This window comes from Brevundimonas sp. P7753, from assembly GCF_013386595.1.
In the GTDB taxonomy this organism is placed as follows: domain Bacteria; phylum Pseudomonadota; class Alphaproteobacteria; order Caulobacterales; family Caulobacteraceae; genus Brevundimonas; species Brevundimonas bullata.
Map to the genome: position 1 here is coordinate 1 of NZ_JACARP010000059.1, position 41,446 is coordinate 41,446.

At 68.7% G+C, this 41,446-nt stretch carries 42 protein-coding genes, 1 other RNA gene and 1 pseudogene; 23 read left to right on the top strand and 21 right to left on the bottom strand.

All coding sequences use genetic code 11. The annotated features are described in order from the left end of the window. The 3 genes and pseudogenes from HX774_RS12100 to HX774_RS12110 all read right to left on the bottom strand — a co-directional run. Nucleotides 1-288 (bottom strand): annotated as a pseudogene (locus HX774_RS12100) (hypothetical protein); the annotation flags it as partial. 68 nt (nt 289-356) lie between these two features. Further along, on the bottom strand, nt 357-1,247 hold the full coding sequence (locus HX774_RS12105) for an alpha/beta hydrolase (RefSeq protein ID WP_178827158.1): 891 nt from the start codon (nt 1,245-1,247) through the stop codon (nt 357-359). Nucleotides 1,248-1,249: 2 nt separating this feature from the next. Beyond that, on the bottom strand, nt 1,250-1,744 hold the full coding sequence (locus tag HX774_RS12110; RefSeq protein ID WP_178827101.1) for a Fur family transcriptional regulator: 495 nt from the start codon (nt 1,742-1,744) through the stop codon (nt 1,250-1,252). Nucleotides 1,745-1,902: 158 nt separating this feature from the next. On the opposite strand from HX774_RS12110, the gene HX774_RS12115 reads away from it, so the two are divergent. Beyond that, nucleotides 1,903-2,697 carry a SapC family protein gene (locus HX774_RS12115; RefSeq protein WP_114817498.1) on the top strand — a complete coding sequence of 265 codons (795 nt, stop codon included), beginning with the start codon at nt 1,903-1,905 and terminating at the stop codon, nt 2,695-2,697. 103 nt (nt 2,698-2,800) lie between these two features. Here HX774_RS12115 and HX774_RS12120 read toward each other — a convergent pair whose 3' ends face one another. Both HX774_RS12120 and HX774_RS12125 read right to left on the bottom strand, forming a co-directional pair. Continuing rightward, the gene (locus HX774_RS12120) at nt 2,801-3,208 is read right to left on the bottom strand and encodes an acyl dehydratase (protein ID WP_114817497.1); all 408 of its coding nucleotides are present in this window, start codon (nt 3,206-3,208) and stop codon (nt 2,801-2,803) included. 13 nt (nt 3,209-3,221) lie between these two features. Beyond that, nucleotides 3,222-4,244: an NADP-dependent oxidoreductase gene (locus tag HX774_RS12125; RefSeq protein ID WP_178827103.1), complete on the bottom strand. Its 1,023-nt coding sequence runs from the start codon at nt 4,242-4,244 to the stop codon at nt 3,222-3,224. Between the two features lie 314 nt (nt 4,245-4,558). Here HX774_RS12125 and HX774_RS12130 point away from each other — a divergent pair, with 314 nt between their 5' ends. Then, nucleotides 4,559-4,852: a hypothetical protein gene (locus tag HX774_RS12130; RefSeq protein ID WP_178827099.1), complete on the top strand. Its 294-nt coding sequence runs from the start codon at nt 4,559-4,561 to the stop codon at nt 4,850-4,852. A gap of 62 nt (nt 4,853-4,914) precedes the next feature. Here HX774_RS12130 and HX774_RS12135 read toward each other — a convergent pair whose 3' ends face one another. Then, nucleotides 4,915-5,709, bottom strand: a complete 795-nt coding sequence (locus tag HX774_RS12135) for a response regulator (RefSeq protein WP_178827105.1) — start codon at nt 5,707-5,709, stop codon at nt 4,915-4,917. A 195-nt stretch (nt 5,710-5,904) separates the two neighbouring features. Here HX774_RS12135 and HX774_RS12140 point away from each other — a divergent pair, with 195 nt between their 5' ends. The 11 genes from HX774_RS12140 to HX774_RS12190 all read left to right on the top strand — a co-directional run bounded on the left by HX774_RS12140 (nt 5,905) and on the right by HX774_RS12190 (nt 19,174). Continuing rightward, entirely contained in the window at nt 5,905-6,111 is a 207-nt protein-coding gene (locus tag HX774_RS12140) for a NepR family anti-sigma factor (protein WP_178827106.1), read from the top strand. Further along, nucleotides 6,108-6,716, top strand: a complete 609-nt coding sequence (locus tag HX774_RS12145) for a sigma-70 family RNA polymerase sigma factor (RefSeq protein WP_114818496.1) — start codon at nt 6,108-6,110, stop codon at nt 6,714-6,716. Before HX774_RS12140 ends, HX774_RS12145 begins: the two co-directional genes overlap by 4 nt. 3 nt (nt 6,717-6,719) lie before the next feature. After that, complete coding sequence (locus HX774_RS12150; protein ID WP_218650405.1) at nt 6,720-8,459, top strand: sensor histidine kinase; 1,740 nt, start codon at nt 6,720-6,722, stop codon at nt 8,457-8,459. A gap of 90 nt (nt 8,460-8,549) precedes the next feature. After that, nucleotides 8,550-8,687 (top strand): entericidin A/B family lipoprotein, encoded by a 138-nt coding sequence (locus HX774_RS12155; RefSeq protein ID WP_178827108.1) that lies wholly within the window; start codon nt 8,550-8,552, stop codon nt 8,685-8,687. A gap of 141 nt (nt 8,688-8,828) precedes the next feature. Further along, complete coding sequence (gene ald, locus HX774_RS12160; protein WP_178827110.1) at nt 8,829-9,947, top strand: alanine dehydrogenase; 1,119 nt, start codon at nt 8,829-8,831, stop codon at nt 9,945-9,947. 59 nt (nt 9,948-10,006) lie between these two features. Beyond that, on the top strand, nt 10,007-11,062 hold the full coding sequence (obgE, locus tag HX774_RS12165; protein WP_178827112.1) for a GTPase ObgE: 1,056 nt from the start codon (nt 10,007-10,009) through the stop codon (nt 11,060-11,062). 215 nt (nt 11,063-11,277) lie between these two features. Beyond that, nucleotides 11,278-14,193 (top strand): DNA polymerase I, encoded by a 2,916-nt coding sequence (gene polA, locus HX774_RS12170; RefSeq protein ID WP_178827114.1) that lies wholly within the window; start codon nt 11,278-11,280, stop codon nt 14,191-14,193. 133 nt (nt 14,194-14,326) lie between these two features. Further along, complete coding sequence (locus HX774_RS12175; protein WP_178827116.1) at nt 14,327-17,047, top strand: TonB-dependent receptor domain-containing protein; 2,721 nt, start codon at nt 14,327-14,329, stop codon at nt 17,045-17,047. A gap of 83 nt (nt 17,048-17,130) precedes the next feature. Further along, a complete protein-coding gene (locus tag HX774_RS12180) occupies nt 17,131-17,439 on the top strand; it encodes a GNAT family N-acetyltransferase (RefSeq protein ID WP_114818489.1) in 309 nt (102 codons plus the stop codon). Nucleotides 17,440-17,476: 37 nt separating this feature from the next. Beyond that, complete coding sequence (locus HX774_RS12185) at nt 17,477-18,706, top strand: NAD(P)/FAD-dependent oxidoreductase (protein WP_178827118.1); 1,230 nt, start codon at nt 17,477-17,479, stop codon at nt 18,704-18,706. A 135-nt stretch (nt 18,707-18,841) separates the two neighbouring features. Further along, complete coding sequence (locus HX774_RS12190; RefSeq protein ID WP_178827120.1) at nt 18,842-19,174, top strand: zf-TFIIB domain-containing protein; 333 nt, start codon at nt 18,842-18,844, stop codon at nt 19,172-19,174. A gap of 27 nt (nt 19,175-19,201) precedes the next feature. Here HX774_RS12190 and HX774_RS12195 read toward each other — a convergent pair whose 3' ends face one another. Then, nucleotides 19,202-20,914 carry a hypothetical protein gene (locus tag HX774_RS12195; protein WP_178827162.1) on the bottom strand — a complete coding sequence of 571 codons (1,713 nt, stop codon included), beginning with the start codon at nt 20,912-20,914 and terminating at the stop codon, nt 19,202-19,204. 222 nt (nt 20,915-21,136) lie between these two features. Here HX774_RS12195 and HX774_RS12200 point away from each other — a divergent pair, with 222 nt between their 5' ends. The 5 genes from HX774_RS12200 to HX774_RS12220 all read left to right on the top strand — a co-directional run bounded on the left by HX774_RS12200 (nt 21,137) and on the right by HX774_RS12220 (nt 24,665). Beyond that, on the top strand, nt 21,137-21,841 hold the full coding sequence (locus tag HX774_RS12200) for a response regulator transcription factor (RefSeq protein WP_178827123.1): 705 nt from the start codon (nt 21,137-21,139) through the stop codon (nt 21,839-21,841). Further along, nucleotides 21,810-23,420 carry a stimulus-sensing domain-containing protein gene (locus HX774_RS12205; protein WP_178827124.1) on the top strand — a complete coding sequence of 537 codons (1,611 nt, stop codon included), beginning with the start codon at nt 21,810-21,812 and terminating at the stop codon, nt 23,418-23,420. Before HX774_RS12200 ends, HX774_RS12205 begins: the two co-directional genes overlap by 32 nt. Continuing rightward, nucleotides 23,417-23,848 (top strand): HPr kinase/phosphorylase, encoded by a 432-nt coding sequence (locus HX774_RS12210; protein WP_178827126.1) that lies wholly within the window; start codon nt 23,417-23,419, stop codon nt 23,846-23,848. The genes HX774_RS12205 and HX774_RS12210 overlap by 4 nt, the downstream gene beginning before the upstream one ends. Before the next feature lie 107 nt (nt 23,849-23,955). Beyond that, entirely contained in the window at nt 23,956-24,360 is a 405-nt protein-coding gene (locus HX774_RS12215; RefSeq protein WP_105564561.1) for a PTS sugar transporter subunit IIA, read from the top strand. Continuing rightward, entirely contained in the window at nt 24,357-24,665 is a 309-nt protein-coding gene (locus tag HX774_RS12220) for an HPr family phosphocarrier protein (protein WP_255500428.1), read from the top strand. The genes HX774_RS12215 and HX774_RS12220 overlap by 4 nt, the downstream gene beginning before the upstream one ends. A 106-nt stretch (nt 24,666-24,771) precedes the next feature. Here HX774_RS12220 and mnmH read toward each other — a convergent pair whose 3' ends face one another. From mnmH to HX774_RS12260, 8 genes are all read right to left on the bottom strand, one after another. Then, nucleotides 24,772-25,833 (bottom strand): tRNA 2-selenouridine(34) synthase MnmH, encoded by a 1,062-nt coding sequence (gene mnmH, locus HX774_RS12225; RefSeq protein ID WP_178827128.1) that lies wholly within the window; start codon nt 25,831-25,833, stop codon nt 24,772-24,774. Continuing rightward, on the bottom strand, nt 25,830-26,876 hold the full coding sequence (gene selD / locus HX774_RS12230) for a selenide, water dikinase SelD (protein WP_178827130.1): 1,047 nt from the start codon (nt 26,874-26,876) through the stop codon (nt 25,830-25,832). The genes mnmH and selD overlap by 4 nt, the downstream gene beginning before the upstream one ends. 45 nt (nt 26,877-26,921) lie before the next feature. Continuing rightward, nucleotides 26,922-27,869 (bottom strand): TraB/GumN family protein, encoded by a 948-nt coding sequence (locus HX774_RS12235; protein ID WP_178827132.1) that lies wholly within the window; start codon nt 27,867-27,869, stop codon nt 26,922-26,924. A 7-nt stretch (nt 27,870-27,876) separates the two neighbouring features. Then, nucleotides 27,877-28,071: a helix-turn-helix transcriptional regulator gene (locus HX774_RS12240; RefSeq protein ID WP_114818203.1), complete on the bottom strand. Its 195-nt coding sequence runs from the start codon at nt 28,069-28,071 to the stop codon at nt 27,877-27,879. A gap of 10 nt (nt 28,072-28,081) precedes the next feature. Continuing rightward, nucleotides 28,082-28,540, bottom strand: coding sequence for a hypothetical protein (locus HX774_RS12245; protein WP_178827134.1), 459 nt, complete (start codon nt 28,538-28,540; stop codon nt 28,082-28,084). 66 nt (nt 28,541-28,606) lie between these two features. Next, nucleotides 28,607-29,824 carry a DNA recombination protein RmuC gene (locus tag HX774_RS12250; RefSeq protein WP_178827136.1) on the bottom strand — a complete coding sequence of 406 codons (1,218 nt, stop codon included), beginning with the start codon at nt 29,822-29,824 and terminating at the stop codon, nt 28,607-28,609. Nucleotides 29,825-30,070: 246 nt separating this feature from the next. Then, complete coding sequence (gene recR / locus HX774_RS12255; protein ID WP_178827138.1) at nt 30,071-30,673, bottom strand: recombination mediator RecR; 603 nt, start codon at nt 30,671-30,673, stop codon at nt 30,071-30,073. Next, nucleotides 30,673-31,002 carry a YbaB/EbfC family nucleoid-associated protein gene (locus HX774_RS12260; RefSeq protein ID WP_114818199.1) on the bottom strand — a complete coding sequence of 110 codons (330 nt, stop codon included), beginning with the start codon at nt 31,000-31,002 and terminating at the stop codon, nt 30,673-30,675. Before HX774_RS12260 ends, recR begins: the two co-directional genes overlap by 1 nt. A 171-nt stretch (nt 31,003-31,173) precedes the next feature. On the opposite strand from HX774_RS12260, the gene HX774_RS12265 reads away from it, so the two are divergent. Next, the gene (locus HX774_RS12265; protein WP_178827140.1) at nt 31,174-31,788 is read left to right on the top strand and encodes a malonic semialdehyde reductase; all 615 of its coding nucleotides are present in this window, start codon (nt 31,174-31,176) and stop codon (nt 31,786-31,788) included. 107 nt (nt 31,789-31,895) lie between these two features. Here the strand turns inward: HX774_RS12265 and HX774_RS12270 are convergent, their stop codons facing one another. Both HX774_RS12270 and HX774_RS12275 read right to left on the bottom strand, forming a co-directional pair. Continuing rightward, nucleotides 31,896-33,761, bottom strand: coding sequence for a DNA polymerase III subunit gamma/tau (locus HX774_RS12270; RefSeq protein WP_178827142.1), 1,866 nt, complete (start codon nt 33,759-33,761; stop codon nt 31,896-31,898). A gap of 146 nt (nt 33,762-33,907) precedes the next feature. Then, nucleotides 33,908-34,309 carry a DUF3597 domain-containing protein gene (locus tag HX774_RS12275; protein WP_178827144.1) on the bottom strand — a complete coding sequence of 134 codons (402 nt, stop codon included), beginning with the start codon at nt 34,307-34,309 and terminating at the stop codon, nt 33,908-33,910. 122 nt (nt 34,310-34,431) lie between these two features. Between HX774_RS12275 and HX774_RS12280 the strand changes: the two genes are divergently transcribed. Continuing rightward, entirely contained in the window at nt 34,432-35,085 is a 654-nt protein-coding gene (locus tag HX774_RS12280; RefSeq protein ID WP_178827146.1) for a hypothetical protein, read from the top strand. Nucleotides 35,086-35,109: 24 nt separating this feature from the next. Here HX774_RS12280 and ffs read toward each other — a convergent pair. After that, nucleotides 35,110-35,205: signal recognition particle sRNA small type (gene ffs, locus HX774_RS12285), an RNA gene on the bottom strand. Between the two features lie 73 nt (nt 35,206-35,278). Between ffs and nudC the strand changes: the two genes are divergently transcribed. Then, nucleotides 35,279-36,199: an NAD(+) diphosphatase gene (nudC, locus tag HX774_RS12290; protein WP_178827148.1), complete on the top strand. Its 921-nt coding sequence runs from the start codon at nt 35,279-35,281 to the stop codon at nt 36,197-36,199. A gap of 163 nt (nt 36,200-36,362) precedes the next feature. On the opposite strand, the gene HX774_RS12295 is transcribed toward nudC, so the two are convergent. Further along, a complete protein-coding gene (locus tag HX774_RS12295; protein ID WP_178827150.1) occupies nt 36,363-37,085 on the bottom strand; it encodes a 3-deoxy-manno-octulosonate cytidylyltransferase in 723 nt (240 codons plus the stop codon). Nucleotides 37,086-37,230: 145 nt separating this feature from the next. Between HX774_RS12295 and HX774_RS12300 the strand changes: the two genes are divergently transcribed. Beyond that, nucleotides 37,231-37,947: a cytochrome c family protein gene (locus tag HX774_RS12300; RefSeq protein WP_114818193.1), complete on the top strand. Its 717-nt coding sequence runs from the start codon at nt 37,231-37,233 to the stop codon at nt 37,945-37,947. A gap of 198 nt (nt 37,948-38,145) precedes the next feature. Here HX774_RS12300 and HX774_RS12305 read toward each other — a convergent pair whose 3' ends face one another. Next, on the bottom strand, nt 38,146-38,949 hold the full coding sequence (locus HX774_RS12305; protein ID WP_255500429.1) for a C40 family peptidase: 804 nt from the start codon (nt 38,947-38,949) through the stop codon (nt 38,146-38,148). 79 nt (nt 38,950-39,028) lie between these two features. Then, complete coding sequence (locus tag HX774_RS12310) at nt 39,029-40,438, bottom strand: M17 family metallopeptidase (protein WP_178827154.1); 1,410 nt, start codon at nt 40,436-40,438, stop codon at nt 39,029-39,031. A gap of 94 nt (nt 40,439-40,532) precedes the next feature. Between HX774_RS12310 and HX774_RS12315 the strand changes: the two genes are divergently transcribed. After that, nucleotides 40,533-41,354 (top strand): tetratricopeptide repeat protein, encoded by an 822-nt coding sequence (locus HX774_RS12315; RefSeq protein WP_178827156.1) that lies wholly within the window; start codon nt 40,533-40,535, stop codon nt 41,352-41,354. Nucleotides 41,355-41,446: the final 92 nt, after the last annotated feature.

A 41,446-nucleotide genomic window follows, 5' to 3' on the forward strand; every position in this document is an offset into this window, starting at 1 on the left:
GTCGAAGATGGAGCCCCACAGCGAGGGTCGAGCGGCCTGAGGCGGTTTGACCGGAAGGGGCGCGGGGACCGGGGGCGCGGGCGGCAGGGCCGGATAGGTCATGGCCTCCGCCGTCGGCGCGGGCGCTTCCGACGCCTCTGGAAGCGGCGGCGCGGGTTCAGTCAGGCGCTGATCGGCGGCGGTCCACAGGATAGCCACGCCGAGCGCCAACAGCAAAAGGCCGATCCCCGCGCCGATGGCCGAGCCCAGCAGGATGCGGTTCAGATCATTGGCGGCGGGCGAACTCATGAGGCCCTAGGCCTAACATCGAACCGATGGACCGAGCCACCCCGCGAGCCGCCGTCGGCGATCACACCTCAGACAGCGGCGTCGAACAGGGCGTCGCGGGCGATGTCGGGTTTCAGCATGGGGAAGAAATGCGTTCCCCCGGCCACGGTCTCGACCGCCACATGGGACAGACCTCTCGGCGCGGCGGACACGGCGCAGGTGGTGCCGGTCTCGGCCTTCAGGATGCGCACGGGCCGCCCCAGCCGCTTCATCGCGCCCCAGGGATCATTGGCCTGGGCGCCGTAGTTGGATGCCTCCCACGTGGGCGCGCAGGTCAGGACCAGCCCCTGATCGGTCTCGATCAGGCCGTCGGACAGATAGTCGGCCAGCACCATGTCCGGCCAGCCCTGGAAGGCGCCGCGTCCGCGATAGGCGTTCAGCGCCTGCTCGCGACTGTCGAACAGGGCGCGGCGCTTCAACGCCCCGCGCACCATAGGATTGTTCGCCGCCACCCGTCCGACCACAGGCAGGTTCAGGGCGAAGGCCATGGGGCGGGGCCAGACGACGGGGTCCATCATCACCAGACCGGACACCCGCTCGGGCCGTTCGGCGGCGGCCAGAAGGGCGCTGGCGCCGCCGAGCGAATGGCCCGCCATCACAACGGGCGGCCCGTCGATCGCGTCGAGCAAGGCCGCCAGATCATCACGATGATCGCCCCAGCAGCGCCGTCCCTCGACCACCGCCGGCAGACGGCTCCGGCCGTGACCGCGCAGGTCGGGGGCCCAGATGCGCAGCGACCCGCCCAGCGGCTGCAGCAGGGTGCGATAGGTGGCGGCGTTGAAGCCGTTGGCGTGGACAAAGACCAGGTCGACCGGGCGCTTGGGATCGCCGAAGTCCAGCACGGCCATGTCGCCGTCGCCCCAGCGGTTGCGAATGGGAACGGTCAGGCGACGCGGCGGCGACAGGGCGGCGGCGTCCATCGTCAGGCCGCGATACGACAGGCCGGGCAACGGCCGTGCCCTTCGATGGTGGTGCGTTCGATGGCGTAGCCGGCGGCGTGGGCGGCCTCGGCGAAGGCGTCGCCGCCCGCCACGGCGACCTCTTCGGTCGCGCCGCAGCAGTCGCAGATCAGGAAGGCCGCGGCGTGGGCCGGGGCGTCCCCGGCGGCGGCGGTGCAGGCGACATAGGCGCTGATGGAGGCGATGCGGTGGACCACGCCCCGACGCTCAAGGAACTCCAGGGCGCGATAGACGGTCGGCGGCTTGGCGGCCTGGCCGTCCAGACCGTAGCGCGCGATCAGGTCATAGGCCTTGACCGGCTCGCCCGCCGCCAGCAGCAGTTCCAGCACGCGGCGGCGCGGGGCCGTCATGCGCTCGCCCTCGGCGGCGCAGCGCGCCTCGACCGAGACAATGGCCTGCTCGACCTCGGCGGGACCGGGTCGGCTGTCGGAATGATCGTGATCGCAAGCAAGGCCCATGCCTCACAGCTAAGGGCTCCGCCGCCGCACTGCAACCGGGTGCGCCGCCGCACGCCCCGCCGTCGCGGCCCCGCGTTCGTCGAACCAACGCGTTTGCGGCGCGTCCGACCATAGGCTAGAAGGCTCGACCTTTCTGTTCAGAGCCGATCCGACAAATCATGACCGACACCACGACCCAATCGTCCGGCCCGCTGTCCGGCACCGTCCTTTTCTACACCCAGCCGGAGCCGCTGTCGGCCGACGTGCACGGCAAGCTGGGCGTGACGCCCGCTGACAAGCCCTACGCCTTCGTCGCCCAGACCAACATCGTGCCGCTGACCGTGACCGAGTTCGCGCCCGCCGCCCTGTCCTACCCGGTCATCTTCGTCGGTGATCAGAAGCAGCCGGTCGCGGCCATGGGTCTGCGCCAGGGCGAGAACCTGTTCATCGAAGCCAACGGCGACGTGCGCCCCGAGGCCTACCTGCCGGCCTATGTGCGCCGCTATCCCTTCGTCTTCGCCAACGACGACGTCGAAAAGCGCATGATCCTGTGCATCGACCGCGCCGCCCCCTTCGTCAGCGAAGGCGGTGAAACCCCGCTGTTCGAGAACGGCCAGCCCAGCGCCTACGTCAACAATGCGATGGAGTTCTGCAACAACTTCGAGCAGGAGCGCCTGCGCACCGAATCCTTCGTCAAGCTGCTGACGGATCTGGACCTGTTTGAAACGCGTGAAGCCAACTTCACCCCGCGCAACGCCGACGGCTCGGCCGGCCAAGTGCAGAAGCTGGCCGAATACTACGCCGTCTCGGAAGACAAGCTGAAGGCCCTGCCGGTCGAGAAGCTGGCCGAACTGCGCGACAACGGCGCCCTGGGCCAGATCTACGCCCACCTGGTGTCGCTGCTGGGCTGGGATCGTCTGATCGCCATGGCCTTCGCCCGCGCCGCCGCGACGCCGGTTGCGGCGAACGCCTAAATTTTTAGGGGCCTACCGCGCTTGCGCGCTACTTGAGGCCCGGTTGAAGCCAAAGATGAAAAGCCCCGCTGGCGACAGCGGGGCTTTTTTCTTGGGCCGTGTTTTAGCGCCGAGCGACCAGGGCGCGGGTCAGGCAGGAAAAGACCAGCCGACCGGCCTCGTCCAGCAGGTCCTGCTGGGCGATGACGATGCCCTTTTCGTCGCCGACCGGGTCCTTGCCCATGATGGTCAGCCGGCCGCGCAGCAGTTCGCCCGGCGGCGGATTGCGCAGGAAGCGCAGGCCGTCGATGGCCAGGGTCTTGGTCCCGGCCCAATGACCGGACTTTTCCGCCGAGAGCCGACTCCACAGGGCGTAGACCAGGGCGTCGGGCGCGCCGTAGGCCACGTCCCAGCCCGGGGCGAAGCGTTCGGCGAAGACGTCCAGCGCCCCGGCGTCCACGGCGCAGGCGCCCAGGGGGATGACCTGACCGACCTCGAGATCCTCGAAATGGACGTGCAGCGGCTCGGTCATCCCGTCAGGCTCCTCAGGCGGCGGGCTCTTCCGAGACCCGGACCAGCAGCTTGCCGTCATGGTCGCCGGTGAACAAGCGGTTCAAGGATGTGACCGCCCCTTCCAGGCCGTCGTCGACATGGACCTTCCACTTGATCCGGCCGTCGGCCAGCCAGGGGCCCATCTCCTCGACCATCTCACGGGCGCGCGGGGCGTAGTCCAGGACCAGGAAGCCCTGGACGTTCAGGCGATGGGTGATGATGCGGCTGAAGTTCGGCGAGGGCGGCATGCGCGTGGCGTTGTAGGATGAGATCAGGCCGCAGACGGCCATGCGGGCATGGACGTTCAGCCGGTTCCACACCGCGATCATGATGTCGCCGCCGACGTTCTCGAAATTCAGGTCGACGCCGTTGGGGGCCAGACGGTCCAGGGCCTCGCCGACGTCCTCGTTCTTGTAGTCGATGGCGGCGTCGAAGCCGAGCTCCTCGGTCAGCCAGCGGCATTTATCAGGTCCGCCGGCGATGCCGATGACATGGGCGCCGCGCTGCTTGGCCACCTGTCCGGCAATGGAGCCGACCGCCCCCGCCGCCGCCGAGATCACCAAGGTCTCGCCCGCCTTGGCTTTCAGCACGTCGGTGACGCCGAAATAGGCGGTCAGGCCGGTCATCCCCAGCACCGACAGATTGGCGGTCAGCGGCAGGCCGGCCGCGCGATGCACCGGACGCAGACCCTGTTCATGCACCACGGCATAGTCGGCCCAGCCGCCCGACAGCGGCGTGACGATGTCGCCTTCCTTGAAGCGTTCGGACTTCGACTGCTCGACCACGCCCAGGGTCAGGCCGCGCATGACCTCGCCCAGACCGACGGGCGGCAGATAGCCCTGGCTGTCGTTCATCCAGGTGCGGTTGGTTGGGTCCAGCGACAGGTAGATGGTGCGAACCAGGACCTCGGAATCCTTGAGGTCCGGCACCGGCGTTTCGATCAGCTCAAGGTCGCCGTCCTCGATCAGGCCCTGCGGCCTCTGACGAAGAACCCACTGACGATTGCGAAGGCTCATGGCGCGTCTCCAATGCGTTTTCTTTGAGAACTCATAGTGGCGGATGCACAGCCCCTGTCGAGAGGCTTCCAAAGAAAAAGCGGACCGTTTCGGGTCCGCTTGAGGTGGCATCATCGAGAATGAGGAGCGGAGGCGACGGACCGGCGAGCCGGTCAAGTCGGGGGGGCTTTGTCGCCTCCGCACTGGCATAACGACAGCGCCCGATTTGGGTTCCATCAGCGATGGAGCGGCCCGCCCGCCGGAACGACGGCGCCTTGCGCCGCGTTGCTAAGCCATTAGGCCGAACAACCGAACGGGCCGCCACGGAGACCGCGATGACCCATCAGGACCCCCATTCCCATTCCGCCGACGCTGTCGAACACCATGCGCCGATCGAAGCCCAGTATGTCCGTCAGGGCCGTGGCGGGGTGCGTATTCTGTGGCTGCTGATCGTCTCCGCCGGGGCGGCAGCGGTCCTGCTGCTGGGCATGTGGCTGCTGAGCAATAGCGGCTTCCAGACGGTCAATGCCGACGCCGGAGGCACCCGCGAGGATTCCGCCGCCTTTGACGCCCCCAGCGCGGCGCCTACCCCTGCCCCTGCGGCGACCGCCAACCCGCCCGCGATCTAGGCCAGACGAAAAAGGCCCCGACAGCGAACTGTCGGGGCCGATAAGTCGTCAGCGCAGAAGGATCAGGCGGCCTGTTTCTGACGCGACGGGTGGAAGAACAGCGCCTGGCTGATCGCCGCCTTCACCGTTTCCGGCTGGAAGGGCTTGGTGATCAGGAAGGTCGGCTCTGGCCGTTCACCCGTGAGAAGACGCTCGGGGAAGGCGGTGATGAAGATGACCGGCACGTCGAAGCGTTTCAGGATGTCCTTGACCGCGTCGATGCCCGACGAACCGTCGGCCAGCTGGATGTCGGCCAGGACCAGACCCGGACGGTGCCTGGTCACGGCGTCCACCGCCTCGTCATGCGTAGTGGCGGTGCCGGTGACCTTATGACCCAGTTCCCGCACCAGGCTTTCGATATCGGCCGAGATGATGGCTTCGTCCTCGATGATCAGGACGTCGGTGGCCAGTTCGGCGTCGATGTCGGTCTGAGCCTCGGCGATCAGGCGTTCGACCGTGCGCGGGTCAACGCCCAGGATCTGCGCCGCTTCCGAAGGCGTAAAGCCTTCCAGGGCGGTCAGCAGGAAGGCCTGGCGCGAGCGCGGCGCAATCCGCATCAGGCGGCGCGCGGCGTCGTCGCCCGCTTCCAGATCGCTGACGTCCTCCAGCTGGGCTCCGGTCGATGACCAGATAGTGTGGAAGACATGATAGAGCGCCACCCGCGGCGTCATCTCGGTGGGCAGCTGCCGCTCGCCGGCGGCCAGCGCCTCCAGCGCCACGCGCACATAGTTGTCGCCCGTGATCTGATCGCCGGTCAGCGCGCGCGCATAGCGGCGGACATAGGGCAGATGCGGCGCCAGTCTGGCCAGTAGACTCATACAAATTCCCCGACAGTCGGCGTCCCCGATCTGAGGACGCGCCAGTCCGTCAAAACGCCCATAGCGCGCAAGGGTTCCACGCACGAAACACAAGCTTGAGCATAAAAACGCAGAGGCCTAGGAACTCTTGGGGTGAAGCGGCGTTTTCGGCTTCTATGAACGACTTCTCTAGGCTTGGGTGGCGGCCGGAACTCCATGATCAACACTAAGGAAGCCAACCCGCGTCCTGACGCGCCAGCGTCCCGGGACCAGGGTCTGGAAGAGGTGCGCCTGCGCCAGCAGGCCATCGGCGTGAAGCTGCGCCATATGTTCGACCAGGTGGTGAACGAGCCCGTTCCCGACGAATTCCTGGACATCCTGCGGCGGGCCGACGAGCGGTCGTCGACCAAGGAGGGCCAGTGAGCAGCACCGGCGCCCCGCCTAAACCGCCCTCCGCCGACGACGATGGTTTCAAGAAGGAACTGGTGACGCTCATCCCTCATCTGCGCGCCTTCGCCCGGACCCTGACCGGCGACCCCACGGCTGCCGACGACCTGGCGCAAGAAGCCATGATGAAGGCCTGGGACGCCCGGGCCAGCTATCAGATGGGCACGAACATGAAGGCCTGGACCTTCATGATCCTGCGCAACCAGTTCTATTCGGAGAAGCGCCGCTCGTGGCGTCAGACCCAGCTGGATCAGGAAGCCGCCGAGCGGACCCTGGTGGCGGTCGACGATCCTGAGGCGCCCGTCGCCCTGGACGAACTGCGTCAGGCCCTGAAGACCCTGCCCGAGGAACAGCGCGAAGCCCTGATCCTGGTCGGCGCCGGGGGCTTCGCCTACGAGGAAGCCGCTGAAATCTGCCAGTGCGCCGTCGGCACGGTGAAGAGCCGCGTGTCGCGCGCCCGCAAGGCCCTGGCGGCCACGCTGGAGCGCGGCGGCTATGGCCGCGACGGCAAGGCGGCCGGCGACGCCATGCGCTCCATCCTGGCCGACGCCGACCGCCTGAGCGGCGCCAGGCAAAGCTGAGGCATGCTGCGGTTCGGCCGCCCATGGGCGCGCAAGCTCGGCCGTCCCAGCGTTCAGGGCATCCGCTTCCGCATGGGGCTGGCCATGGCGGCCGCCCTGCTGCCGATCCTGGTGCTCAGCGGCGTCCAGACCCAGGCCGAATTCCGTCGCCAGGCCGATGACCGTCGCATCGACCTGCAACTGGCCGCCGAACGCAGCGCCACCGAGGCCAAGGCGCGGATCGACAGCACGGTCGTCCTGTTGCAGGCCCTGGCCCCGGAGGCTGCAGGCTTCTACTGCGAACCGCGCCTGACGGCCCTGGTGTCGCGGCTGGACGGCCTGTCGGCCCTGCAGCGCTACAGCGCGACCGGGGAGCCCGTCTGCGCGTCCCGCAGCAGCGACAGCGAGCGACCTTCCGCCGAGGTGCGCAGCCAGGACTGGTATCAGCGGCTGAGGAACGGCGAGGACGTGGTCATGGTCCGCGCCCCCGATGCGCCGGGATCGCTGATCGTCGCCGTTCGTTCGGAACGTCCGCTGGGCGCGTTTCAGGGCGCGATCGCGGCGGTGATCCCGCTGACGGCCCTGCAGCCCGATATTCAGGACCCCGCCCTGCCGACCGGCTCCCAGGCCGCCCTGACCGACGCCGACGGCCGCGTCCTGGTCGCGACCGACCCGTCGACCTTCGCCATCGTCGATGACAAGGGCGCGACCTGGACCCGACGCGCCCAACAGGGCCAAGCCGCCCTGTTCGAGGCGCGGGACGCCAGGGGGCGCAGGCATGTCTACGCCGGCACCAATCTGGCCGGGCGCGATCTGTTCGTCCTGCTGGCGGCGCCGACCTCGGGCCTGCTGTCGTGGGCGCGGCTGAACCCGATCGGCACCTTCCTGCTGCCGCTGGCGGCCTGGCTGGTGGCCTTCCTGGCCGTCATGCTGCTGTCCGAGCGGATCGTCATTCGGTGGCTGGTCTATCTGGAGCGGGTGGCCTCCATCTATGCGAAGGGGCGCTTCTCGGTGCGGCCGGTTCAGGCTGAACACGCGCCCGCCGAGATCCGCACCCTGGCCCGCACCTTGGGCGCGCTGGGCGAAACCATCACGACCCGCGACAAGGCCCTGCTGGACTCGCTGGACGAGAAGGACGCGCTGATGCGCGAGATCCACCACCGGGTGAAGAACAATCTGCAGATCATCTCGTCCCTGCTGTCGATGCAGCAGCGGGCGGTGACGGACCCGGCGGCGCGCTCGGCGCTGGGCGACACGCGCCAGCGGATCACGGCCCTGGCCCTGATCTATCGCACCCTCTACCAGAGCGAGGACATCCGCGAGGCGGACTCGCGCACCTTCCTGACCGAACTGGTGGGGCAGCTGATCGCGGGCGAGGCCATGCGCGGCCCGCTGGTCACGAGTTCGGTCGAGGCCGACGCCCTGATCATCGATCCTGACCGACTGGCCCCCGTGGCCCTGTGGCTGGTCGAGGCCGTCTCCAACGCCCAGAAGCACGCCTTCGCCGGGCGCGGCGGCGACCTGAAGGTCCGCTTCAAGGTCGCGGGCGACACCAGCGTGCTGGAGGTCCAGGACGACGGGCCGGGCATGGGCGACCGCGACTCCACGGGCGTGGGCCGCACCTTGATGAGCGCCTTCGCCAAACAGCTGCGCGGCCAGGCCGAAATGCTCGAGGCGCCGGGCGGCGGCTCCATCGCCCGCCTGACCTTCCCGACGCCCGAAGCGCCCCAGGCCGGCCATTCCACGCCCCCTTCCCGCGCCTGACCATCGACAGCTTGGCAGGAACCAGCGGGGCGCCGTGGCGTTAGGTCGGTCGAGGGCGCCGACTGCGCCCACCCTTTACAGGAACCGACCATGCGCAAACTGTTCGTACTCGCCGCCGCCGCCGCTCTTCTGACCACCGCCGCCTGCAACACCGTCGCCGGCGCCGGCAAGGACACCCAGGCCGCCGGCCGGGCTGTTGAAGACGCCGCCAAGGACGTCAAGAACTAGAATCATGCCGAACCCTCGCCGCCCACCGGGCTGCGAGGGTTTTTTATGTCCGGATTTCATCAGTTTCGTCTGGCGACATCCCCGGCACAGGTTTAGCGTCCGCCCGCCCGCCACAGAGCGGACGGATCAGGAACCAGACCCATGCGCGTCGGCGTACCCCGCGAAATCAAGACCAACGAACATCGCGTAGGCCTGACCCCGACCGCTGCGCGCGAATATGTCGCCCATGGCCATGAAGTCCGTATCGAGACCGGCGCCGGGCTGGGCGCGGGCTTTACCGACGCCGACTACGTCAAGGCGGGCGCGACCATCGTCGCCGACGCCGAAACCGTCTTCAACGACAGCGACATGATCGTGAAGGTCAAGGAGCCGCAACCCGTCGAATGGGCGAGGCTGCGCGAGGACCATATCCTCTTCACCTATCTGCATCTGGCGCCCGATCCCGAGCAGACCAAGGGCCTGCTGGCCTCGAAATGCGCCGCCATCGCCTATGAGACGGTGACCGACAGGAACGGCGGTCTGCCCCTGCTGGCGCCCATGTCCGAGGTGGCCGGACGCATCGCCGTCTTCTCCGCCGCCGAAACCCTGTTGAAGCACAACGGCGGCATGGGCCTGCTGTTCTGCGGCGTGCCGGGCGTGGCCCCTGCGCGGGTGCTGGTGCTGGGCGGCGGGGTCGTGGGGATGAACGCCGCGCGCATGGCCATGGGCCTGGGCGCCGAGGTGGTGGTGCTGGAGCGGTCCATCCCCCGGATGCGCGAGATCGACGAACTGACCGGCGGGCGGGTCATCACCCGCTATTCCTCCATCGGCGCCATCGAGGAAGAACTGGTCAAGGCCGACGTGGTGATCGGGGCGGTGCTGGTCCCCGGCGCCGAGGCCCCGACCCTGGTCCGCCGCGACCAGCTGAAATCCATGAAGCCCGGCAGCGTCCTGATCGACGTGGCCATCGACCAGGGCGGCTGCTTCCAGACCTCGAAGCCCACGACCCACGAAGATCCGACCTATGTCGTCGACGGCGTGGTCCACTACTGCGTCGCCAACATGCCCGGCGCCGCGCCGCGCACCAGTTCCGAGGCCCTGACAAACGCCACCCTGCCCTTCGGCCTGGCCCTGGCGGACAAGGGTCTGGCGGCCCTGAAGCAGGACCCGCATCTGGCGCGCGGTCTGAACGTGCTGAAGGGCGAGATCACCTATCCCGCCGTGGCCGAGGCCCTTGGCCTGCCGTGGAGCGATCCCTTCGGCGTCTGGGCGCGGGGGTAGAATCACGCGCGGCCTTCACTGGCCTGTAAATCGCCGCTCTCTTCGGTCATAAGGCGCCCATGAAGTTCCTCGACCAGGCCAAGATCTACATTCGCTCGGGCGCCGGCGGCGCCGGCGCCGTCTCGTTCCGACGTGAAAAGTTCATCCCTAACGGCGGCCCGGACGGCGGCGACGGCGGCAAGGGCGGCGACGTCTGGGTCGAGGCCGCTGACGGCCTGAACACCCTGATCGACTTCCGCTATCAGCAGCATTTCAAGGCCCAGACCGGCCACCACGGCCAGGGTCGCCAGATGCACGGCGGCAAGGGCGAGGACGTGGTCCTGCGCGTGCCCGTCGGCACCCAGGTGCTGGACGAGGACAAGGAAACCGTCCTGCTCGACATGGACAAGCCGGGCCTGAAGGTGAAGCTGCTGTCCGGCGGCAACGGCGGCTGGGGCAATACTCGCTTCAAGGGCCCGACCAATCAGGCGCCGGCCTACGCCAACCCCGGCCAGGAGTTCCAGGAGCGCTGGATCTGGCTGCGGCTCAAGCTTATCGCCGACATCGGCCTGGCCGGTCTGCCCAACGCCGGAAAGTCGACCTTCCTGGCGGCGGTTTCCGCGGCCAAGCCCAAGGTGGCGGACTATCCCTTCACCACCCTGACGCCCAACCTGGGCGTGGTGGACCTGAGCCCGTCGGAACGCTTCGTCATCGCCGACATCCCCGGCCTGATCGAGGGCGCGCACGAGGGCGCAGGCCTGGGCACCCGCTTCCTGGGTCACGTCGAGCGTTCGGCCAGCCTGATCCACCTGATCGACGGCACGCAGGAAGACGTGGCCGAGGCCTACCGCATCATTCGCGGCGAGCTGGACGCCTACGGCGAAGGCCTGGCCGACAAGGTCGAGCTGCTGGCCCTGAACAAGATCGACGCCCTGTCGCCCGAGGAACGCGAGGAAAAGGTCGCCGCGCTGAAGGAAGCCTCGGGCAAGACGCCCTTCCTGGTGTCGGGCGTGTCGGGCGAAGGCGTGACCGAGCTGTTGCGCGCCGCCTGGGCCGAGGTCCGCCAGACCCGCGGCGAGATCGTCGTCGAAGGCGACGACGTCGTTCCCGAGACGCCGGGCGGCTGGGCGCCCTAGGGCGACGTCTCTTTCCTCCCCATTTCATGGGGAGGTGGCGCGGACGCACGGCGTCCGTGACGGAGGGGGCGACGCCGCCGTCAGCCCTTTTCGGCGCCTGAAGAATCAGCCGTCGCGCCGCCCCCTCCACCGCTACGCGGTCCCCCTCCCCACACAGTGGGGAGGAAAGCGGAAGCACAGATGACGCGACGGTCGCCGCCCCCTATGTTCGCGTCATGACCGACGCGCCCATCGACTCCGCCGCCCGCCTCCTCACCCAGGACGGACCGCCGCCCCGGCTGTGGCTGATCGACGCCTCGGCCTATATCTTCCGCGCCTATCACGCCCTGCCGCCGCTGACGCGCAAGTCCGACGGCCTGCCCGTCGGGGCGGTGCAGGGCTACTGCAACATGTTGTGGAAGCTGATCCGCGACATGAAGGTCGAAGACGGCCCGACCCATCTGGTCGCCGTCTTCGACCATTCGGAAAAGACCTTCCGCAACACCCTCTACGATCAGTACAAGGCCCACCGTCCGCCGGCGCCCGAGGATCTGGTGCCGCAGTTCCCCCTGGTGCGCGAGGCGACCGCCGCCTTCGGCGTCCACGGCGTCGAACTGGCCGGCTATGAGGCCGACGACCTGATCGCCACCTATGCCTGCAAGGTCCGCGACATGGGCGGCGAGGCGGTGATCGTCAGCTCCGACAAGGACCTGATGCAGCTGATCGGGAACGGCGTCGTCATGTACGACCCGATGAAGGACAAGCGGCTGGACGAAGAGGCCGTGTTCGAGAAGTTCGGCGTCACCCCGGACAAGGTGGTCGAGGTCCAGGCCCTGATCGGCGACAGCGTCGATAACGTCCCCGGCGCCCCCGGCATCGGGCCGAAGACGGCGGCCCAGTTGATCCACGAATACGGCGACCTCGACACGCTTCTGGCCCGCGCGGGTGAGATCAAGCAGCCCAAGCGCCGCGAGACCCTGATCGCCTTCGCCGACCAGATCCGCCTGTCGAGAGAGCTGGTGACCCTGACCTGCGACGCCCCGGCGCCCGAGCCGGTCGACGACTTCCTGATCCGCGATCCCGACCCGGCGGTGCTGTCGGAGTTTCTGGAGCGGATGGAGTTCCGTTCGCTGCTGCGCCGCGTCGGCGACGGCAAGGCCCCGCAAAAGGAGGGCTCGGCCTTCGCCCGTCAGCCCAGCGCCCCGGTCGCCACGCCGCGCTATGGTCAGACCGAGGTCGCGACGCCCGACGCGGTCCACGACTTCGACCGCGACAAGTACGAGTGCGTGCAGACGCTGGAGGATCTGGACCGCTGGATCGCCCGCGCCCGCGCCGCCGGGGTCATCGGCTTCGACACCGAGACCGACGCCCTGTCGGCCACCCACGCCGGTCTGTGCGGCATCTCCTTGGCCGTCGGCCCGAACGAGGCCTGCTACATCCCCCTGACCCATGACCATGAGCCGAGCGGCGACGCGGCGCTGGGCGGCGGCTTCGACTTCGGTCTGGAACCGGCCCAGGGCGAGGTTCGCGAGCCGCTGACCCAGATCGACAAGCCCACCGCCCTGGAACGGCTCAAGACCCTGCTGGAAGACCCGGCGGTTCTGAAGGTCGGCCAGAATATCAAATACGACCTCGCCGTCATGGCCCGGCGCGGCATCCGCGTGGCCCCGATCGAGGACACCATGCTGATCAGCTACGTGCTGGAAGGCGGGCTGCACGGCCACGGCATGGACGAACTGGCGCGGCTGCACCTCGGCCACGAGACCATCCCGTTCAAGAGCGTGGCGGGCGCGGGCAAGAGCCAGAAGAGTTTCAAGCACGTCGAGCTGAAGCCGGCGACCTGCTACGCCGCCGAGGACGCGGACGTGACCCTGCGGCTCTACAGGCTGCTGAAACCGCGTCTGGCGACCGAGCGCCTGACCACCGTCTATGAGACGCTGGAACGGGGCATGCCCGCCGTCCTGGCCGACATGGAGCTGAACGGGGTGCGGGTCGATCCCGACCGTCTGCGCTCCCTGTCCTCGACCTTCGGCCAGCGCATGGCCGAGCTGGAGGAGCAGGCGCACAAGCTGGCGGGCCGGCCCTTCAACGTCGGCAGCCCGCGCCAGATCGGCGAAATCCTGTTTGGCGAGATGAACCTGCCCGGCGGCAAGAAGACCGCCAGCGGCCAGTGGGGCACCGAGGCCAGCGTGCTGGAAGAACTGGCCCTGACGCACGACCTGCCGCGCGCCATCCTCGACTGGCGCCAGCTGTCGAAGCTCAAGGGCACCTACACCGACGCCCTGGTCGCGGCCTCGGACCCGACGACGCACCGGGTGCATACCTCCTATCAGCTGGCGGCGGCGACGACGGGGCGTCTGGCCTCGTCCGATCCTAACCTGCAGAACATCCCCATCCGCACCGAGACCGGCCGTCTGATCCGTCAGGCCTTCATCGCTTCGCCGGGCCATGTGCTGATCAGCGCCGACTACAGCCAGATCGAGCTGCGCCTCTTGGCCCATATCGGCGATATCCCCGAGTTGAAGCGCGCCTTCAAGGCGGGGCTCGACATTCACGCCGCCACCGCGTCGGAGATGTTCGGCGTGCCGGTCGAGGGCATGCCGTCCGAGACGCGCCGCCGGGCCAAGGCGATCAACTTCGGCATCGTCTACGGCATCTCGGCCTTCGGTCTGGCGGCTCAGCTGGGCATCGATCAGGGCGAGGCCGGGGCCTATATCAAGACCTATTTCGAGCGCTTCCCCGGCATCCGCGCCTACATGGACAAGACCAAGACCCAGGTGAAGGCTGACGGCTTCGTCACCACCGTCTTCGGTCGCCGCATCCACATCCCGGCCATCCATTCCAAGTCGGGCGCCGAGCGTCAGTTCGGCGAACGCGCCGCCATCAACGCCCCGATCCAGGGCGCTGCCGCCGACATCATCCGCCGCGCCATGATCCGCATGCCCGCCGCCCTGGCCGAGGCCGGGCTGAAGACCCGCATGCTGCTGCAGGTCCACGATGAACTGATCTTCGAAGCCCCCGAGGCCGAGGCCGAGCGCGCCCTGGTCGTGGTGCGCAAGATCATGGAAGGCGCCGCCGACCCCGCCGTGGCCCTCAGCGTGCCTCTGGTGGTCGAGGCCAAGGCCGCCGCCAACTGGGACGAGGCGCACTGATCCAGCGTTGAGCGTTTCTCTCTGATCGCTGCAAACTTCTAAAAGAAACGCGCAGCGATCACGGCTGTTCGGGGTGAAAATTTTGCCTAAACCTTGACCACTTGGAACATCCCTCCAAGAACAAGGTTCAGTTGTGAAAAAGAGTCTGCTGCGGCTGTCGGTCGCCGCTATCGCCCTGACGGCGGCCGTCCCCGCCTTCGCCCAATCCGCCCCGGCGCCGGTCGAGGCGCCCGAACCCGAGGCCGTCGCCACGGTCGACGAGGTGGTCGTCACCGGCTCGCGCATCCGCCGCGTCGATCTGGAGGGCGTCGCCCCCGTCTCGGTCCTGACCGGCGAGGCCATCGACACGCGCGGCTTCCGCAGCGTCTTCGACGCCTTGAGCCAAGCGACCCAGAACACCGGCTCGGTCCAGGGCGAGGACTTTGGCGCCACCTTCACCCCGGCGGCCAACGTCATCTCGCTGCGCGGCCTCGGCCCCAACCACACCCTGGTGCTGCTGAACGGGCGGCGGGTGGCGGAGTATCCGTCGGCCTACAACGGCTCGGTCAATGCGGTGAACCTGGCCAACCTGCCCAACGCCGTGGTCGACCGGATCGAGGTCCTGACCGGGGGCGCCGGCGCCATCTATGGTTCGGACGCCATCGCCGGGGTGGTCAACATCAAGCTGAAGCAGAAGACCGACGGCTTCGACGCCTCGCTGCGCTATGGCGGGACGGAACAGGGCGGCGGCGAGAACTGGCGCGCCCAGTTGTCGGGCGGGCGCAGCTGGGACCGTCTGGATGTGGTCGGCAGCCTGGAATACAGCCGGCGCGAGGCCATCTTCTGGGGCGACCGCGAGATCAGCCAATCCTTCACCCGCTACGCCGAGCCGGGCGCAGTCCCGCCGGCCCTGTTCTCGAACCGCAACCCGATCACCCGCGCCTATTATGACCCGCCCGCCGGCCTGTGCGAGGGCCTGGGCGCCTTGCAGGGCGGCACGGTCGAGCGCGTGGTCGCGGCCAGCGGCGGTTCCTACTGCGGCAGCGACGCCTTCTACAGCACCCGCACGATCCAGACGCAGAAGGAGTCGGGCAACGCCTATCTGGGCCTGACCTATCGCCTGAACGATGATGCGGAACTGTTCGGCGAGTTCTTGTACGGCAAGACCCAGGTCGACAACGTCGTGCGCTCGCTGAGCTGGAACAAGACCTTCTGGAACGACACGGCCGGACGGCTGGAGACCTGGAACCGGGTGCTGACGCCCGAGGAGACGGGCGGCGCCTTCGGCGTCGGCAATCGCTACGACGAGGAGAACTGGAACGCCGTCCTGGGCGTGCGCGGCCACATTGGCGACTGGCGCTATGAGGCCGCCTTCAACCGCTCGGAATACGTCAGCGATCAGAGCCGCGTGCGGCTGCTGACCGGGATCGACGCCTTCTTCCTGGGCGCCCAGCAGGGGACGCGCGACGTCGCCGGCACGACCCAGCCGGTCTATGCGCCGACCGCCAACCGCCTCTACACGCCGCTGACCTCCGGTGAGTTCGGCGCGGTGGCCGATCGCTTCACCGACCACAACACCTCCTGGCTGCAGGACTTCACCCTCTCGGTGGACGGCGACCTGTGGCAGCTTCCGGCTGGCCCCTTGCAAGCCGCCGCCGTGGTCGAGATCGGCGAGCAGGGCTACAAGAACCAGCCCGACGCGCGCCTGAACAACGGCGTCGCCTGGAACACCAGCGGCTCCCAGCCCTCGGGCGGCGAGCGCAAGCGTCAGGCGGCGGGTCTGGAACTGCGCGTGCCGATCCTGGACCAGCTGACCGCCACCGTCGCCGGCCGCTACGACCGCTACGAATACCGCGGCGAGTCGGTGGACAGCCCGACCTACAGCCTGGGCCTGCAGTACCGTCCGATCCCCAGCCTGATGCTGCGCTCCAGCTATTCGACCAGCTTCCGCGCCCCGGACATGAACTACATCTTCGCCACCGAGACGCGCGGCTACTATCCCGGCGTGACGGACTATTATCAGTGCCGTCTGGAGGGGCAGGACTATTCCAGCTGCGACATCCAGTACAACATGGACTTCACGCGCGGCGGCAACGCCGAGCTGCAGCCGGAGAAGGGCAAGTCCTTCACCGCCGGCTTCGTCTGGACACCCAGCAAGGCCTTCGACCTCCAGTTCGACTATTATGATCTGGAGATCAGTCAGCAGGTCACGTCGCTGAGCGAGGACATCATCCTGCGCACCGAGGCCGACTGCCGCATCGGCCACACGCCCAGCGGCGGGACGGTCGATCCGACCTCGGCCCTGTGCCTGAACTATGTCGGGCGGGTGGCGCGCAATCCGGGCGATGCGGCCATCAATCCGAACCAGGTGACCCGCATCACGGTCAACCCGATCAATGCGGCCAGCGAGACAACGCGCGGCTTCGACGCCACCGTCAACGCCCGCCACGACTTCGAGCGTTACGGACGGCTGAGCGGCAGCCTGACCTACACCAAGGTTCTGGAGCACGAATACCAGCAGTTCGAGGGTGATCCGACCTTCGACTATCTGCGCGACCTGTCGCGTCAGTCGGACTGGCGTGACCGCATGTCGGGCAGCGTCACCTGGGACGTCGGGCCATGGACGACGACCCTTTACGGCGTCCGCTACGGGACCATTCCAACCAATGACTATGCCTCGGAGCGCGATCCCTACGCCGTGTTCAACGCCAGCGTTCGTTATCGCGTCAACGACAAGGCCTCGGTCTCGGTGATCATGAACAACATCGCCGACCGCTATCCCGAGGACCGCACCGGCGGCTGGCCGAACTATTCGATCGGCTGGTACGACATCTACGGCCGTCAGACCTGGGTCCAGCTGGACTACAGCTTCTGATGGGACGGGAGGGGGCGGCGACGTCCCCTCCCCTTTTCCCGACGACACGGCTAGGCTTTGGTTTGCAGCAGCAGGAGCGGACCATGAGCCTCGACCCCGAGATCCACGACAACGCCGAGGCCCGGCGCTACGAGCTGACCGTGGAAGGTGAAACCGCCGTGGTCATCTATAACCCCGTCGCGGGCGGCCTGCTGATCACCGAGACCATCGTGCCGATCCCGCTGGAGGGACGCGGCATCGCCAGCCGGATGGCGAAACACGTCCTGGCCGATCTGAAGGCGCGCGGCCTGGTCATCCTGCCGACCTGCCCCTTCTTCGCCGGTTATCTGAAGAAGCACCCGGAATACGCCGAGCTGGTGCATCCGTCGTATCGCGCCGCGCTCGGTCTCTAAGGTCGCCTCAGGCGGCTGCGCCTGCTAGGGCGGGACGATGAAGAACGAGACCCTCGACGTCCTGATCGTCGGCGCCGGCGCGGCCGGCATGATGTGCGCCATCGAGGCGGGCAAGCGCGGCCGCCGCGTGCGAGTGATTGATCACGCCCGCGCGCCGGGCGAGAAGATCCGCATCTCGGGCGGCGGACGCTGCAACTTCACCAATCTGGGGACCAGCGGGGCGAACTTCCTGAGCGAGAACCCCCGCTTCGCCCTGTCGGCGCTGAAGCGGTTCACCCAGCACGACTTCCTGAAAATGGTCGAGCGCCACGGCATCGCCTGGCACGAGAAGACCCTGGGCCAGCTGTTCTGCGACGACAGCGCCAAGCAGATCATCCGTATGCTGACGGACGAGATGAAGGCGGCGGGCGTGACCCTGTCCCTGGGCCTGGGCGTGACCGCGATCAGCCGCAGCGGCGACCGTTTCGAGGTCGCGCTGGACGACGGAACCCGCGTTTCGGCCGCCTCGCTGGTCGTGGCCACCGGCGGCAAGTCCATCCCCAAGATGGGCGCGACCGGCTGGGGCTATGAGGTGGCGCGCCAGTTCGGCCTGCGGCTGACCGAGACGCGGCCCGCGCTTGTTCCCCTCACCTTCGAGCCGACCCTGCTGGAGCAACTGGCGCCGCTGGCGGGCGTGGCCGTGGACGCCATCGTCAAAACCGCCCCGAACCCGGCCTCAAGCAGCCCGAAGGGCGATAGGCCCAAAGAAGCCAGTTTCACCGAAGCGATGCTGTTCACCCACCGCGGCCTGTCCGGCCCGTCCATCCTGCAGATCAGCTCCTATTGGCGCGAAGGCGAGGCCATCACCGTCAACTTGGCGCCGAGCGAAGACGTCGCCGCCCGGATGCTGGCGGCCAAGACCGAAAACGGCAAGCAGGCGGTGCACACCGCGCTCGGCCACATCATTCCCCGCCGTCTGGCCGAGGTCATCTGCGCCCGCGAGGGTCTGGCCGGCAAGCTGGCCGAGGTCGGCGACAAGAAGCTGCGAGCCATGGCCGAGACGGTCAACGCCTGGACGGTCAAGCCGGTCGGGTCGGAGGGCTATCGCACCGCCGAGGTGACGCTGGGCGGGGTCGACACCGCCGCGCTGGACCAGCAGACGATGGAGGCCAAAACCGTCCCCGGCCTCTTCTTCATCGGCGAAGTGGTCGACGTCACCGGCTGGCTGGGCGGCTATAATTTCCAATGGGCCTGGTCGTCGGGCTGGGCGGCCGGGCAGAGCTGCTAGGAAAATCACCTGCGGCGTCTGCGCAGGTTGTGAGGCGGGCGGGTGATCCCTAGCTTCATTCCCAGCGGGACGGGCCCCTCTGGCGGCGCGAAAGCGGCGTGATGTCGGACCGCATTTTTCGACTCTGAGGACCCCATGCCCCTATTGATGTGCCCCAACGACAACGCCGCCATGCAGACGCTGGACCGCAACGGCGTCCAGTTCGACATGTGCCCGACCTGCCGCGGCGTCTGGCTGGATCGCGGCGAACTGGAAAAGCTGATGGCGAGCGCCGCCGAGGAGGGCCGCGCCGCCGCGCCGCAGCCGACCTATCAGCAACCCATGCAGCAGCCCCATCAGCAGCCATGGGGCGGCGGCCAGCCTCAGGCTTATCGCGAGCCGCCGCGCTACAAGGACGACGACCGTCACCGCGACGGCGGCTACTACAAAAAGAAAAAGCGGATGGACATCTTCGACATCTTCGACTGATCGGCGCCGCGGCCTGGGCGGCCAAACTCAGGCCGCGAGGCCGACCGCCTGCATCAGGGGCCTCAGCGTCTGCAACGCTTCGGGCGCCGCGCCCAGGGCGGCGCGGACCTCGGGCGAGCGGAACAGCTTGATCGCCTCGGCCTTGGCCCGGTCGGCCACCGGGCCGGTGGGGCCGGTCTCGCCCGCCGCAAGCCGCAGGAGGGCCGCCAGCTTCTGCGGCGCAGGGGCCGGGGCGCGGACGATCTGGGCGGTCAGCTTGGCGTCGGCCTCGACCGATCCGCCGACCAGGCCCAGGGCCGTGACGATGGCGTCGCGGTCCCGGTCCGACAGGGCGGCCTTGCCGACCGCGCGCTGCAGGCCGCTCAGCGCCATCAGCTTCTGGCCCGTGGTCTGGTTCAGGGTCCGCATCTCGGTCTCGAAGCGCAGTGAGGTGACACAGGCGTCCAGCCAGCGCGCCGCCGAGCGCTTGTTGGCCCCGCCGGTGACGTTTTCGCACAGCCGCGCCAGCCGCTCGGCCTCACGCAGCGCCGTGGGACAGCCGCGCACATAGGCGGCGACGAAGTCGGCGGTGACCAGGCTCTTGGAGCGCTCGCTGAAGGCGGTCTGCACCTCTTCCAGCGTCAGCAAGCGGCCCGCCGTGGCGGTCAGGGTCATGGCCAGGGCGCGCAGGATGTCGATCTCGCCCTCAGCGTCGCCGGGACGCAGACGACGCTGGCTCATCAGTTCGCGCACCACCATCCGCGCCAGCGAGGCCGCCAGCAGAGGGAACTCGCCCGCCGCCAGCCGCTCGCCCAGACGCGCCGGCCCGCCCTCGACTGGGGGGACCAGAACGGCCAGCTTCGGATCGCGCGCGATCAGGGCGGCGATCTCACGCGGGGCGACCATGCGCACCACGGCCGCCAGGCTGGAGCCCTGATCCAGGGCCGGGCCGACGATCTGGGCCAGACTGGCGCGCGAGGCGAACAGTTCGCACAGGATCTGTTCGACCGGCACGAAGACCAGGGCCCGCGGCGGCCCCTCGGACGGGGCCCGGTCGCACAGGTCCATCAGCCGATCCAGACGCGCCCGCGCGCCCTTCAACCCTTTCAAGGCCCCGGCGACGACGCCGCCCATGATGAAGGCGCGGTCCGACGATCCGCTCAGCCGATGCGCCACGTCGGCGACCGAGCGTTCGGCCAGACCGGGAAACTCGCCGCGTCGTCCCGCCCGCAACAGCCGTTCGATCGCCTGTTCGGAGAGGCGTTGGTAATGGCGCACCAGATCATGCACCACCTGACCCGTGGCCTGGGCCTCCGGCACGGCGACCTTCTGGATGGCGTGCTGAAGTTCGACGCCCGAGGCCTCGAGCCGCTCAGCCAGATCGGGACGATGCAGCAGTTCGAAGGTCGTCGCCCCCTGACGGGTCAGCCAGTCCTCCAGCACCCGACCGATCAGGTCGCGGGCGTGGGGGGTATAGAGGTCCTGCACGCCGCGACAGCCCGGCCCGGTCCGGTCGTCCTGGATCTTGGCCTTGCGCTTCACCTCGGGCGCGCCGCGCGTCAGGACGGTGACGCTGGCGAACTCCATAGTGTCGGGGTCCAGGGTCTCCTTGGTCACACGCACGGCGCAGGCCTGACCGTCGCGCAGCAGGTCCTCGGCGGTCTCGACCGCCAGCTTGCGGTCCTCGGTCGCCATCGACAGCGACCAGGACGACGGCGGCGTCTTGCGGACATAGATTTCGTAGTGAACCGGACCGGCCATGGCGTCTTTCACGCGGAACTGGCCGCCACCCTGCGCCGACAGGCTTTAAGGCGAGGTTTCGCCTTTTCCCGGCCAAGGTTGAAAGACAGGCTCTGGCGAACCATTTGCTGTGGCCGTAATGTCACCCCGATGGGATAGAACGGTTACGCTTGTCGCGCGTTGAGCCATCAACACGCGACGGATGATCGAACGACCACCGCCGCCCGCACTCAGGAGAAGCCCTTGGCCAACATCACTCTGGTCGACGACGACGAGAACATCGTCGCCTCCGTGTCCCTGGCTCTGGAAAGCCACGGCCACAAGGTCACGGCCTATCATGACGGCGCTTCGGGTCTCGAGGCGCTGGAGACCACGCCCCCGGATCTGGCGATCCTGGACGTGAAGATGCCGCGCATGGACGGCATGGAGGTGCTGCGCCGCCTGCGTCAGACCTCGCAGATTCCCGTCATCATGCTGACGTCCAAGGACGAGGAGATCGACGAGATCCTCGGCTTCAACCTCGGCGCCGACGACTATATCCACAAGCCCTTCAGCCAGCGTCTGCTGATCGAACGGGTCAAGGCCCTGCTGCGCCGCACCGGCGCCGACGGCGGCGAGGGCGAGACCGCCGCAGAAGCCGCCGGCAAGGCCATCAAGCGCGGCAAGCTGTCGATGGACCCGGCGCGCCACGAGAGCACCTGGGAAGGCAAGCCGGTCAAGCTGACCGTCACCGAGTTCCTGCTGCTTCAGGCCCTGGCCCAGCGCCCCGGTTTCGTGAAGAGCCGGGACAGTCTGATGGACGCCGCCTACGACGATCAGGTCTATGTCGACGATCGCACCATCGACAGCCACGTCAAACGGATGCGAAAGAAGTTCCGGGTGGTCGATCCCGAGTTCGACGCGATCGAGACCCTGTATGGCGTCGGTTACCGCTACCGCGAAAGCTGAGATCGAGGACGGCCGGCCGCGGCGCCGATTCCGCTTCGGCGGGTCGCGCCTCGGCGGGTTCATTCTCGCCCTCAATCTGCTCAGCCTGCTGATTCTGTTCGGCGGGGCTCTGGCCCTGAACGAATGGCAGCGCGGTCTGATCGAAGCGCGCCAGGAATCCCTGTCGGTCCAGGCCAAGCTTCTGGCCAATGTGCTGGGCGAACTGGGCATCACCCAGGGCGAACCCTATCCGATGCTGGATCCCGGCGCGGCGGGGCTGTGGCTGCGCGACAACTTCATCCCCGAAGGCCAGCGCGCGCGCCTGTACGATCAGGACGGGTTGCTGGTCTCTGACAGCTTCGCCGTCACAGACGCCATTCCCGGCGAGGCCCTGCCCCCCGCCAATCCCGCCGGCACGGCCCTGGCGCCCAGCGAGCCGTCGCCGCGCGAAACCGCGCGGGTCAAGCGCGCCAACGCCGAACTATCCGCCGAGGTCGAGCGCGCCCTGCAAGGCGAACCTCAGGCCGACATCCGCCGCAACGAGAACGGCGACCGGGTCGTCTCGGTCTCCCTGCCCGTGCGCCATGTCCAGCAGGTGCTGGGGGTGCTGACGCTGGAAGCCGGCGACGTGGACGAAACCCTGGCCGCGCAGCGCCGCGCCCTGACCCCCTTCGCCCTGGTGGCCCTGGCGGTGAACCTGCTGTCGGCCCTGGTGCTGCACCTGTTCGTGGCCCGGCCCGTGATGCGGCTGTCGGCGGCGGCGGATCAGGTGCGCCTGCAACGCGCCCGCGCCATCTCCCTCCCCGACCTGGAGGACCGCAAGGACGAGATCGGCGACCTGGCCCGCGCCCTGGAATCCATGACCGACACCCTGTCGACGCGCATGGACGCCATCGAACGCTTCGCCGCCGACGTCAGCCACGAGATCAAGAATCCCCTGACCTCGATCCGCTCGGCGCTGGAGACCCTGCCCCTGGTCAAGACCGACGAGCAGAGGGCGCGTCTGACCAATCTGCTGCAACAGGACGTGCGGCGTCTGGACCGGCTGATCACCGACATCTCCAACGCCTCGCGTCTGGACGCGGAATTGTCGCGCGACCGGCCACGCCTGATCGACCTCAACGAACTGCTGGGCGACATCGTCGCCGTCTATGAGGGCGGCCAGAAGCCCGGCGAGGCCAAGGTTCGCTTCGCCTCGACCGCCGAGGCGGCCCGGGTGCTGGGCCGCGACATTCCCCTGGGCCAGGTGTTCCGCAACCTGATCGACAACGCCCGCTCGTTCAGCCCGGCTGACGGCGAGGTCCGCGTGCGTCTGGAGCGCGACGACAGCCGCCCCGACCTGCCCCTGCGCATCCGCGTCGAGGACGACGGCCCCGGCATTCCGGCGGAAAACCTCGAGACCGTGTTCGAGCGCTTCTACACCTCGCGGCCCAAGGGGACGGCCTTCGGCGCCAACTCGGGTCTGGGCCTGTCCATCGTGCGCCAGATCGTCGACGCCCACGGCGGCCGGGTCCACGCCGAGAACCGCGTCGATGGGGACGGCCAGGTCGTCGGCGCCCGCTTCGAGGTGCTTCTGCCCCTGGCTGGACGACGTCCATGACCCAGCCGATGCAACCGCTGCACGCCACCGCCGTGGCCCGCCATACCCCCGCCGGATGGCGCGGCGTGCTGATCCAGGGTCCGTCGGGCGTCGGCAAGAGCGATCTGGCCCTGCGTCTGATCGGCCAGGGCTGGCGTCTGATCGCCGACGACTGGACCTATCTTTGGGCTTCCGACGGCGCCCTCTACGCCGCCGCGCCCGCGACGATCACGGGCAAGATCGAGGTGCGCGGCCTGGGCATCGTCGCCGCGCCGCTGTGGCCCCTGGCCCGGATCAGGCTGGCCGTCGCCTGCACCCACGAGGCCGTCGAGCGCCTGCCGGAGGCCGCCGCCTGGACTTGGGACGGCATCTCAATTCCACAGCTGCGGCTAGACCCGCGCCCGGCTTCGGCAGGTCAGGTCGTCGCAACCGCGTTGGCCGCTCTTTGAACCGGCGCGCGATTGGCCTATGAAGGCCGGCTTGCAGATCAGTCTGGACGCCTCAGGGCGTTCGCTGAGGACAGCGGTGCGGGGCGGATTGTCTTGGTGAAGCCTTCATGATCGGGCTGGTGATCGTCACTCACGGGGGCCTGGCCTCCGAGTTTCTGGCGGCGATGGAGCATGTGGTCGGCCCTCAACGGGGCGTGGCCGCGATCTGCATCGGCCCCGAAGACGACATGGAGCGGCGTCGCCGCGACATCGTCGACGCCGCCGCAGCCGTGAACGACGGCGACGGCGTCATCCTGCTGACCGACATGTTCGGCGGCACGCCCTCCAACCTGGCGATTTCCGTGATGGAGCAGACCCACGCCGAGGTCATCGCCGGGCTGAACCTGCCCATGCTGATCAAGCTGGCCAGCGTGCGCACCCGCGAAAGCCTGGAAACCTGCGTCGCCCATGCGCAGGACGCGGGGCGCAAATACATCTCGGTGGCGTCGTGGGTTCTGGCGGGCGAGAAATGACCGACACTCCCATGCACCAGGGAACCGTTCAGGGACCGATCCAGGTCACGGTCGGCATCTGCAACCAGCGCGGCCTGCACGCCCGCGCCTCGGCCAAGTTCGTCAAGCTGGCCTCCAGCTTCGAATCCGAGATCCGCGTCACCCGCGACGGCGTCACCGTGGACGCCCGCTCGATCATGGGCCTGCTGATGCTGGGCGCCGGCATCGGCTGCGGCGTCGACATCGAGGCCCAAGGCCCCGACGCCGCCGAAGCCATCGAAGCCCTCAGCGACCTGGTCGCCCGCAAGTTCGACGAAGATCAGTAGGCCCCCTACCCGGCCTCAGGGCGTCTCGTTGATCTGCAGGGTTGGAACACCAGAGCCAGGCGGCCCGCCCCCCAGGCTCAACAAAAGCCGAAACTGAAATCTGCGGCTAAAGCCTGTCTATCGCCTGGGCCACCGCAGCGGCGGCGCGATCCAGATCATTGCCCCCGCAGCCCGACAGCAGGATCTCGCCGATGTCCGGTCGGGCGTCATCGCGCGCGGCGCGGCGATAGGCAGGGTCATAGTGGTCCCGCATCAGGGCTGTCGCCAGGGCGCGCAGATCGCCCGCGCGCGACAGCTGACGCCAGGCCTCGACGGTTTCTCGACTGTGATGGCTCGGCAGGCGGCGCAGCGCCGTGTCTCGCGCCTCGGCGTCGTGTTCCAGGGCGGCGTAGTCGTCGAGCACCCGCCCCACGCGTGCGGTGATCGGCGCATTCAGCACCAGGCGCGGCGCGGCCTTCATCGCCGACCACAGGATCGGCGGCAGGGCCAGCCGACCGATACGGCTGGACTCCGCCTCGACCACGATGGGCTGGGCCGGGTCCAGTCCGTCAAGCGCCGCCAGCAGCCGCGTCTCGAACAGTTTCTGAGACGGCTGGGCCACGCCGGTCCCTCCGAACAGCGAGCCCCGATGCTCGGCCAGAGCCTCCAGATCCAGGCTCTGCACGCCGTGCGCGGCCAGACGGGAAAGCACGGCGGTCTTGCCGCTGCCGGTCAGGCCGTCCAGCAGGACGAGGCGAGGCGCCGGGGCGGTTTCCGGCTCATACAGACGCGCCACCACCTGACGCCGCCAGGTCTGATAGCCGCCGTCCAGACGCGTCACCGGCCAGCCGACCTGGTCCATAACGGTCGTCATCGCCGTCGACCGCTGCCCGCCGCGCCAGCAATAGACCAGGGGCTGGAAACCGCCGTCCCGATCCGCCAGCGCGCCCTCCAGATGATGGGCGATGTTGCGCGCGACCAGGCCTGCGCCCAGACGACGCGCCAGGAATTTTGAGCGCTGCACATAAAGGGTTCCGACCTCGGCCCGCTCGGCGTCGTTCAGGACCGGCAGGTTGATCGCGCCCGGCAGATGGTCCTCGGCGAACTCGCCCGGACTGCGCACGTCGATAATGGCGTCGTAGCGCGCCAGGGCCTCGCGGCCGACATCGGCGCTGAGCCGCGTCGTCAAACCACGACCACCGAGGGCGCGCCTTCGCGCACCCGACCGACCCGCCGGGCCGAGGCGAAGCCCAGGCTCTGGACCAACTGCATCACGGCCTCGGCGCCCTCGGGCGCGACCGCGATCAACAGGCCGCCCGAGGTCTGGGGGTCGCTGAGCAGATCGCGCCGCCATTCGGGCAGCGCCGCCGGGGTCGTGACCGCCTGCCCATAGGCCGCCCAGTTACGCACGGACGCCCCGGTCCGCACCCCCGCCGCCGCCAAGTCCTCGGCGCCCGACAGATAGGCCGGTCCCGTCAGCTCCAGCTCGACGGCGACGCCGGCGCCGCGCGCCATCTCCAGCGCATGACCCAGCAGGCCGAAGCCGGTCACGTCCGTCACGGCATGAACCTCGGGCATGGCCGCCAGACGCGGGCCAGGCGTGTTCAACTGCGTCGTCGAGGCCATCAGGGCGGCATAGCCCGCCCCGTCCAACCGTTCCTGCTTGAAGGCAGCGCTGAGCACGCCGACGCCCAGGGCCTTGGTCAGGATCAGCACGTCGCCCGGCTGGGCCCGGCGATTGGTCAGGACCCGATCAGGGTGGACCAGGCCCAGCGCCACCAGGCCGTAGATCGGCTCGACGCTGTCGATCGAATGGCCGCCCGCGACCGGCGCCCCAGCCGTGGCGCAGACCGAGGCCCCGCCCTCCAAGATGCGGCCAATGGTCTGAACCGACAGCTTGCCGATCGGCATGCCCACGATGGCCAGGGCGAAGATCGGCGTCGCTCCCATGGCGTAGACGTCGGACAGGGCGTTGGCGGCGGCGATCCGGCCAAAGTCGAACGGGTCGTCGACCATGGGCATGAAGAAGTCGGTCGTGGCGACCAGGGCCTGGTCGTCGTTCAGCCGCCACACCGCCGCGTCGTCAGACGTCTCGGCCCCCACCATCAGATTGGCGAAGGGCGCCGCCTGGGGCGCGCCGGCCAGGATGGACTGGAGCACGTCGGGCGCGATCTTGCAGCCGCAACCGCCGCCATGGGCCAGGGTCGTCAGTCTGGGTTCTGCTTGGGTCATGCCCCCGCGTCTCGCGTCGCGGCCCGCAGGTCAAGCGTCCTGGCGCTAATCGGTGATCCGGGTCGCGGTGATCCCGCGTTGCGCCAGCTTGCTCTGCAAGCTGTCCGCGCCCGCCAGATGGCCCGCGCCGACCGAGATGAAGGCCGTCCCTGCCCCCGCCAGCAGGGTCTGGATCTGATCGGCCCAGGTCTCGTTCCGGCGCGTAAAGATGGCGTCGTACAGCTCCGGCGATTCCGTCTTGGCCTCCTGTCCGATCAAGACGTCCAGCCCGTCAACGTCTCCGGTCGACCAGGCGGTCACCATCCGGTTCAGCATGACGTCAGCCTGATCAAACTCCTTGAGGCCCGAGCGCAGCATGGCCAACTGGGTGTCTTCCGGCATATCGGCGATGAAACCGAACTGCTGGATCGCGGTCTCGAAACCCTTGATCGGTTTGCCCGTGGCGGCGGCGCGGGCGTGCAGGACCTGGTCCCCGCCGTTGTTGGCCACGTAGCCGGCCTTATTGATCGAGGCGAGCGCCAGCTGCAAGCTGGCCAGCCAGGGCCGCAGCGAGTCCAACTTGGCCGCGCTGGCGCCGATGGAGCGGGCGGCGGCGTCCAGGTCGGCCACCTCCTCAGCGGTCAACAGGCTGGACAGGGGGCGGTCAGGGGAAACGCCCTTCGTCTGCATGAGGGCGATCACCCCCGCTTGATCGTCAAGGTCGGCGACCTCGAACCAATATTCGTCGGCGCTGGCGAAGGCCTGGTCCATGCGGGCCGTGCCCCAAGGTGTTTCCGGCTTCAGCGCATGGATCGTGCCGAACAGATAAAGGGTCGAATCCTCATCCTGCACCACCCATAGTCCGGGGCCGGAACCTGCAGGCGCGGCGACGACTGCGGCCGATGCAGCGGTCGGCGCCTGCGCTAGAGCCGAGGGGGCAACAAACAAGGCGGATAGCGCCGCTCCGACCGTCAGGGCCGAGCGCAGGCAGGATGACAGTCGGGCGAAACGCATGGTGGGACTATTCCTCGTCCGAGAAGATGGATTCGATCGGCATCTGGAACAGCCGGGCGATCTTGAAGGCCAACGGCAGGGAGGGGTCGTAGCGCCCCGTCTCCAGCGCATTGACGGTCTGGCGCGAGACGCCGAGTTCGGTGGCCAGGTGGGCCTGGCTCCAGTCGCGCTCGGCGCGCAGGACCTTGAGACGGTTGTTCATGCCGCGTCCCTCAACGCCGCCCCAGCCACCACCAGGCCCAGGCGATGGTGTAGCCGATCAGCATCAGCGTCAGCATGGCGAAGGCGCCGGTGGCGGCGTAGGCGGCGGGGTCGGTGCGTTCGGCATACCAGGCGGGAATATTGATCGCGGCGGCCTGCGGCAGCGAGGCCATGATCACCAGAACCCCGCCCACGGCCATGCCGCCTGAACCGCCCCAGAACCAGGCCCACTTGTGCGCTTCCCGCGCCGCTTCGTCGATGGAGGACATCCACTTGAAGCCGACCCACAGGGAAATCAGCATGGTGACGGCGGCGAAGCCCCCGACCGCCCACAGGGCGCCCGCGCTGGACGTGATGTCCTGGCCCTGATCCTCAAGATAGGCCAGGACGCCGCCCATGACGAAGGCGGCCAGCATGATCAATCCGAAACCGATGACGGACTGGATGATGAGTTTACGCTTGCCGGCCACAACGCCCCCTTGATCTGACAAGGACGTTTTACACTGTCGTCCGCCGCCGTCAAGCGAGGCAGCGCGCTACTCCGCCGGGGCGTTCAGCAGCTCCGGGCGACTGAGGGTGCGGGGCGACTGTTCGACGGCAGGCAGGTCGGGCAACTCCTTGCCCTCGTGGTCGACCTGCAGGTCCTCGAAGCGGCGGGCCGAGACCATGACCTGGCTCTCCAGCGAGCCGACGAACTGGTTGTACTTGCCCACGGCGGTTTCCAGCGCCCGGCCGACCGAGGCGGCGTGGCCGCCCATGACCGACAGGCGCTTGTAAAGCTCCTTGCCCAGCTTGGCGACGTCCTCGGCGTTCTTCGCCTGCTCCTCGGCGCGCCAGCCGTAGGCGACCGCCTTGCACAGGGCGAACAGGGTGGTGGGGGTGACGATGACCACGCGCGAGGCCATGGCCTGGGTCATCAGGTCGGGCTCGTGGTCCAGGGCGGCGGACAGGAAGGCGTCGCCAGGCACGAACATGGCGACGAAGTCGGGGCTGGGCTTGAACTGGTCCTGATAGGCCTTGGACGACAGCTGGCGTACGTGGGTCTTCATGCTGGCGGCGGTGCGGGCCGACATGGCCTTGCCTTGGGCTTCCTCGTCACCGTCGGCCTCGTCGGCGAAGGCCAGCGAGACCTTGGCGTCGATGACGAACATGCCGCCGCCGGGCAGCTTGATGATGAAGTCGGGGCGCTGCTGACGGCCCTCGTCATTGGCCGAGGAGTTCTGCTCCTCGAAGTCGAAGCGGCCCGCCATGCCGGCGGCCTCCAGCACGTTGCGGCAGGTCTGCTCGCCCCAGCGGCCGCGACGGCCCGTGTTGCCCTTCAGGGCCTCGGTCAGACGGCGCGCCTCGTCGCGGGTGGCGGTCGAGGCGGTCATCAGGGCGGCCAGTTGCTCCTTCAGCCCGCCGGTGTCCTCGGCCCGGGTCTTCTCCAGGGCGGCGACGTGCTCCTGGAACTTGGCCAGGGTCTCGGACACAGGCTTGAGCTGGGCCTCCATGCGCTCGCGGGCGACGCGGTCCTGGGCCTGGAAGGTCTCGGTGGCGCGGGCCACCAGCTTGCTCGCCACGGCCTCGGCCGACTGCGAGGCCTGGGCCTTGAGGAACTCCGCCATGGAATCGCGGCTCTCCTCCATCAGCTCCAGTCGGGCGTCGGCGGCGTCGAGCGCCCCCTTGGCCTTCTGCCAGCCCATGAAGGCCCAGAAGAAGCCGGCCACAGAGGCCACAGCGACGACCAGCAGGATGAGTTCAAGCGTGTTCATGCTCCGTTCCTAACCGGAGTCGCGGGTTGATAATAGTCACCCTCTCCCGATGGGAGAGGGCTTGAGCGCACGAGAGCGTCAGCGATCGTTCTTGCGCGAAAGGGTGAGGGTTGGCGGTTGAAGTTGACCGAAGGTCGCTGCGCGGCGGCTTGCGCCGACTGACAGGGTGGGCCCTCACCCTTTCGCCTGGCGGATCGCCTACGGCTCTCCGAGGCTCAAGCCCTCTCCCATCGGGAGAGGGAAAGATTAAGCGGGCCGTCTGGCGCGCAAAGCCTGGATGATGGTGCCGTCGTCCAGCCAGTCCAGCTCGCCGCCGACCGGCACGCCGCGCGCCAGCGACGTGACTTCGACGCCCGCCGCCGACAGGCGCTCGGCGAGGTAGTGGGCCGTGGTCTGGCCGTCGACGGTGGCGGGCAGGGCCAGGACGACCTCCCTCGCCTCGCCTCCTTTCGCGCGACCGATCAGTTCGGCGATGCGCAACTGTTCGGGACCGACGCCGTCCAGGGCCGACAGCAGGCCGCCGAGGACGTGATACTTGCCGCGGAATGCGCCGGAGCGCTCCATGGCCCACAGGGCGCCGGCTTCCTCGACCACGCAGATCAGGGCGTTGTCGCGGGTGTTGTCGGAACAGATCGAGCAGGGATCGCGCGTATCGGGCGCGGCGCAGATCGAGCAGTTGACGACCTTGGCCGCCGTCTCGGCCAACGAGGCGGCGAGCGGCTCGAGAAGCTGCTCCCGCCGCTTCAACAGGGCCAGGGCCGCGCGCCGGGCCGAGCGCGGGCCCATGCCCGGCAGCTTGGCCAGCAGGCTGATGAGCCGTTCGATTTCCGGCCCGGCGGAAGCGGCCATCAGAAGAGTTTCGGCATTCCGGGGATGTTCATCCCGGCCATGGGGCCGGCGGCCTCGCGCATCAGGGCGCTGTTGACCTCGTCCAGCTTGCGCTTGGCGTCGGCGTGGGCGGCGACGATCAGGTCGGCCAGGATCTCGCCCTCGCCGGGCGCCATCAAGCTGTCGTCGATCTTCACCGCGGTAATCTCGCCGGGGCCTTTCAGGGCGATGGTGACAAGGCCGCCGCCCGAGGTGCCCTCGGCGGTGGTTTCGGCCATCTTGGCCTGGGCGTCCTGCAGCTTTTGCTGCATGGCCTGGGCCTGTTGCATCAGGGCGTTGAGGTCTTTCATCCCCTCTAGATAGGGCGATCCGCGGCCCGGCTCCAGCCCCCGCGACAGAAGGCCCCCAGAACGCCGGCCGACATCCGCAACAGTTTTTGTGGTGATTGCTCTTGACCTGATCGACGGAAGCGCCAAATAGCAACCATACAAGTTGCTAATCCTGTTCAGGAGTTTCCCCCCATGGCTTTCGACGCCCTTTCCGCTCGCGACGTTCCGGTGTCCGACGCCGTTCTGGCCCAGTTGTTCACCGAAGCGCGCACGCGCAACGGCTGGAGCGACCGGCCTGTGTCCGACGACCTGATCCGCAAGCTGTACGACCTGACCAAGTTCGGCCCGACGGCGGTCAACATGACGCCCGCCCGCTTCGTCTTCATCACCTCGCCTGAGGCCAAGGCCCGTCTGTCCGTACACATGAGCGAGGGCAACCGCGCCAAGACCCTGGCTGCGCCGGTCAACCTGATCATCGGTCAGGATATCGATTTCCACGACACCCTGCCCAAACTGTTCCCGCACGCGCCGGGCGCCCGCGACTGGTTCCTGGACGAGGCCGGCCGTCGTGAAGCCGCCTTCCGCAACGCCTCGCTGCAAGGCGGCTATCTGACCATCGCGGCCCGCGCCCTGGGCCTGGACGTGGGTCCGATGTCGGGCTTTGACGCGGCGGGCGTGAAGGCCGACTTCTTCCCCGACAGCAAGGTCGAGCCGAACTTCATCATGAACCTGGGCTACGGCACGGACGAGAACCTGTTCCCGCGCTCGCCCCGCCTCGACTTCGAGGAAGCCGCGCAGATTCTGTAAGCATTGGCAGTGTCATCCCGGACGGCGCGCAGCGCCGATCCGGGACCGCCCAAGACGCCGCGCTTCCTGCGGTCCCGGATAGCCCCTGCGGGCTTCCGGGATGACGGCTAATCCTCTTCGCCGACCTCGTCGTCTTCCGGGATGGCGGGCATTTCGACCGCCGGGGCCAGGGTCTTGATGTCCTTGATCTCGGCGCCGGGGAAGGCCTGCATGATGGAAACGACGAAGGGGTCGGCCTCGACCGCCGCACGGCGGGCGGAGCGGGCCTTTTTCTCGACCTCGATCAGGGTCTCGCCGCCGCCCTGACCGTTGGCGGCGATCAGCCAGGTGCGGCCGGTCCATTCCTTGAGCCGCGAGGCCAGACGCCGCGCCAGATCGACGGGCGAGCCCTGTGCGGGTTCATAGACGATGGCGCCGGGCTTGAACGACACCGGCCGCACATAGCGTTCGACGTCCATCTGCAGCGTGATTTCACGCTTCTCGCCGATCAGGGCGACCACGGCCTCGAAGGTCTGGGGATCGGGCAAGGCCGGCTGGGCCATGGGGCGCGCCGCCAGCATGGCCGAGGCGCCGCCTCCTCCTCCTGAGCCGCCGCCGCGCGGACCGCCCGCGCCGCCGCCCGGCAGGGTCCCGCCCGACTGGATGGCCTTCAGCGCCTCTTCAGGTCCCGGCAGGTCGGCGGCGTAGGCCAGACGGACGATGGCCATTTCCACGGCGTCGGCGGGCTTCGGCGCGCGCCGCACCTCGTCCAGGGCCTTGAGCAGCATCTGCCACGTCCGCGACAGGGTTCCCGCCGAGATGGCCGCGCCCAGCGCCGTCAGCTTCTGCGCCTGATCATTGGGCAGGCGGGTGGCGTTCGGGCCGAGCATCTTGGCGACCGAGGCGGCGTGGCAGTGCTCCAGCAGGTCGTTCGTCACCTGCACCGGATCGGCGCCATAGCCGTAAAGGGTGCGGAAATTCTCCAGCGCCTCGGCGGTGCGCCCGGCCATGACGGATTCGAACAGGGCGATGGTCTGGGTGCGGTCGGCCAGGCCCAGCATGTCGCGGACGGTGGCGGTCTGCACCGTCTGCCCGTGCTCGGCTTGAACCAGGGCCTGGTCCAGCAAGCTGAGGCCGTCGCGCACCGAACCCTCGGCGGCGCGGGAAATCAGCGCCAAGGCCTCCTGCTCGATCTTCATGCCTTCGCGGTCGGCGATGCGGCCCAGATGCCCGACCAGCACCTCGGGCTCGACGCGGCGCAGGTCGAAACGCTGGCAGCGGCTGAGGATCGTCACCGGGACCTTGCGGATCTCGGTGGTGGCGAAGATGAATTTAGCGTGGGGCGGTGGCTCTTCCAGCGTCTTCAGCAGGGCGTTGAACGCCTGCGTCGACAGCATGTGGACCTCGTCGAGGACATAGACCTTGTAGCGGGCTTCGACCGGCGCGTAGCGGACGCTTTCCAGAATGTCGCGGATGTCGTTGACGCCGGTGTGCGAGGCGGCGTCCATCTCCATGACGTCCATGTGCTGGCCGGCCATGATGGAGGCGTCGTGACGGCCGTGCGCCGTCAGGCTCAACGACGGCTTGTCGATGACGTCGGTTTCGTTGTTCAGGGCGCGGGCCAAGAGGCGGGCGGTCGTCGTCTTGCCGACGCCCCGCACCCCGGTCAGCATGAAGGCGTGGGCGATGCGGCCCGTGGCGAAGGCGTTGGTCAGGGTCCGGACCATGGCCTCCTGTCCGATCAGGTCCTCGAAGGTGCGCGGACGGTATTTGCGCGCCAGAACCTTGTAGGCGCCGTCGTCGGCGGGCTCGTCGGCGAAGGGTTGAGCCTTGGCGGGCGCGGTTGCGGGCGTTGGCGCGGGCGCGGCGACCGGCGCCGCCACAGGCTCGGGCGCAGCCGGCGGCGCGCCGAACATGTCGTCGGTGTTCTCGTCCCGCTCGGGAACGTCCTCCTCCCAGGGAGGGCCATCAAGATCAGGATCGACGTCGCTCATGATCCTGTCTTAGCGCGCGCAAGCCGCCAGCGCATCCTCCGCTTGGCCGATATGCACCGTCAATCGCGCAGCCGCGTCAGGGCGCTGACGCCTGGGTCCCCGGGTCGCCCTGCGGGCGCCCGAGGATGACGGCGGAAGGGAGAGCCTTACAGATCGGTGGGCAGACGGCCGCCGTTGTCGCGGATCTTCTGAATCACCTGGGCGTGCAGCCAGATGTTCATCGAGGCGCTGTCGGACTTGTCGCCGGTATAGCCCAGCTCGTCGGCCAGTTCCTTGCGCTCGGCCAGCGAGGATTCCAGCCCGACCAGCTTCATCAGGTCGACGATGGAGGTGCGCCAGTTCAGCTTCTGCGCCTTCTGGTCGTTCATGAAGTCAAGGATGCCGGCGACATCGACCTCGGGCGCCGGTTGGGGCGCGGTGGCGGCGGCCGCCGTGACCTGGGGCTGGACAGGGGCCGCGGTCGGCGCAGGCGCGACCGGCGCGGCTGGGGCCGCCTCTTCCTTCTTCTTCTTGAAGATGCCGCCGAGGATGGACCCGAGAACGCTCATTCGCCTGCTCCTGAAAGGTGAAGTCCTTTCAGCGGGCCAGAGCGATTCCGGTTCCGTGAAGCTTGCCAGACGCCGCCGCCTCAATCGCAAAACAGTGTCACGGCGCGGAAAAGAAACGATCATTGTTCGCCAAGGCCATCCTGATACGATGGCCGTGTCAGAGTCGGGGAATGACAATGAAATCCAAAATCGCAGCGGGCCTTATCGCCGCCGCCTGGCTGGCCGCCGGATCGGCGATAGCCGAACCCTTCCAGTCCTTCGTGAACCTGTGCCTAGCCGCCAACGGCGATGCCCAGGCCGTCGCGACGCGCGCCAAGGCCGGCGACTGGTTCGACGTGCCCCCCGAAGCCCTGGAGGACTTCGGCAAGGGGTTCCAGGACTCGGCCCTCTATCTGAACTTCGACCTGAGCCAAAAGGTCGCCCCGGTCGAACCGATCGAAATGCTTGTGACCGGCTGGAGCGACGGCAAGACCGCGCTCGATATGGACGGCCTGCGCCTCGACATCTGCGGACTGATGTCGCCCGAGGCCGACACCCGCGTGCTCAACCGCGACGTGACGGCTCACCTCGGCTTCCCGCCCGTCACGAACGACGGCATGACCTTGTGGCTGTTTTCACGCGGCGCTGACGGTTTCGTTTCCGAAACAGCCCTGATGGACAGCGACGATAAAGCCATTTTCGCCGCCGCCCGGAAGCGCAGGCTCTACGCTCTTTACAGCGTCAATGACGGCGAATTGGGAGGACTGATGCTCGGCGCGATTCGACCGCCCGCCTAGAGCCTCGACCGCATGATCATGTAGGGGAAGTAGAGACCGCGACCCGAAGGTGAATTCGTTGTGGCTGCTGCCTTCCGGCCCTGACCAGGTTGGCGAAGCCTTCGCCCGCGATCTCCAAGGAGGGATATGACGGTTGGCGACGCGGGAATCAAGACCCCTCCCCGCGTCGTCTTGTCGGGGGTATGAAGCGGCCATGTCCCATACCCACGTCTTCTCCGGCAATCCGCTCGACCGCTCGGGCGACCTTCGCAACGACATCGCCTGGCTGGGCGAGCAGGAAGCCAATCCCGAGGCCCTGGCCATGCTGCTGTGGGAGGGGCGGCCCCTGGTCGAGGATCATGAGGGCGGACAGCGCCTGGTCTGGCTGGCGCTGAGCCACGGCCGCGACCTGGTCCCGGACCGCGATCTCTTCCTGGGCCTGTGGAAGGGGGCGCCGGTCTTCGCCATCGAGTTCGAGGGCTCCATCGACCCGACCAGCGGTCCCGTGGGCGGCCTGGGCCAGTTCATCGAGATGCGCGCGGCGGCGGCGGCCCTGCCGGAAGCCGATGTCGCCATCGCGGGGACGGCCAAGAGCCTGTTCGACTGGCGCCGTCGTCACGGCTTCTGCGCGGCCTGCGGCAAGGCCACGGATCAGGCCTCGGGCGGGTGGCGGCGGGTCTGTGCGGCCTGCGGGGTCGAGCATTTCCCGCGCGTCGATCCGGTCGTCATCATGCTGCCGGTCTATAAGGGCGGAGCCGAACCGCGCTGCCTGCTAGGGCGTCAGGCCGCCTGGCCCGAGGGTAGGATGTCGGCCCTGGCCGGCTTCATGGAGCCCGGCGAATCCATCGAGGAGGCCTGCGCCCGCGAGGTGATGGAGGAGGCGGGGCTGACGGTGTCGGGCGTGGTCTATCATTCGAGCCAGCCTTGGCCCTTCCCGGCCCAGCTGATGATCGGCCTGATCGCCGAGGTCACGACCGAGGACGCCGCGCCGGATCAGACCGAGCTGGAGGCCGTGGCCTGGCTGACGCGAGCCGAGGTGCGGGCGGTGCTGGCCGGGACGCATGGGACGATCCATGCGCCGCCGCCGTTTGCGATTGCGCGGCGGTTGCTGGAGGCGTGGGCGGAGGGGGAGTAGGCGCGGCTCCTCTCCCTCCCCTTCAGGGGAGGGTGGTCGCGCAGCGACCGGGTGGGGAGGGCTTGGTAATAAAGGGGTGCCGCGGCTGATTGGCCTGGCCGCCCCCACCCGTCTGACGCTGCGCGTCAGCCACCCTCCCCCAAGTGGGAGGGAGAGGGTCACGTCAGGCCAGCCTTCTGGCCGCCTCCAGATCCGAGGGATTGTCGACCGACAGCGGGGCGTCGGCGATCGCCGAGGCCCAGATCTGCAGGCCCATTTCCAGGGCGCGCAGCTGTTCCAGCTTTTCGCGCTTTTCCAGCGGGGACGGGGGAGCGGCGCAGAAGCGCATCAGGGCGTCGCGGCGATAGCCGTAGATGCCGACGTGGTGCCAGACGGGGCCGTCGCCGTAGAGCGTCGAGCGGGTGAAGTAGAGAGCCCGCCCGCTGGTCCGGCCTTCCGGCAGGGCCAGAACCGCCTTGACCACGTCGGGGTTGGTGCGGTCCGAGACATCGGCTTCGGCGGCCACGAGGGTGGCGATGTCGCAGGCTGATTCGCGGGCCAGCAGGTCGGCGCAGGCCCGCGCCAGATCGGGCGAGGCGAAGGGCATGTCGCCCTGGATGTTGATGACGATGTCATGGGCGGCTTCGGGATCGACCGCCTCCACCGCCGCCCGGATGCGGTCGGACCCGCTGGGCAGGGCCGGATCGGTCAGGACGGCCAGGCCGCCCGCCGCCTCGACCGCTTCGACGATCTCGGGATCGCCCGCCGCCACGGCGACGCGGAAGCCGGACAGGGCCGCCTGTTCCCAGGCGCGCACGATCATGGGCTTGCCGCCGATATCGGCCAACGGCTTGTTCGGCAAACGGGTCGCCGCCATGCGAGCGGGTATCAATATCAGCGGATTCATCAGTCTGACGCGTCCTGTGACGCCCGGAAGCGCCCGGGCCGGTTGCGAAGGTCGCGCTAGCGTGTAAGAGACGCCCACGCAAGAATATGCCTGACACCGCTTCCGTGGTGGGGGGGCTCATTAGATACGGGAAGCGACGACGCGCATGAGCGGCGATCTGAAGTGGAACAAGATTATGGGCGCGTGCCTGGGCACCGCCTTTGTCATCCTGGTGGTCCAGCAAGTTTCGGGCATGGTCTATCACACCAAGCAGCCTGAGAAGATGGGCTACTTCGTGGACGCGCCGGACGAAGCCGCGGGCGCCGAGCCGGCCGCCCTGCCGATCGACTGGGGCACGGTTCTGCCGACCGCCGACCTGGCCGCCGGTGAAGCCGCCTTTGCGCGCTGCCAGGCCTGCCACACCGTCAACGCGGGCGGCGCCGACGGCATCGGCCCGAACCTGAACGGCGTCATGGGCGGTCCCGTGATGCACCGTGCGGGCTTCGCCTATTCGGACGCCATGGCCAAGCACAAGGCCGAGGCCCCGACCTGGGGCTATGACCAGATCGACGCCTTCCTGACCGCGCCGGGTCGTTATGTTCCCGGCACCAAGATGTCCTTCGCCGGCATCCGCGACGAGAAGACCCGCATCAACCTGATCGCCTGGCTGCGGACGCAGGGTTCGGGCGGCTTCGCCATCCCGGCCTCGGACCCGGCGCGTCAACCGGGCGCTGCTGCGGCTCCGGCCGCTGACGGCGCGGCTCCGGCTGCTGAAGGCGCCGCCGCCACGGAGGCCGCTCCGGCCGCCGAGGGTGCGGCTCCGGCCACGACGCAAGCGACCCCGGCCGCCCCGCCGGCCGCGACCAGCGCCCCGACGGCGTAAGCGTCAGACATTCAAGACGACGGGAAAAGGCGGCCTTCGGGTCGCCTTTTCTGCGTTTGGAGATATCGCTAGCCGTCATCCCGGAAGCCCGCAGGGCTATCCGGGACCGCAAGAAGCCTCGCCGTCTGCGCCTGGGGCGGTCCCGGCTCTACGCCTCGCGATGCGAGGCTGCGGCCGGGATGACGAATAATTTGGGGATCAGATCCGCCGGAACACGGCCGAGGCGAAGCCTTCGCCGGTCAGGCGGGCCTCGACCTCAGCCAGGGTCTCGATGACCACGCCGCCGTGCGCGCCGGTGGCGTGAATGACCTGATCGGCGTCGACCATGATGGCGGAATGGCCGGTCCAGTCGTGGTCGCGGTTCGGGGCCATCCAGACGACCAGATCGCCGCGCTGGGCGGCGTCTCGCGCAATGGGGCGGCCCAGATCGGCCTGGGCGTCGGAACGACGCGGGCCAGGCAGGCCGCAGGCCAGCAGGGCCTGTTGCACCAGACCCGAGCAGTCGGTCTCGAACGAGGAGCGAGCGCCGAGCGCATGGGGGCGGCCCAGCAGCCGTTCGGCCACGGCGACCGGCTCGCGCTCGAAATCGCCGACAGGTTGAAGATCAGTGTCGCTCAACCCCTCGCTCGTCTCGCCCACCAGGGCGTTCAGCGGCAGGGCGGCGGTGACGGAGGCGACGCGGCGGGCAGGCAGAGGCGCGCCGGGCGACAGCAGGTCCAGCGCGATCCACCCGACCACGCCGTCGCGGCGCGCCCGACCCCAGGCGCGCTCGCCCTGACGATGCAGGACGTCGAAGGCCTCGCCGTAAAGCAGTTGATCCGTGCGCTGGTCGGCGTCCGACAGAATGTCCGCGACCGGAACCCGGCAATGCATGGGCTCGGTGCGGCGATAGGCCTCGGCCCGCATCAGACCTTCGAGCGCCTGCTCGGCCAGCACGATCCGATCTCCATCCCGAAGGATCAGAGGCGGGCCGGGCGGGATAAGGGCCAGAAGGTCGGACAAACAGGGCCTCAGCGGCGGTTCACGCGGGTGAACCGCCATATGTAAACGCCGAAGCCAAATCGGGCGTTAACGGCCTCGACTATTTCGCGAATCGGTCGCGCAGATAGCGATAGCAGGCGCGCAGGGCCTGGGCCTCGCCGCCCTCAGGATGTCCGGGACGGGCGCGCGGATTCCAGGCGAAGATGTCCATGTGCGCCCACGATCCCGTGGTCGGCGCAAACTTCTGCAGGAACAGCGCCGCCGTCACCGACCCGGCCTGGGCCCAGGCGGCGGAATCATTCCTCAGGTCGGCGATCTCGCTGTCCAGCGCGACGCGATAGCCGGCCCACAGCGGCATCCGCCACAGGGGATCGCCCACCGCCCGCCCGGCGCTGAGGATACCCTCGGCCAGAACCTCGTCGTCGGTATAGAGAGGCGGCAGTTCGGGGCCGAGCGCCATGCGCGCCGCCCCGGTCAGGGTGGCGAAGTCCAGCGTCAGGTCGGGTTCATGCTCGCCCGCTCGCGTCAGGACGTCGGCCAGGATCAGGCGGCCCTCGGCGTCGGTATTGCCGATCTCGATGGTCAGGCCCTTGCGACTCGACAGGATGTCGCCGGGGCGGAAGGCGTCGGCGGAGACGGCGTTCTCGACGGCGGCGACCAGGACCACCAGGCGCACGGGCAGGTCGGCCTGCATGATCAGGCGGCCCAGGGCGAGCGCATGGGCCGAACCGCCCATGTCCTTCTTCATGTTGCGCATTCCGGCGGCGGGCTTGAGGTCCAGACCGCCGGTGTCGAACACCACCCCCTTGCCGACCAGGGCCACCAGCGGCAGGTCGGTCTGATCCAGCTTCCAGCCGATCTCCAGCACGCGCGGCGCGCGGTGCGGGGCGGCGGCGCGGCCGACGGCGTGGACGGCGGGGTAGTTGTCCTCCAGCAGGGCGTCGCCGGTCGTGACGGTCAGGGTCGCGCCCGAGCCTTGCGCGATCTCGCGGGCGATGGTCTCGATCTGCAGCGGGCCCATGTCGGCGGCGGGGGTGTCGACCATCTCGCGGGCCAGGGCGGCGGCGGCGGCGATGTTCAGGGTCTCGGTCAGGTTGAGGCCCGAAGGCGCGACCAGACGGGCGCGACCGCGCTCGGGCCGGGCCTTGTAGCGGTCGAACAGATAGCCGCCGAGGGCGAAGGCCAGGGCGGCCTGCTGGGCCGCCTCGCCCTCGACACCTTCCAGTCGCCAGTCGCCGGCGGGCAGACGGGTCGGCAGCGACCGCGCCGTCATGGGATCAAAAGCCTCGCCGGCGCCGAACAGGGCCTCAAGCGCGGCGCCGTCGTCGCCGGGGACGATCAGCAGCTGGCCCGCCTTGCCGGTGAAGCCGTTGGCCTCGGCCCAAGCCGCCGACTTGCCGGTCAGCGCCTGCCCCTGCTTCAGTCCTTGGCCTTGGCCTTGCGCGATCACGCGCACCGGGCGCGCGCTGTCGGAAGCGGCGATCAGCAGGTCGGAGTGAACGACGGACATGGGGCGAGCCTTTCCGGCCCTTAAAGGCCGATTAACCAAACCTTGACCCGGAAGAGCGACGCTGAGGCCGCAGGAAACCGTCCGGACCCTCTCCATGTCGCGCACCGCCGCCGCCGCCGCAACCATGACGCTGGCTCTTTGGGGCCTGTCGGGCGCCGCCATGGCGCAAACGCCGGCGCCCGCCGCCGTTCAGGCGCGTCAGCCCGCCGACGCCGCGACGCGCGCCAGCTACGACCGCGCCGACGCCCTAAGCCGCTCCGTCTTCTGGTCGCAGGAACAGCAGGTCAATCCGATGGACCCGGTCGCCGGGGTCAAGCTGGCGCAGGCCCTGCGCGAAATGGGCCAGTTCGATCAGGCCGCCGAAACAGCGCAGAACGTCCTGACCGTCCAGCCCGCCAACGTCGAGGCCATGCTCGAGGTTGGCCGTGCCCATATCGCGCGCGGTCAGGCCTTCTACGGCATCAACGCTCTGGAACAGGCGCGGGCCGCCGCGCCGCGCGACTGGCGGCCCCTGTCGCTGCTGGGCGTGGCCTATCAGCAGGTGCGCCGTCCCGACGACGCCAAGGCCGCCTGGACCGAGGCCCTGCGCCTGTCCCCCGACAATCCGGACGTCCTGACCAACGCCGCCATCGCCCAGATGGGCGAGGGCAATGCGCCATCGGCTGAGATCCTGTTGCGCCGCGCCGCCGCCCAGCCGAACGCGACCCTGAAGGTGCGCCAGAACCTCGCTCTGGCTCTGGGCCTGCAGGGCAAGACCGCCGAGGCGGAGCAGATCCTCCGCCGCGAGCTGCCGCCGGAGGCCGCCGACGCCAACCTGCGCTGGCTGGCCGAGCGGACGGCGGCGGCGGGGGCCTCCGTTCCGGTCGCCGAGACCGCCGGATCGGCCCGCACCTGGTCCTCGCTTCAGGGCGGGTAAAGACCAGCGCTGCGTCTCTCCCTCCCCGTTCGGGGAGGGTGGCTGACGCGCAGCGTCAGACGGGTGGGGGCGCTCGGCTGTTCAAGCGTCGC

Excerpts from the sequence above, each read along its gene's own strand:
- HX774_RS12105 (WP_178827158.1), bottom strand. The coding sequence starts at position 1,247 with ATGGACGCCGCCGCCCTGTCGCCGCCGCGTCGCCTGACCGTTCCCATT.
- HX774_RS12110 (WP_178827101.1), bottom strand. The coding sequence starts at position 1,744 with ATGGGCCTTGCTTGCGATCACGATCATTCCGACAGCCGACCCGGTCCC.
- HX774_RS12115 (WP_114817498.1), top strand. The coding sequence starts at position 1,903 with ATGACCGACACCACGACCCAATCGTCCGGCCCGCTGTCCGGCACCGTC.
- HX774_RS12120 (WP_114817497.1), bottom strand. The coding sequence starts at position 3,208 with ATGACCGAGCCGCTGCACGTCCATTTCGAGGATCTCGAGGTCGGTCAG.
- HX774_RS12125 (WP_178827103.1), bottom strand. The coding sequence starts at position 4,244 with ATGAGCCTTCGCAATCGTCAGTGGGTTCTTCGTCAGAGGCCGCAGGGC.
- HX774_RS12130 (WP_178827099.1), top strand. The coding sequence starts at position 4,559 with ATGACCCATCAGGACCCCCATTCCCATTCCGCCGACGCTGTCGAACAC.
- HX774_RS12135 (WP_178827105.1), bottom strand. The coding sequence starts at position 5,709 with ATGAGTCTACTGGCCAGACTGGCGCCGCATCTGCCCTATGTCCGCCGC.
- HX774_RS12140 (WP_178827106.1), top strand. The coding sequence starts at position 5,905 with ATGATCAACACTAAGGAAGCCAACCCGCGTCCTGACGCGCCAGCGTCC.
- HX774_RS12150 (WP_218650405.1), top strand. The coding sequence starts at position 6,720 with ATGCTGCGGTTCGGCCGCCCATGGGCGCGCAAGCTCGGCCGTCCCAGC.
- HX774_RS12155 (WP_178827108.1), top strand. The coding sequence starts at position 8,550 with ATGCGCAAACTGTTCGTACTCGCCGCCGCCGCCGCTCTTCTGACCACC.
- ald (WP_178827110.1), top strand. The coding sequence starts at position 8,829 with ATGCGCGTCGGCGTACCCCGCGAAATCAAGACCAACGAACATCGCGTA.
- obgE (WP_178827112.1), top strand. The coding sequence starts at position 10,007 with ATGAAGTTCCTCGACCAGGCCAAGATCTACATTCGCTCGGGCGCCGGC.
- polA (WP_178827114.1), top strand. The coding sequence starts at position 11,278 with ATGACCGACGCGCCCATCGACTCCGCCGCCCGCCTCCTCACCCAGGAC.
- HX774_RS12180 (WP_114818489.1), top strand. The coding sequence starts at position 17,131 with ATGAGCCTCGACCCCGAGATCCACGACAACGCCGAGGCCCGGCGCTAC.
- HX774_RS12185 (WP_178827118.1), top strand. The coding sequence starts at position 17,477 with ATGAAGAACGAGACCCTCGACGTCCTGATCGTCGGCGCCGGCGCGGCC.
- HX774_RS12190 (WP_178827120.1), top strand. The coding sequence starts at position 18,842 with ATGCCCCTATTGATGTGCCCCAACGACAACGCCGCCATGCAGACGCTG.
- HX774_RS12195 (WP_178827162.1), bottom strand. The coding sequence starts at position 20,914 with ATGGCCGGTCCGGTTCACTACGAAATCTATGTCCGCAAGACGCCGCCG.
- HX774_RS12205 (WP_178827124.1), top strand. The coding sequence starts at position 21,810 with ATGGCGTCGGTTACCGCTACCGCGAAAGCTGAGATCGAGGACGGCCGG.
- HX774_RS12210 (WP_178827126.1), top strand. The coding sequence starts at position 23,417 with ATGACCCAGCCGATGCAACCGCTGCACGCCACCGCCGTGGCCCGCCAT.
- HX774_RS12215 (WP_105564561.1), top strand. The coding sequence starts at position 23,956 with ATGATCGGGCTGGTGATCGTCACTCACGGGGGCCTGGCCTCCGAGTTT.
- HX774_RS12220 (WP_255500428.1), top strand. The coding sequence starts at position 24,357 with ATGACCGACACTCCCATGCACCAGGGAACCGTTCAGGGACCGATCCAG.
- selD (WP_178827130.1), bottom strand. The coding sequence starts at position 26,876 with ATGACCCAAGCAGAACCCAGACTGACGACCCTGGCCCATGGCGGCGGT.
- HX774_RS12235 (WP_178827132.1), bottom strand. The coding sequence starts at position 27,869 with ATGCGTTTCGCCCGACTGTCATCCTGCCTGCGCTCGGCCCTGACGGTC.
- HX774_RS12240 (WP_114818203.1), bottom strand. The coding sequence starts at position 28,071 with ATGAACAACCGTCTCAAGGTCCTGCGCGCCGAGCGCGACTGGAGCCAG.
- HX774_RS12250 (WP_178827136.1), bottom strand. The coding sequence starts at position 29,824 with ATGAACACGCTTGAACTCATCCTGCTGGTCGTCGCTGTGGCCTCTGTG.
- recR (WP_178827138.1), bottom strand. The coding sequence starts at position 30,673 with ATGGCCGCTTCCGCCGGGCCGGAAATCGAACGGCTCATCAGCCTGCTG.
- HX774_RS12260 (WP_114818199.1), bottom strand. The coding sequence starts at position 31,002 with ATGAAAGACCTCAACGCCCTGATGCAACAGGCCCAGGCCATGCAGCAA.
- HX774_RS12265 (WP_178827140.1), top strand. The coding sequence starts at position 31,174 with ATGGCTTTCGACGCCCTTTCCGCTCGCGACGTTCCGGTGTCCGACGCC.
- HX774_RS12270 (WP_178827142.1), bottom strand. The coding sequence starts at position 33,761 with ATGAGCGACGTCGATCCTGATCTTGATGGCCCTCCCTGGGAGGAGGAC.
- HX774_RS12275 (WP_178827144.1), bottom strand. The coding sequence starts at position 34,309 with ATGAGCGTTCTCGGGTCCATCCTCGGCGGCATCTTCAAGAAGAAGAAG.
- nudC (WP_178827148.1), top strand. The coding sequence starts at position 35,279 with ATGTCCCATACCCACGTCTTCTCCGGCAATCCGCTCGACCGCTCGGGC.
- HX774_RS12295 (WP_178827150.1), bottom strand. The coding sequence starts at position 37,085 with ATGAATCCGCTGATATTGATACCCGCTCGCATGGCGGCGACCCGTTTG.
- HX774_RS12300 (WP_114818193.1), top strand. The coding sequence starts at position 37,231 with ATGAGCGGCGATCTGAAGTGGAACAAGATTATGGGCGCGTGCCTGGGC.
- HX774_RS12310 (WP_178827154.1), bottom strand. The coding sequence starts at position 40,438 with ATGTCCGTCGTTCACTCCGACCTGCTGATCGCCGCTTCCGACAGCGCG.
- HX774_RS12315 (WP_178827156.1), top strand. The coding sequence starts at position 40,533 with ATGTCGCGCACCGCCGCCGCCGCCGCAACCATGACGCTGGCTCTTTGG.